The sequence below is a fragment of the Rhizobium sp. P28RR-XV genome (assembly GCF_012641385.1).
In the GTDB taxonomy this organism is placed as follows: Bacteria; Pseudomonadota; Alphaproteobacteria; order Rhizobiales; family Rhizobiaceae; genus Rhizobium.
The window spans coordinates 114,481-170,539 of record NZ_JABAIG010000012.1 but is presented as its reverse complement, the minus strand read 5'-3'; the positions used below and the strand labels follow the sequence as shown (position 1 = coordinate 170,539).

Here is a 56,059-nt window from a genome sequence, read left to right as displayed (position 1 = left end):
TGTCACGGCTGGCATCGATGCCGACGGCGCGACGATAGTGGCCTGCCAGGAGCTGAAGCATCCGGCCCGTACCCGTGCCGAGATCGAGAAAGGAATCGATCGGCTGCGGGCCGATCAGCTCGATCAGCGCCTTGTCGACATCCTCGTCCGCGACATGCAGGCGACGCAGTTCGTCCCACTCGGCGGCATTCCGGCTGAAATAAGCCTGCGCCCGTTCGGAGCGGATACGCTTCACCGAAGCAAGGCGTTCGCCGTCGCGCAGCAGGACGGTATCCTTCTCGGCGGTGTGACGCAGCAGTGCTCGCGCCAGCGTCACCGCCTTGCCTTCCTGCTTCAAACGAAAATACGCCCAGGCACCTTCCTGATAACGATCGATCAGGCCGGCTTCGCCAAGCAGCTTCAAATGCCGGGAAATACGCGGCTGCGACTGGCCCAGAATTTCGGTAAGATCGGTGACGGTCAAATCGCTTGCTGCGAGCAGAGCCATGAGACGCAGCCGCGTCGGTTCGCCGACCGCCTTCAGCACGTCAACAACTTCATCCAAGCCGAGCTTCACCAGATCCGTCATTCGACACCCAATCAAGATATAAAGATATCTTTATGTGATTTGAGTGGGCTCTGCAAGAGCCAATTGGCCATTAAGGCCGCCGGACGTCGGAAATCTGTTCATTTCTGCCGAGAATGGAATATTGAATGCCATCGCCGGACAAACAAAAACCCCGGTCAAGCCGGGGTTTTCGAAGAGCGAAAACAGGCACTTATCGCGTCAGTCGCTTGTAGGTGACACGGCTCGGGTTGATGCTGTCAACACCAAGACGGCGCATCTTGTCCTGCTCGTAATCCTCGAAGTTGCCTTCGAACCATTCGACATGGCTGTCGCCTTCGAAAGCGAGGATATGCGTGGCGAGGCGATCGAGGAACATGCGATCGTGGCTGATGATAACGGCGCAGCCCGCGAAGTTTTCCAGAGCGATCTCGAGGGCGCCGAGCGTTTCGGTATCGAGGTCGTTGGTCGGTTCGTCGAGGAGCAGCACGTTGCCGCCAGCCTTCAGCATCTTGGCGAGATGCACGCGGTTGCGCTGGCCGCCGGAGAGGTTGCCGACCTTCTGTTGCTGATCGCCGCCCTTGAAATTGAAGGTCGAGCAATAGGCTCTCGAATTCATTTCATACTTGCCGAGCTTGATGACTTCGGCACCGCCGGAGATTTCTTCCCATACGGTCTTGTTGCCATCGAGCGCATCGCGGCTCTGGTCGACATAACCGAGGTGAACCGTCTCACCGATACGGATGGAGCCGCTATCCGGCGTTTCCTGACCGGTGATCATGCGGAACAGCGTCGTCTTACCCGCGCCGTTCGGGCCGATGACGCCGACGATACCGCCCGGCGGCAGCTTCAGCGACAGGCCTTCGATCAGCATCCGGTCGCCATACCCTTTGTTGATGCCTTCCATTTCGATGACAACCTGACCGAGGCGCTCGCCGACCGGAATGATGATCTGCGCGTCGCCGGGACGCTGGTTTTCCGCCGCATCGACCAGCTCGTCATAGGCGCGGATACGGGCCTTGGACTTGGCTTGGCGTGCCTTCGGGCTGGAAGCAATCCACTCCTGCTCGCGCGCAAGCGCCTTCTGGCGGCTCGCTTCTTCGCGATTTTCCTGCTGCATGCGCTTTGCCTTGGCCTGCAGGTAAGCGGAATAGTTGCCTTCGTAGGGGATGCCGCGACCGCGATCGAGTTCGAGAATCCAACCCGTGACGTTGTCGAGGAAGTAGCGGTCGTGGGTAATCATCAGCACGGCGCCCGGATAGGCGCGCAGGTGCTTTTCAAGCCAGGCGATGGTTTCGGCGTCGAGATGGTTGGTCGGCTCGTCGAGCAGCAGCACGTCCGGCTGGGACAGCAGCAGCTTGCACAAGGCCAGACGGCGGCGTTCGCCGCCGGAAAGGTTGGTGACGTCGGCGTCACCGGGAGGGCAGCGCAGCGCGTCCATCGCCATTTCGACCTGGCTTTCCAGGTCCCAAAGGTTCTGGCTGTCGATGATGTCCTGGAGCTTGGCGCCCTCGTCCGCCGTCTCGTCGGAGTAATTCATCATCAATTCGTTGTAGCGATTGAGGATGTCCGTCTTGGCGGCAACGCCTTCCATGACGTTTTCAAGCGCCGTCTTTGCCGGATCGAGCTGCGGCTCCTGCGGCAGATAGCCGATGGTCGCGCCTTCGGCCAGCCATGCCTCGCCGGTATATTCCTTGTCGAGGCCGGCCATGATGCGCAGCACCGTCGACTTACCCGCACCGTTCGGGCCGAGAATACCGATCTTGGCGTCGGGGTAGAAGGAGAGATGAATGTTCTCGAGAATCTTCTTGGCGCCATAGGCCTTATTCAGACCCGACATATGATAAATGAACTGACGTGCCATAGCTTGGGTTACTCCACGGGCGGAAACAGTACGAATTGTGCCGCTATGTAGGCGAAACCCCGCCCTCGGGCAACGGCGAAACCTTGTCCGAGGGCATTATCCGCGTCAGAAAAGCCGTATTTCTTCAGAAACCGGCGGCATCCACCACGCCACGGTCGCAGCCGAAAGCGGTGCTGCCCGCGCTTTGGATCAGTTTGGCGAGCCGCGGCTCGTTACCCTGCTGGGGCTCGATCGCATCCTCCGAGAGGCCGATGGTCAACTCCGAAATCATTCTGACATCGCCGACGCGGCGGCAGCTCATCTTGATGCGTGCATTGGCGCCCTCGCCGAAGCTCTGGTCGAAGGCCGCCTTGATGCTTTCAGCATCCAGCTCCTTGCCGATATTCTCAGCAAAGAGATCGCGCACTGACGACGCATTGAGCTCGGCGACCAGGCCGGCGGCGATGGAAAAATACTCGTCGGCACTGAGCTTGGTACAGGTGCCGTGCTTGACCCATTCATGCCGATCGAGGCCCGATTGCGTGCCCGGCATTGCCTTGTCCAGCTTCGCCTTGACATCCTGCGACAGCTGCACCGCCGGCAGGTCCTTCCAATCACGGCCGCGATCCGCCTGCTTCAAATCCTCCGAAACATCGCAATATTCCTGCCGCATGGGCCAGAGGCCGTGCAGCGAGAAGTTCTTGGCATCGTAATCGTTCGACGACTGGTTCCGGCATTCGGCCTTCTTCTGGTTCGTCGCGCAAAATGCCGGCTCCCAGCTCGCCGCCAGGATAAAGCGCGTCCGCCCGCGGCTATGCTCCTGCGCCATAGCGCTCGCGGCCGTCCCAACCGAAAGAAATACAACTGCAAATACCCGAAGCAACTGCTTCATTCCTGCCTCCAATAAGAACATTATAAGAACAAATAAGCAGTTTGATCGAGCGGACGCAATCCTGAATCGTAACGCTCGGAAAGATTTATTTCTGTGAGCTCCGGCACCTATCCATTGCAATCCGGCGAATGATAACCTTTCGTCCGAATAGGGAGGATCGAATGCATGTTCGCGGATACTGAGCGCCTGAATAGCCCGACGGGCGCGAAGATTGCCTATCATTACGTGCCGGCAACGGGAGAAGCACGTGGCATCCTGCTGATATCACATGGCCTTGCCGAACATTCCCGCCGCTACGAAACCTTTGCGGATGCGATGGCCGCCCAGGGCTTCCACGTCTACGCACATGATCATCGCGGCCACGGCGAGACCGTTGCCCATGATGCGCCCATCGGCCGATTTGCTCGAAAAGATGGGGTGGCTCGCGTCATTGCCGATGTGCTCGCCATGCGCGAGCTTGCCGCAGGGGCTCATCCCGGCCTGCCCATCATCCTCTTCGGCCACTCCATGGGCGGATTGATCAGCCTCAACACGATCGTCACGCATCCGGACAAGTTCGATGCCGTCACCGTGTGGAATTCCAATTTCAATGCGGGCCTTGGGGGCCGCGCCGCCCAGCTCATCCTCAAGACAGAGCGCATGTTCAAGGGATCGGATGTTCCAAGCGGCCCCTTGCCGAAGCTGACCTTCGGCACCTGGGGCCGGTCGATCACCAATCGCCGTACCGACTTCGACTGGCTTTCGCGCATCCCCGAGCACGTGGACAAATATATCGCCGATCCGCTTTGCGGCTTCGATGCCTCCGTCTCGCTCTGGCTCGACATTTTCGAGCTTACTTTCCGGGCACCGCAAAAAGCCTATCTCGACCGGCTCCGGCGCGATATGCCCATCCATCTCGTCGGGGGGGCCAAGGATCCGGCAACGGACAATGCGAAAGCGATCTCCTGGCTGGCAAACCATTTGAAAAGTGCCGGTTTCTCTCATATCACAACCGAGATCTATCCCGACATGCGGCACGAGACGCTGAACGAAATCGGTGCCGATGAAGCCATTTCCCGCTTTGCCGACTGGTGCAAAGAGGTGACGGCAAACACCTGATTCTCATGGGAATTCTATAATGAACACCTCCAGCGGCTCCTCGATCCGATTGCCGCAATCGGAGCTGACCTTCGGCTTGTTGATGATGTTTCTCTCCGTCGTCCTTTCGCCGATCATCGATATCTTCTCCAAGCTCGCCGCAACCACGATCCCGCCGGCCGAAGTCACCGCGGCCCGCTTCATCCTTCAATCGCTGTTTGCGCTGCCGATGATGGCGATGCGCGGGCAATGGGGCGTATGGACATGGCGGCGCAGCGGCGTGCATGCCATTCGTGCCGCGGTGCTGACGTTGTCCATGGTGTCGTTCGTGACCACGCTGCAGGTGATGGAAGTGGCTGATGCCATCGCCATCTTCTTCGTCGAGCCGATGATGTTGACCATCTTGAGCAGCATCTTCCTCAAGGAAACCATCGGCTGGCGGCGCTACACCGCCTGCGCCGTCGGCTTTTTCGGCGCGATGCTGATCATCCAGCCGAGCTTTCAGGAAGTCGGCTTCGTCGCCCTGCTGCCCGTCGTCACCGCGCTTTGCATCGCCATCTACGTGATGATTACGCGCGTCGTCTCCCATAGCGAGGATGCCTGGTCGATGCAGTTCCAGACCGGCCTATGGGGCTCCGCCTTCAGCCTGATCCTGCTTGCCATAGGCCGGGCGACGGGGTCTGCGATCCTCGATCCGGTCATGCCTGATCTGACGGCCATGCTCTACCTGCTCGGCGTCGGGGCTACCGCGGCGGTTTCCGGCATCTTCACGGTGCACGCCTATCGCGCCGTGCCAGCCTCGACGCTCGCGCCGCTGCAATATTTCGAGATCGTTTCCGCCACGGTCTTCGGCTGGCTCGTCTTCGGCAATTTCCCGGATGCGATCAAATGGCTCGGTATCCTCATCATCATCGGCTCCGGCCTGTACATTCTCTGGCGCGAGCGGCGCTTTGCTTCCAAGCCCGTATCCGATACATCTGAAACGGCATTCACGCCCTAAGCGGGAGAGCGGATCGACATGACAGACAAGAAAACCAAGAAACCCCCGCTTTCCGGTATTCGCGTCATCGAACTTGCCCGCGTGCTCGCAGGCCCCTGGGCCGGGCAGATGCTGGCCGATCTCGGCGCCGATGTCATCAAGGTGGAAAACCCCGACGGCGGCGACGACACGCGTCAATGGGGGCCGCCCTTCGTCGAAGGCAAGGATGGCGAAAACCTCTCCGCCGCCTATTACCATTCCGCCAACCGCGGCAAGCGTTCCATCACCGCCGATCTCAGGACCGAGGAAGGACAGGAGCTGGTGCGCCGGCTGGTGAAGACGGCCGATGTGGTGATCGAGAATTTCAAGCTCGGCGGCCTGGTCAAATACGGGCTGGATTATGAAAGCCTGAGAAAGATCAATCCCGGCATCGTCTATTGCTCGATCACCGGTTTCGGCCAGAGCGGCCCCTATGCCAGCCTGGCAGGCTATGACTATATCGTTCAGGGCATGTCCGGCTTCATGTCAATAACAGGCGAGCCGGATGGCCAGCCAATGAAGGCGGGCGTCGCGATCGCCGATATTTTCACCGGCGTATATGCGGTTTCGGCGATCGAGGCCGCCCTGATCCACGCTTTGAAGACCGGCGAAGGGCAGCTCATCGACATGGCGCTGCTCGATGTGCAATCGGCCGTACTTGCCAATCAGAACATGAACTATCTGATCTCGGGCAAACCGCCGGTGCGCCTCGGCAATGCCCATCCGAATATCTCGCCCTATGAGGTCGTGCCCACCGCCGACGGCTATCTCATCCTTGCGGTCGGCAATGACGGGCAGTTCCGGCGCCTCTGCGCCATTCTTGGCATGGAGACCAATGCCGACGACGAGCGCTATGCGACCAACAAGGCCCGCGTTGCCAACCGAAATGAAGTACGGGCCTTCGTCTCGGCTGAAACGCTCAAGTGGAGCAAGGCGGAGCTGCTCCGAGCCTGCGAGGCCAATGCCGTTCCGGCCGGCGCCATCAACACGATCGAAGACATGTTTGCCGACCCGCAGATCGTGGCGCGTGGCTTGAGGATCGATCTCGAGGACAGCGCCGGCACCGTCATTCCAAGCGTGCGCACACCGATCGTGCTGTCGGAAACGCCATTGGCCTATACGCGGCCGAGCCCGCGTCTCGGCGAACATCAGGAGGAAGTTCTGGCCGAATTGGCCGAACTGGAGGGAAAGGCGAGGACATGAAGCGAACGGGCGGGCAACTCATCGTCGAGGCTCTGAAGGCAAATGGCGTGCGGCGCATGTCCTGCGTGCCGGGCGAGAGCTTTCTCGCCGTGCTCGATGCGTTACATGACGGCGATATCGAGGTGCTCGTCTGCCGCCAGGAGGGTGGTGCAGCGATGATGGCGGATGCTTGGGGCCGATTGACCGGCGAGCCGGGCATCTGCATGGTCACCCGCGGCCCCGGCGCCACCAATGCATCCGCCGGCCTTCACATCGCGCGGCAGGATTCAGTCCCGATGATCCTGTTCATCGGCCAGGTCCAGCGCGATGCCCGCGAACGCGAAGCCTTTCAGGAAGTGGAATTCCGCCGGGCCTTTACCGAATTCGCCAAGTGGGTCGGCGAGATCGACGATGCCGCCCGCATTCCGGAGTTCGTCACCCGCGCTTTCGCCGTGGCGACATCAGGGCGTCCCGGTCCCGTCGTGCTAACCTTGCCCGAAGACATGCTGCGTGAGGAGGTCGAGGCGCCGGAAGCGCTGCCCTATGTCCCAGTTGCCGCCCATCCTGGCCCCGACCAGCTTGCCGATCTCCGCCAGTGCCTCGCGGCTGCCGAACGGCCGATGGTCATCCTTGGCGGTACGCGCTGGAACGAGGAAGCCGTTGCCGGCTTCAGGCAGTTCGCGGAGCGTTTCAAGTTGCCGGTCGGCTGCTCCTTTCGACGGCAGATGCTATTCGACCATTTGCATCCAAACTATGCCGGCGACGTCGGCATCGGCATCAACCCAGCTTTGGCCAACGAAATCAAGGAAGCGGACCTGCTGATCCTTCTCGGCGGCCGCCTCTCCGAGATGCCGTCGTCCGGCTATACGCTGGTCGATGTCCCCTACCCGCGCCAGCAACTTGTCCACGTCCATCCCGATCCCTCGGAACTCGGCCGCGTCTATCGCCCGGACCTGGCAATCTGCGCCAGCCCGGCGGATTTCGTTGCGGCGCTGGCGGACCTCGACGCGCCGACCGAGACGCGCTGGGCCGAACGGACGGAACGTATGCACGCCGCCTACCTTGCCTGGTCGACGACACCGGAAAAGAGCCCCGGCGCGGTTCACATGGGCCGCATCATGGATTGGATCGAAGCCAATACGGCTGATGATGCGATCTTCACCAACGGCGCCGGCAATTATGCCACATGGCTGCACCGCTTCCATCGCTTCCGCCGTTTCAACACGCAAGCCGCCCCGACTTCGGGCTCGATGGGCTATGGCCTGCCGGCGGCGGTGGCGGCAAAGCAGCTCTTTCCGGAGCGCGAAGTCATCTGCTTTGCCGGTGATGGCTGTTTCATGATGCATGGGCAGGAATTCGCAACCGCCGTCCAATATGGCCTGCCGCTGATCGCTTTGGTCATCAATAACGGCATGTTCGGCACCATCCGCATGCACCAGGAGCGGGAATACCCCGGCCGCGTCAGCGCCACGGCGCTCGACAATCCTGATTTTGCGGCCTTGGCACGCGCCTATGGCGGCCACGGCGAAACAGTGATGGCGACAGAAGAATTCGGCCCGGCCTTCGAGCGGGCGCGGGAGAGCGGCAAGCCGGCCATCATCGAGATCGCGCTTGACCCGGAAGCGATCACGCCCTCCCGCACCCTCTCGGAAATCGCCCAGACAAAAGGCCGGTGAGCACGAGCCCACCGGCCTTTCCAAAAACACTGATGGAGCGACTTAGAGCGCTGCCGTCACGATGAATTCGACCTTGTACTTCGGCGCTGCGAGCTTGGCTTCGCTGGTCGCCCGGGCCGGCGTGTTCGCCGGATCGACCCAGGCTTCCCAGGCGGCGTTCATTTCGGCGAAGTAGGAGATGTCCGAGAGGTAGATCAGCGTCTGCAGGATCTTCGACTTGTTGGTGCCGGCAGCACCCAGCAGGCGATCGACTTCAGCCAGTGCCGACTTGCACTGATCCGTGACGCTGTCGCCTTCGCCAACCTGGCCGGCGAGGTAGACGGTGTCGCCGTGGATGACAGCGCCGCTCATGCGGGCGCCAACGTCGATACGCTTGATGCTCATGGTCTTCTCCTGATGTTGTTCTTCGACAGGTAAACAGGGCAAGGCCTGCGGCCTGCCCTCAATCAAAAGGCCGGGTAAAAACCCGTTCAGCCGCGAATGTGATGCGTCTTCTGATAGATCGCCGTCGAGCGTGCGCCCGAGCGGCAATAGCCGAGCATCGGGCGCGGAAACTCGTCCAGCGCATCGACCATGCCCTGCACGGCTTCTTCCGTCACGCCCATGGGGCCGACGGGCACCTGGGTGATCTCCAGGCCGAGTTCCTTGGCGCGGGCTTCGATGATGCCAAACGACGTCTGATCCGGGCTCTCACCATCGGGGCGATGGCAGACGATGGACTTGAACCCCAGAGCCTTGATCTGGTCGAGATCCTCTACGGTGATCTGGCCGGACACCGAGTATTCATCGTCGATCGGGCGGATATCCATGGTTCATGTCCTCTTTAAAACCGTGGCTTTGATCTACGCCGCGACAGGGCGAGCGTCAACTGCGGGGCACTCTCAAACGAAGGCAAAGTTGAGCATGAAATTGCGGGCTTCGCCGGGCTCGAGAATATTGAATTCACCCGCCTCCTCAAGCTCGGCGCGCGAGACCCAGCGATGCGAAACCGGCTCGATGCCAAGCACATGCGCAGGCGCGCGCTGATTGCGCCAGACCTGCAGGAACGGCAGGGTATCGGTACCGAAGCGCACCCTTAAAGACTTGCCGCCGATGGCCGCGATGGGGCCGAGACTGATTTCGGCCCAGTCCTCCCCCTTGTCTTGTGCCGGTACGCAGAAGATATCGCCACCCTCTTCGCCGAACGTCCAGGGAAAGCCGCCATTCTCCAGCATCTGCCCGGTAAGGCGCGTACCGCTGTCGAACCACTTTCCGCCGATATTCATGTGGTACATCAGGAAGACCGGCATCGCCTCCGTACTCGTGTTGACGATGCGGTCGGCAAGCGAGACCTCGCCGGTCGCGCCATCGATCCGCCAAAGACGTTCCAGCCTCGCGGTGCGGCGTTCGGCGGTGATAACATCGATATCGGCACGGCATTCCGCATTGCCATTCTCGAATTTGGTCCAGAGAATTTTGGCCGGATGAGAGGAAAAGGATCCGTGCAGCGGATAGCGCTTACCCTCATATGCGCCCGTCATCGGCTCTGGATGGCGGATGTGATCTGGCCCGCAAGTGAAGAGAAAGCCTTCCACGGAATGACTGATACGCGGATCGCCATCATCGGGAACGGCGCGTCCAGGCGCAAGATTGTTGCCATCGACGATGCACGCGCCGATATCCAGGACGGAGCCCTCGTCCAGCGTCAGTTTCGGCCCCATGGCCGCCGAAAAATCCATCATCCCTGGCATCCTCCCTGATTGGCGCAGCCGGCGGACATTGTCCCGCAATGGAGCGCGGCTGAAATAAACGGTGATTTGGCTTACCGAATGTTAACTTGAAGCCTTGATCAGATAAATTTTTATATTTTATTCAGCATGATAATTTAAATTTCCATACTGGCGTCAAAATTGCCATGTGTGTGTCAGCCGAACGGCCATCCGAGGATTCGACAGACGTGAACCGGTTTGTAAAATTGAGTTTTGTCCTGGCAATGACTGCCACCGTGTCCGTGCTCGCGCTCACCGACGCGCAGGCACAATATTATCGCAGCGGAAACGGCAACACGGTTCTCGTCACTCCCGATGGCCGGATCCTCGATCAATACCCTTACGGCGGTGGATATTCCATGGCACGTGACGGACGCGGCCGACGGGTTCTGATCGATGCCTACGGCAATGTCGTTGCCACGGAGATGAAGGCAAGTACCTATTATCCTCGCGCGCCGGCTCGCGGCGCTTATAGCGATAATGGGGACGACAACGGCGGCCGCTATGGCGACACGCAGCTTTCCAACAACGGCGGGTACCAGGATTATCGCCGCTATCGCACCGACAGCTACGGCAATTACGACGGCGACGATCAGCAGGATCGTGGCGTCGTGACCGGCGGTATTCCGCGCGACAGCGATATTCAGCGCCAGCCGCTCGACAGTCAGCCCCTGCCGGGCAGGAACCAGGGCCAGACGAACCAGAACGGCAGCGATTATGCCTCGATAGATCCGCAGCAGGGTGCACCGGATATCGTCGACAAGCCGCCGGCCGAGCCCGTCATCACGCTCAAGGGCAAGTCGAAGATGGAGATTACCGCGCTTGAGGTCTTCCTCTCGCGGCAAGGCATTTCGCCCGGCGCTATCGACGGCCGCATGGGCGCCAACGTTACCAAGGCGATCTATGCCTATCAGCAGATGACCGGCCAGACCCTCGATCCGAACAATACCGACGCAATCCTCGAGCAGCTGCGCATGTCCGGTGGCATGCCAATCATCAACTACACGATTACGGCCGCCGACGCCGCCGGCCCTTATGTTGCATCGATCCCGGAAGATTATGCGGCAAAATCACAGATGCCCTCCCTCGGCTATACGTCGACGACCGAAATGCTGGCGGAGCGCTTTCATATGGATGAAGGCTACCTGAAGGCGCTCAATCCCGGTGTCGATTTCACCGTGCCGGGCAGCACCATCAAGGTCGTCAATACCGGTCCCAGCAAGACCGGTGCCGTCGCCAAGATCCTGGCGGACAAGGGCCGCAAGCAGGTTTTCGCCTATGACGCCAACGGCACCCTGATCGCGGCCTATCCGGCCAGCATCGGCTCCGCCGACACGCCCTCACCGTCCGGCACGGTCACGGTCGAGCGCGTCGCCTTCAATCCGGGCTATACCTACAATCCGAAGATCAACTTCCAGCAGGCCGGAAACGACAAGATCCTAAACATTCCTCCTGGCCCGAACGGCCCGGTCGGTACGGTGTGGATGGCCCTGTCGAAGCCAACTTACGGCATCCACGGCACGCCCGATCCCTCACGGATCGGCAAGACGCAGAGCCATGGTTGCGTGCGCCTCACCAACTGGGATGCCACGGAGCTCGCCAAGATGGTCAAGCCGGGCGTCGTCGTCGAATTCGTCGATTGACTACCAGACATAGCTTCAATGAAAAAAGCCGCCGAAACACTCGGCGGCTTTTTTGTTTGTCTTACGCACTGCTAGATGCATCCACCGCATAGAGAAGGCGGGGACAGCTTATCAGAAGCAATCCCTGAATAGCGCCCTGGTATTTTCCAAGGTCATCGGTACCGGATTGCCGCCGGCGCTTGGGTCTTCGATCGCCATCGCGGAGAGTTCGTCGATCCGGTCTGGTGCGATGCCCATGGCAGAGAGGCTTTCCGGCACGCCGAGTTCCGAACGCAGCTGCAGCACATATTCATAGAAGCCGTCAAAGCCACCGGCGATGCCGAGATAAGCTGCGGCACGCGCGATCTTGTCTTCGATGGCCTTGCGGTTGAAGCGCAGGACGGCCGGCATGACGACGGCATTGGTCATGCCGTGATGGGTGTTGTAGACGGCGCCGATCGGATGCGACAGCGCGTGAATGGCGCCAAGACCCTTTTGGAAGGCAACGGCGCCCATGGCGGCTGCACTCATCATGTTGGCGCGCGCTTCGAGATCCGTCCCCTCGCGATAGGCGCGCGGCAGGAATTCCTTGACGAGCCGCATGCCTTCCAGCGCGATACCGGCCGACATCGGATGATAGAACGGCGAGGAATAAGCTTCCAGGCAATGAGCGAAAGCGTCCATGCCGGTGCCGGCAGTGATAACCTTCGGCATGCCGACGGTCAGCTCCGCATCGGCGATGACGACGCCCGGCAGGAACTTCGGATGGAAGATGATCTTCTTCACATGTGTCGCGGAATTGGTGATGACGCTGGCGCGGCCGACTTCCGAACCGGTGCCGGCGGTCGTCGGCACCGCGACGATCGGCGCAATGCCTTCGACGCTGGCGCGGGTCCACCAGTCGCCGATATCTTCGAAATCCCAGACAGGGCGCGTCTGGCCGGCCATGAAGGCGACGCACTTGCCGAGATCGAGGCCGGAGCCACCGCCGAAGGCAACGACGCCATCATGCCCGCCGTCCTTGAAGGCCTTCACGCCGGCTTCGAGGTTCTTTTCATTCGGGTTCGGATCGACATCGGCAAATAGAGCCCGTCCAAGACCTGCATCCTCCAGAATGTCCAGGGCCGTCTTGGTGATCGCCATCGAGGCAAGTCCCCGATCGGTGATCAGAAGCGGCTTCTTCATGCCCAGGCTCTTGCAGGCGTCCGCGAGCTCCTTGATACGGCCACGGCCGAGCTTGAAGGCGTTCGGATAGCTCCAATTGGCTGAGATAGTGCTCATGCTGTTACTTTCTTCAGGTGATAGGATTTCGGACGCGTCAGGTTATGGAAGCCGATGATCGACAGCGAGCCACCACGACCGGTTTCCTTGACGCCGGTCCAGCAAAGCGCCGGATCGAGATAATCGGCGCGGTTCATGAAGACGGTGCCGGTTTCGATGTCGCGGCCGAGGCGCGAGGCGCGCTCGACATCTTTGGTCCAGAGCGATGCCGTCAGGCCGTAGGGGCTGTCATTCATCAGTTCCAGCGCTTGCACATCGCTCTTCACCTTCATGATGCCGACGGCCGGGCCGAAGGTCTCTTCCCGCATGAAGGCCATGGAATGATCGACATTGACGAGGATCTGCGGCGCGAGATAGGCGCCGCCGTCATCGGCCGGAAACAGCTTGGGATCGACCAGCGCCTTGGCGCCCTTGGCGACGGCATCGGCGATCTGTTCGCGCACCACCTTGGCAAAGCGCTTGTGCGCCATCGGTCCGAGCGACGTCTCGGGATCGAGCGGATTGCCGAGCTTGTAGTTCGAAACCCATGCGACCGACTTTTCCACGAAGCTGTCGTAGAGCGATTCATGCACATAGATGCGCTCGATACCGCAGCAGCACTGGCCGGAATTGTATGTCGCCCCATCCATCAGCGTATCGACGGCGGCGTCGAGATCGGCATCCTCCATCACATAGCCCGGATCCTTGCCGCCAAGCTCCAGTCCGAGACTGGTGAAGGTGCCGGCAGCGGCGCGCTCGATCGATCGCCCGCCTTCGACCGAGCCCGTGAAGTTGACGAAGTTAAAGCTTCCGGTTGCGATCAGCGCCGAAGTCGTTTCGTGATCGAGGAAGACATTCTGGAAGACATCGGCGGGAACGCCCACCTCGACGAAAGCCTGAACAAGCCGCTCGCCAACCAGCAGCGTCTGGCTCGCGTGCTTGAGAATGACAGTATTGCCGGCCATCAGTGCCGGGGCGACCGTGTTGATCGCCGTCATATAAGGATAGTTCCAGGGTGCGATGACGAAGACAACGCCGTGCGGCTCGCGCTCGATACGGCGGGCAAAATTCGCGCTGTCCTCGACAACCAAGGGCGCCAGTGCGTCTGCAGCGATGGAAGCCACATAGTTGGAGCGCTCGTTGAAGCCGCGATACTCACCGCCATACTTGATCGGGCGGCCCATCTGCCAGGCAAGTTCGGGTACGACCACATCGGCCATCTCATTGAGCCGGGCGACACCCTTCAGCACGAGCTGGACGCGATCTTCCAGCGGGCGACGCGCCCAATCCTTCTGTGCCTTGCGTGCACGGGCCACCACTTCCTTGGCTGCATCCAGCGACAAGGCCGGACGTTCGGCATAAACCTCTCCATTTACCGGGGAGACGCATGTGATCATGGTCATGATCGAATTCCTGTTTTCTTCGTCATCAATTGATTTGCCGGATGTCCCGCAACCGCAAAAAACATCCTGGCGCCCCGCCCGATCATAGAATGAAAATCGGGCATGAGGCAGATCGCAAAAGCCTTACGCTCTTTCGAATCCGCGCGCCACTTCCCAATCGGTGACGCGACGATCGTACTCCTCCTGCTCCCATTCGGCGGCGCGAGTATAGTGATCAATGACGTCGTCGCCGAAGGCGGTGCGCAGCATCTTCGAAGTCGTCAGGGCCGTGGCGGCATCCCGCAAGGTGCGCGGTATCTCGCGAACTTCGCGCGCGCCGTAAGCATCGCCGACGAAGGGCGCTTCGAGTTCGAGCTTGTTTTCAATACCGGCAATGCCGGCGGCGATCAGAGCCGCAAAAGCCAGGTAAGGATTAAGGTCCGAGCCGCCAACGCGGCACTCGATGCGGATCGACTTGGTATCCTCGCCGCAGAGGCGATAGCCGGCCGTGCGATTGTCCTTGCTCCAGATCGCCTTGGTCGGCGCAAAGGTGCCGGCCATGAAGCGCTTGTAGGAATTGATATAGGGCGCCAGGAAGTAGGTGATTTCGCTGGCATGGGTCAAAAGCCCGGCGACATAGTGCGTCATCATCGGCGACATGCCGTATTTGCCGCCCTCCTCGAAGAACATCGGGCTCTTGCCGTCGACGCTCCACAGCGACTGGTGGATATGCGAGGAACTGCCGGCAGCGCTATAGTTCCACTTCGCCAGGAAGGTGATGGCCTTGCCCTTAGACCAGGCGATCTCCTTGCAGCCATTCTTGATGATGGCATGGCGGTCGGCCATATCAAGCGCATCAGCGTAGCGGACGTTGATTTCCTCCTGCCCCGCCGAGGCCTCGCCCTTCGAATTTTCCACCGGTATGCCCGCGCCCTGGAGGCCGGTGCGGATCGCCCGCATCACCTCTTCTTCCTTGGTGGTCTGGAAGATGTGGTAGTCCTCGTTATAGCCGCTGGCGAGCTTCATGTTGCGATAGCCGGCTTCGCGCGCGCTGTCATAGCTCTGGTCGAACAGGAAGAATTCGAGCTCCGAGGCCATGTAGGCCTTGAGACCCATAGCTTCCAACCGCTTCACCTGCTTCTTCAGGATGGCGCGCGGGGAGTGCGGCACTTCTTCGTGGGTATGGTGGTCGAGCACATCGCAAAGGACGAGCGCCGTGCCATCGAGCCAGGGTATGCGACGGAGTGTGGCGAGATCGGGCTTCATCGTATAGTCGCCATAGCCCTTCTCCCAGCTCGTCGACTTGTAGCCGGAGACCGTTTCCATCTCGATATCGGTCGCCTGCAGATAGTTGCAGCTATGCGTTTCCTTCCAGGCGCTTTCGATGAAAAATTCCGCCTGGAAGCGTTTGCCCATCAACCGGCCCTGCATGTCAACCTGACATGCCAGGACCGTGTCGATGCGCCCTTCGGCCACATCTCGTCTGAGGTCGTCGAACGTATAGCTGCTCATAATTTGGTCCGCCTGAACAATGAATTGAAACATCGGCCTGTCGAACAATGCTGCCGCTCGGAAATTAATCCGCGCTCCGCAGCCTTGTCGTTACCGGAGAGAGGGGCCGCAGGTCTGCGACCCCATTGCTTGGAAGAATTTGCCGCGCTCAGTTCTCGCCGACGGCGGCTTCCGCTGCCGCGATCTCGGCCTTGCGCTTGGCAATCGCGTCGCCGATCGGCGGGCCTTTGAAGCGGCGGCGCTCGAAACCGAACCAGACGACGGCAGTCAGCGCGAGGAAGCCAACGGTGATGATACCGGCCCAGTCGTTCGGCGGCTGGATGCCGAGCACGAAGATGATGATCATCGCGATGATCGACAGCACGGCAAACAGCTTGAACAGCCCTTCCCCGAGGTTCCACGGACCCATCTTGTCCCACTTCGCTGTACCCCACGCGAAGAGACCAAGCGTGATCGGGATCGCGAAGGAGAAGAACAGGAAGATGACGGTGCACGAGACGACGATGGTGTAAACTGGCGTATCGCCGATCGACGCCAGTGACGACCCCCAGACGAACAGGACGGAAAGAACGGATCCGGTCCAGATCGCAGCGACGGGCGTGCGGTATTTCGGGCTCACGCGTGAGAGAGCCTTGGAGGCCGGAAGGCCACCATCACGCGAGAAGGCGAAGATCATGCGCGAAACCGAGGTCACGGTTGCAAGACCGCATAGCCACTGGCTGATGAAGATCAGCAGGTACAGGATGTCCTTGACGATGGGATTGACCCGGGCATCCATCGCCCAGAAGAACACGTTCCAACCCTGCTTGGCGGCATCGTCCATGTTCGGCAGCATCAGCACGAACGAGCAAAGCATGATGTAGCCGAACAATGCCGACCAGAGAACGGACGCCACCATGCCGCGCGGAACGGAATGAGCGGCCTTCACGGTTTCTTCCGAGGTGTGAGCCGAGGCGTCATACCCGGTGATCGTATAGATCGGCAGCAGGAGGCCCAGCGCGAAGACCCAGAAGGTCGAGACCTGCGGCCAGACCGGCGCACCCGTTGCCGAACCGTCGGCGGCGACCGTCGCCAGGCCGGAATAGTTGGTAAACGTGAAAAGCCGGGCGAATTCATAGGAAGGTGCGGCAACCAGGCACACGACCGCAAGGGCGACGGAAGTCGCAAAGATGAGGTAGCCGGAAAAGTCCGTGAGCTTCGCTGTCAGACCGATACCCATATGGTTGACGAGTGCCTGAAGGCCGGTGATGACCACCAGGAACAGGATGCGCACCGGCGTGGTGTCGGTCATGTTGAAATAGCCGCCGAAAGCACCCACGAAGAAATAATAGGTGCCGACATTGATGGCGCCGAGCACGGTGACGAGGCCGAGCAGGTTGAACCAGGCGGTCAGCCAGCCGGTGAAGCGATTGCCGAGGATCGAGCCCCAGTGATAAAGGCCGCCCGCCGTCGGATAGGCCGAGCTGATCTGTGCCATTGCTATGGCGAAAACGAGCGATATGAAGCAGCCGACCGGCCAGCCGATGCCGATCGCGGCGCCGCCGGCGCCTGATGTCGCCTGGGCGAGCGAATTGATACCACCCGAAAGAATGCAGATGATCGAGAAGGACACGGCGAAATTCGAGAATGAACTCATGCGCCGTTCCAGCTCCTGGGCGTAGCCCATGGAGTGCAGGATCTGGACATCCTGCTTCTTGTCTAACTCTGAATAATCAGACATGCCATTCCCCCTAAAGCCCGGTTGTCCGCGGGATTGCGGAGAACCATGTGTCACATGAGCCGCTGGCTCTTGCCATGCGGCCCGATCGCAGTTGAACTGCTCCCCGGGGTCTTTTTCTTTATGCTCAGGCTTCCAGACTGCTCTGGAGAAGCCCCGTCAGATAATCGGCCACGACCCCTTGGCCGACGTCATCGTGAATGAGGTCGTTGCGGACCTCGATCATTACATTATGCAGGCTATTGGCGATCCCATGCAGCTTCAGCGTATGGGTAACGCCGTCTTCAGGCCCGTAAGGCTGGTTGCGTTCGGTGCGGTAGAGCGGCGCTTCAGCTGCCGCATCCAGCATGCGATCGGCCAGCCAACGGTCCTCGTCATGCAGAATGCCAAGCTCCACCGCGCGCGGATTGCCATTATAGATCGGCGTGAAGCTGTGAATTGTCACGATCACGGTTTTTTGTCCGCGTTCGGCCCTTTCTTTCAACAGGGTCCTGATCCCGTCGTGGAACGGTATGTAAAGGCCTTGCGTGCGTGCGTGCCGGTCTGCCTCGTCCAGATGCTGATTGCCTGGGATCGTATAGATTTCGCTCGTCTCCGGCATGGCGCCTGCACTTTCCGGCGGCCGGTTGCAATCATAGATCAGACGCGAGAAACGCTGAGAGACCAGCGTCGCATTCAAGCTGGCGGACATTCTTCTTGCAACCGCCAGTGCGCCCGGATCCCAGGCAATATGACTGGAAAGCGCCTCGGCGGAAAGCCCGAGATCCCCGAAGCGCTCGGGGAGAGCGCGGGAAGCGTGCTCGCAGACAAGCAAAATCGCACTGCTTCCATCCGGCCTTTCGACCGAGACACAATCGCCATCCGCCTTCGTCAAAATGCCTTGCTGCGCAAGCATCGGAGACGCCCCATTGCCGATTAATAAAATCTTATAAGAAAAGAATTCTTCAGGTTTTTGCCGCTGTCAATCGAAAACTGAAATTATTTCTTCATTTGTGACATTGACTCGAAATATGACAGCGTTGTTATATCGTTGCAGGAAAGCGGCATAAGACCGTTCCGGGGAGCAAAAATCGAGTGAACACTGCGTCGAAGACAGTTTCTGACGTGATCAACGCGCGCTTCGAGACGCTGACGCGCGCCGAAAAGCAGCTCGCCAAGAGCCTGCTCGACAATTATCCGGTTTCAGGGCTCGGCAGCATCACGACGGTTGCCGAAAATGCGCGCGTTTCGACGCCGACGGTCGCGCGCATGGTGCAGAAACTCGGATACAAGGGGTATCCGGACTTCCAGGCCCATCTTCATCAAGAGGTGGAAGCGACGATCTCCAACCCGCTGACGAAGCATGATCGCTGGGCATCGAACGCGCCAGGCACGCATATTCTCAATCGCTTCGCCGACGCCATCATGAATAATCTTCGCCAGACGCTTTCGGATATCGATGCCGCGACATTCGACGGCGTCGCTGCCCTGCTATCCGAAAGAAAGCGTGGGCTCTATTTCGTCGGCGGACGCATCACGGGCGCGCTTGCCGAATATTTCTTCACCCATATGCAGGTCATCCGCCCGAACACGACGCTGCTCTCCTCCAATTCCAGCACCTGGCCGCAATATGTTCTGAATATGAATCCAGGCGACCTGCTCGTGATCTTCGACATCAGGCGCTACGAGCAGGAAATGGTCAATCTGGCAGCCGCCGCCCGCCGGCGCGGCGCCGAAATCATCGTCTTCACCGACCAGTGGGCCACACCGGCGGCCAAACATGCAAGACACACGTTCCGCGTGCAGATCGAGGCCCCCTCTGCCTGGGATTCGTCGGTCGTTACTCTCTTCATCGTCGAGGCCCTGATCGAGGCTGTTCAAAGCTCGACATGGGATGAGACGAGCAAGCGCATGAAAACGCTCGAGGGCCTTTTTGAACAAACAAAATTGTTTCGCAAGCTGAGTTAAGAAGGAAGCGAAAGCATAAAATAACGTCTCGCGAAGCGATGTGAAATGCAGCGACTGTCATACTTGTTGATTAGAAGCAAAATCATCTTCGTTGTTAGCAAACGCAACGCTTTGAAACCGTCACACAACCTTCATGTTACGTCATTAACAGCAACGCCAGACACTGAAAACCCAGAAGGAGGAAATGCAGTGACCTCGAAAATTCATCGTCTTCTGACCATCTCTACCGCAATGCTCGTCGCTTCGACGGCTATTGCGGCCGCAGAGCCGAGCGCCGATCTCATCGCCGCTGCCAAGAAGGAAGGCACGCTGACCACGATCGCCCTGCCCCACAACTGGTGCGGTTACGGCGATCTCATCGCTGCGTTCAAGGCAAAGTACGGCATCGACGTCAACGAGCTGAACCCGGATGCCGGTTCGGGCGATGAAGTCGAAGCAATCCGCGCCAACAAGGGCAACACCGGCCCACAGGCTCCGGACGTGATCGACGTCGGCCTCTCCTTCGGCCCGACCGCCAAGAAGGAAGGCCTGCTGCAGCCTTACAAGGTCTCCACATGGGACTCCATTCCGGACAGCGCCAAGGATTCCGAAGGCTACTGGTATGGCGACTATTACGGCGTTCTCTCGTTCGTCGTGAACAAGGACGTCGTAAAGAATCCGCCGAAGGACTGGGCCGACCTGCAGAAGCCGGAATATGCCAACACCGTTTCGCTCGCCGGCGACCCGCGCACCTCGAACCAGGCCGTCCAGGCCGTTTACTCAGCCGGCCTGGCTGCTGGTGAAAAGGATGCCGCCAAGGCAGGCGCTGCCGGTCTCGACTATTTCGCCAAGCTCAACAAAGCAGGTAACTTCGTTCCGGTCATCGGCAAGTCCGCTTCGCTCGCCCAGGGCGCAACCCCGATCGTCATCGCATGGGACTACAATGGTCTCTCCTGGCGCGACAGCCTGAACGGCAACCCGCCGGTTGACGTCACCGTTCCGGCTTCGGGCGTTATCGCTGGTGTCTACGTCCAGGCGATCTCGGCTTTCGCTCCGCACCCGAACGCCGCCAAGCTCTGGATGGAGTTCCTCTATTCCGACGAAGGCCAGATCGGCTGGCTGAAGGGCTATTGCCACCCGATCCGCTTTAACGATCTGGCAAAGAACAAGAAGGTCCCGCAGGAACTTCTCGACAAGCTGCCGCCGGCTGCCGCCTATGAAAAGGCCGTCTTCCCGACGCTCGACGAGCAGGCTGCCGGCAAGACCGCCATCACCACGAAGTGGGACTCTGTCGTCGGTTCGAACGTACAGTAATCACAGCTGACTTGACCTCCCCGCTTCGGCGGGGAGGTTTTTCCTTTTTGACGCCGCGGATTGGGCCAATCATGAGCACCGTCACAACATCAACGGCCAGTTCCACCCCCATGATCAACAGACGCGTGGTTGTCGACTGGCTGGGCATCGCGCCCTTCCTGATTTTCGCGCTGCTGTTTCTGATTCTGCCGACGATCTACCTCGTCGCCGGCGCTTTTCTGACGCCGGATGGGAGCTTTACGCTCAAGAATATCGCCGACCTGTTCGCGCCGACGATCATGAGCGCTTATTGGATCAGTATCAAAATCTCGGCCGCTTCGGCGCTTGGCGGTGCGATCATAGGTTTTTACCTTGCCTGGGCACTCGTGCTTGGCGGTCTTCCTCCCTGGATCCGCCACGCCTTCCTGACCTTCTCGGGCGTGGCATCCAATTTCGCCGGCGTGCCGCTGGCCTTCTCGTTCATCGCGACGCTAGGCCGTCAGGGCCTGGTCACCATATTGCTCGCTCATTTCGGTTTGAACCTTTATTCGACCGGCTTCAATCTTTTGAGCTTCCTCGGCCTTACCATCACTTACATGTACTTTCAGATTCCCTTGATGGTATTGATCATCACGCCGGCACTCGATGGCATGAAGAAGGAATGGCGCGAAGCTGCCTCCATTCTTGGCGCAACCAACAGGCAATATTGGCTGATGGTCGCCCTGCCGATCCTGTGGCCCAGCCTGCTGGGCACGACGCTACTGCTCTTCGCCAATTCTTTCGGCGCCATCGCGACCGCAATTGCCCTCACCGGCAGCTCGCTGAATATCGTTCCGATCGTGCTCTATGCGCAGATCCGCGGCGACGTGCTGCACAACGCCAATCTCGGCTATGCGCTGGCACTCGGCATGATCGTCATCACCGGCATATCGAACGTCATCTATATCTTGATGCGCATGCGCGCTGAACGGTGGCAGAAATGAAGCTGCAAAAACTCTTTGCCTGGATCGCGGTTGCCATCGGCCTCATCTATTTCCTGGTGCCGCTCATCGGTACGTTGGAATTCTCGTTGCGCATGCGGCGCGGCGCCTACAGCTTCGATGCCTATGCTTCGGTCTTTTCGGACTTCACCTTCCTGACCGCCTTCGGCTTCTCGATGTTGATGGCACTTCTGACCATCATCTTCGGCATGCTTCTCGTCGTGCCAACCGCATATTGGGTGCGACTGCGGCTGCCGCAGCTTCGCCCCTTGGTTGAATTCATCACGCTGATGCCGCTGGTCATTCCCGCCATCGTCATCGTTTTTGGTTATCTCCGCCTCTATAATTCGTCGTCGATCCTGCCGCTGACGGGCTATAATTCCACGACGAACATTCTGCTTGTCTGTTCCTACATTGTTTTATCCCTGCCCTATATGTATCGTTCGGTCGATACGGCGATGCGTACCATCGATATCGGCACGCTGACGGAAGCAGCCGAAAGCCTTGGTGCAAAATGGACAACCATCATGTTCAAATGCATCTTTCCGAATGTCATGAGCGGTGTGCTTTCCGGAGCGTTCATCACACTCGCGATCGTCATGGGTGAATTCACCATGGCGTCGCTGCTCAACCGTCCGGCGTTTGGGCCCTATATGCAGCTTGTCGGAGCTAACAAAGCCTATGAGCCGTCTGCGTTGGCGATCATCGCGCTCGCTGTGACTTGGCTCAGCATGGCTCTTCTCCAGCTGGTCTCCCGTTTCTCAAAATCCGCTCCGATTAAGGCGTAAGGTCCCCGCTATGGCTTTTCTCGAACTCACCCACATCAAGAAGTCTTTCGGCGACGTTCACGTCGTTCACGATTTCAATATGCAAATCGAGAAGGGAGAATTCATCTCCTTCCTCGGACCGTCGGGCTGCGGCAAGACGACCGTGCTGCGCATGATTGCCGGCTTCGAGGCCCCGACCGCCGGCACGCTGACGATCAACGGCAAGGATCAGCGCCACTTGAAGCCAAACCAGCGCAACATCGGCATGGTGTTCCAGGCCTATGCGTTGTTTCCGAACATGACGGTCCATGACAACGTCGCCTTCGGCCTCAAGGTCGCCGGCATGGCGAAGCCCGACATCGACAAACGCGTCAAGGAGATGCTTGCTCTCATCAAGCTCGATCATCTCGCCAGCCGCTACCCCTATCAGATGTCCGGCGGCCAGCAGCAGCGCGTGGCGCTGGCCCGCGCCATCGCCGTCAAGCCTCAGGTTCTCCTGCTCGATGAGCCGCTGTCGGCACTGGATGCGAAGATCCGCGTGTCGCTGCGCGAGGAAATCCGCGCTATTCAACAGCAGCTCGGTATCACTACTGTCTTCGTAACGCACGACCAGGAAGAGGCCCTGTCGATCTCTGATCGCATCGTCGTCATGAATGCCGGCCGCGCCGACCAGATCGGTTCGCCTTTCGAAATCTACAACACCCCGGCCACCCGCTTTGTCGCTTCCTTCGTCGGCACGCTGAACCTCATCGAAGGCAAGGTCGTGGATCCCAACAACAACCGCATCACGATCGGCGATCAGGATGTCACGCTCAAGCAATCGGTCACCGCCTACAAACCTGGTGATACGGTATCGCTGGCTCTGCGCCCGGAAGCAGGCTCATTGGCCGAATCGGCCAAGGGCGATACGGCCCTGACCGGTGAAGTCTCCTCGGCTCACTTCCTTGGGTCGGTCATCCGCACCCGCATGAATGTCGCCGGCAACACCATTTCCTTCGATATGTTCAACAGCCCCGGCATGATGCCTCCGAGCGTCGGCGAAAAGGTGACGCTGCGCTTCGCATCGTCCGACCTGCTCGTCATTCAGGATTGAGCACGCCTCTGCGTCGCAGGGAAACTTTGAAAAATTATTCGCAAGCGCCGGGTCAAAAGCCCGGCGTTTTTCTTTGATTTCCATGAGGGAAAGCATCTATAGTCCACGCGTTCTCAGGGCGGGGTGCAATTCCCCACCGGCGGTATGGGGAGTTTCCTCGAGCCCGCGAGCGCCTTCCGGGCTTCGGAAGGGTCAGCAGATCCGGTGAAATGCCGGAGCCGACGGTATAGTCCGGATGGAAGAGAGCAAGCCGGGTTGCACCCTCCCTCGCGCGGAGAGTGCTGCAATTCTGCGTGTTCGCCCAAGGGATATTTGACAACAACCCTTGAAAGGCAAATTCATGACCATTTCGATTTCTACCCAGCCGAGCCGCGTTGCGATCATTCGGGCTCGCTGGCATGCCGACATCGTCGATCGTTCGGTCGACTCCTTCATTGCCGAATGGCAGACGACGGAAGGCGCGTCGCCGATCGACATCTTCGACGTCCCCGGCGCGCTTGAAATTCCGCTGCATGCGCAGACGCTGGCCCGCAATGGCCGCTATTCCGCAATCGTTGCCACCGCTTTCGTTGTCGACGGCGGCATCTATCGCCATGAATTCGTCGCCAACACGGTTCTTGATGCCATGATGCGCGTCCAGCTCGATACCGGCGTGCCGATCCTCTCGGCAGTCCTGACACCGCATCACTTCCAGGAGTCGGAAGCGCATATCCAGTTCTTCAAGGAACATTTCATCATCAAGGGCCGTGAAGTAGCAAGCGCCTGCCGCCATATTCTCGCGGAACGGGCCAAGCTGCTGCCTGCAGTCACGGTCTGAGCCAGCATAGTGGAGGCGCGGTGAAGGCCCGCCTCCATGTCCACAAGGAAGAAACGTCAGTGACCGTCCTACGCATCGTCCCAAACCTGCCCGCCGCCGATCCCGACACCGCTCGCCTTTTCTATCAAGACCTACTCGGCCTCGATATCGTCATGGATCACGGCTGGATCCTCACTTTCGCCTCTGAGGCGGCAACGGTTCCGCAGATCAGCATCGCCAGCGAAGGCGGCTCCGGCACGATCGTCCCCGATCTCTCAATTGAAGTCGACGACGTCGATGCGCTTTATCAGCGAGCCACATCCCTGGGCTTCGGCATATTGTATGACCTGACGGACGAGCCTTGGGGCGTTCGCCGCTTCTATGTCCGCGACCCCTTCGGCAAGGTGATCAATATCCTTTCGCACCGCTGAGGCTGACATAGGCGGGCGCTTTTGCCTCAGCTATCGGCAAGATCGTCCCAAACTGCTATCGCAGATCCACGTTGAAGGTGATCCGCTCCGCTGACCACATCGACTCCGAATAGGTGATCGGCACCCCGTCCGCATCCGCGTCCAGCTTGCGCGTGATAAGGAGCGGTGTGGATTTCGGCTGCCGCAGAAGCCGCGCCTCTTCCGCCGTCGGCATGCGCGCCTCGATCTCCGTCGACAGTCGCTCGTAGTCGGTAACGCCGTAGCTGGCGAGCGCTGCCGAAATCGTTGGATGTTGCAAGCGCGCCTTGTCGAAATCAGGGAAGCGCACGGCCGGATAATAGGAATCCCCCAATTCTATGGGCACACCATCAGCCGTCATCACGCCACGTCGATGAATGACCGGCGCACCCGCCACAAGCTTCAAATAGGCAGCGACTCGTTCCGTCGCCGCCACGATCTCGTGAACGAGCAATTCGCCGCCCGGCTCGAAGCCCTGCTCGATCAGGTTCTTGGAAAAGCGCGTGCGCTTCGACAGCGTATAGTCGAGCACGCCCTTATGAACGAAGGTTCCCCGCCCCTGCTCGGCGCGGACCAACCCACGCTGCTCCAGGCGGCCCAGTGCCTGACGCACCGTGAAGCGGCTGACGCCGAAACGCCGCATCAGCTCGGGTTCGGTCGGTAATTTCTCTCCGGGCACGAAAGTCCCGGCGGCGATATCGGCCGCCAGGATTTCGCCGATCTGATGCCAGAGCGCACTGCCGCCCTTTCGATCGATCGTCTCCATGTCAGACGCGCTTTTCGAGCCGGAACAAAAGCTTGTATTCGGCCGGGTAGCTCAAGGCATCGAGAATGCTCGGATAATATTTGCGGTCCTTCGTTGCACGCACGAAGCCGTCATAGCCGAAACGTTTGACGGAGACATCGAAGCCGGCTGCCGTGAAGGCTTCGATATAGTCCTGCGGGGACCGATCCTGCATCGGTGCATTGCTGTTGTCGCCGATGAGCTCGAGCCATTTCGGCCAGAGCGGCATCTCGTTGTGGCATCCGGTCACAGCGTAATAGACGCCGCCATTGCGCATGACCTGGAACATCTGTTCGGCGTGCTGTTTCAGCTCCGGCAGCAGATAGATCACCTCATAGCTGAAAGCGACATCGAAACTATCGGCGAAGGGCGACAGGTCGGTCGTCACATGAAACTGCAGCGGCATATTGCCAACAGCCTCGACCGCAGCAGCCACCGACTCCGAAGCGATATCGATGCCGACGCCGTGCCGGAACGGCCGGATGCCATAGAGCAAGCGCAGGAAACCGCCGCGATTGCAGCCGAAATCCAGGATCGTCTTTGAGGAGAAATCACGCTCCGGCACCGTTTCGATGAAGTGCCGCCAATAGGGGCTATGCGATTCCGCCATTGCGGTATCACCCTGCGGGTCCTTGTGCCAGGTGGCGTAGATAGATGCTGCGTTTGCCATGATGTGCTCGCTGTTGGAGTGGACTGAGTTTGAGATAGCGCAGCTTCACGACAATAGCATGAATTCGTCCGGACGACTGGAGTATTTATTTGGCGCGCCACGCCCGTCGAGATCCGCTGCTATGCGCAATCCACCATCCATTGCACGCCGAACTGATCCGTCAACTTGCCGTAATAGCTGCCCCATGGCTGGAGAGCGAGCGGCGTCGTCACTTTGCCGCCCTCAGCCAATCGGGCAAAAATACTGTCGGTGCTGTCGCGATCATCCATGACAAGGATATGAGCAGACCCCCGCATCGGCTCCGCGTCGTGATTGTCGGATGCGAAGAACAGCACGCCCGGCCCCTCGAACCGCGCATGCATCACCCTTCCCCGCATTGAATCGTCAGACAATGGCGTTCCATACGCACCATGCCGGACCAATAGCGTCACCTGGCCGAGCCCGCAGGCGGCATAGAACGCAAGAGCTTCCTCGCAATGCGTCGTGAAAAACAGATAATTGGCGAGTTGCATGTCCTGCCTCCTTTTCGTTGTCGGACGAGCGGCCCACGCGGCCGCCCGGTATTAAAGCCAGTTACATCACCTCAGACGTGATTTGCTGCGGTCTCATGCGCTGCGGCATTCGCAATGGCGCCGACCAGATCGGCATTGCTGTAGCTTTGTCCTGCGATGCCCCAGGCGCCCTCGGGCGCATAGACTATATTCGACCAGATATGCTCACGCTTGATCCGCCCCTCGGCCGCCTGCTCGACGACATCGGTTACTCTTGCGATGAAATCGCGCTTGGCTTCGGCGGTCGCGAGTGCGATTTCGGGCAGCTTAAGTTCGATGAAGGCAGCGACAACGGGCTTTCCGGCCGCCAGTACGTGCCCGGCTGGAAGCACATTGATCGTGCCGATGACATTTGCCGTCATGAAAGCATTTCCGGTCAAGCCGGCAACATCGAGGACTGCATCCGTCAATCCGGCAAAAGCTTGCGCCTGCGCTTCGGACGAAAGCAGCCCCTCGGGTATGGTGAGCGTAATAGGCATGGGACATCTCCTTGTTGGACCTGCGACGGTAATTGATATATACCGATCACTCTTTAACGATACACACCGATCACTCTCTATACAAGCAATAAAGAGAGATCACTCTCAATGGAGATAGCAATGCGCTACAGCGCCGAACATAAGGAAGAGACCCGGACGCGGGTCGTCGCGGCTGCAGGACAAGTCTTTCGAAAGGAAGGCTATGGCGGCGCGGGCATCGACGCGCTGACGAAAGCAGCCGGCGTTACCAACGGCGCCTTCTACGGACACTTCAAGTCCAAGAGCGAAGCGTTTCGTACAGCTGTCGTGGAAGGATTGGAAGAGTTGCGCCAAGGGATCCTGGCACTCAGGGAAAACCAGCCGAAAGACTGGCTGAAGGCGCTTGCCAGCTTTTATCTCGGCTACAAGCGGACTTGCGATCTCGGCGACAGCTGCACGCTGCCAAGCCTTTCCCCCGATGTGATGCGCGCCGACGAGGAAACCCGCCGCATCTATACGGTGGAGTTGAGAAAACTTATCGCGGATGTCACAGCTGGCCTGCCTGAAAGCACAAGTTCCGCCGAAACACCGGCAGAGGATCGTGCCATCCTTCTCCTGGCAACGCTGAGCGGCGGTCTAACGCTTGCCCGCGCCGTCTCCGATCCCGCGCTTTCCGTCCAGATTGCCAAAGTCATTGAGCGAGCCGCTTTGGCGGCGGACAATCCTTTGCACCCGCAAGCGAAATGATGATGCATCCAAGCCGTGGCAGACAGCTGAGACGAAGCTAGCCGTGTCGTCTCAGCGAAACCAACTTACGCCCGGATCGCCTTGTCGTTCGCATCGAAGCGATGCATTTGGTTCGTGTCCGGCGTCGCATAAACAATCTCATCCGGCTCGTATTTGTGTTCGCCGAAGAGACGCGCGGTGAGAAGGCCGGTAGCCTCGGATTCGAGATAGATGATCGTATCGGCACCGAGATGTTCGACATGGATGACCTTGGCGGCCCATGAGCCCTGATCACGCGACAGCGTGATATGCTCGGGACGGATGCCGACAGTCTTGGCACCGCTTTCTCCCAGCTTCTCCGCCGGAACGAAATTCATCTGCGGCGAGCCGATGAAACCGGCGACGAAGACATTGGCCGGACGGTTATAGAGCTCCATCGGCGAGCCGATCTGCTCGATCGCGCCGGCGTTGAGCACGACGATCTTGTCGGCAAGGGTCATCGCCTCGACCTGATCGTGGGTGACATAGATCATCGTTGCCTTCAGGCTGCGGTGCAGACGAGCGATTTCCAGGCGCGTCTGCACGCGCAAGGCGGCATCGAGGTTCGACAGCGGCTCGTCGAACAGAAAGAGCTCCGGCTCGCGCACGATGGCGCGGCCAATGGCGACGCGCTGGCGCTGGCCGCCGGAAAGCTCGGCCGGCCGACGCGCCAAGTAGGGCTCGAGCGACAGCATACCGGACGCTTTGCCGACACGGCTCTCGATCTCGTCTTTCGGAGTGCCGGCCTGCTTCAGGCCCAACCCCATATTGTCCTTCACTGTCAGGTGCGGATAGAGCGCATAGGATTGAAAGACCATCGAGATACCGCGCTTTGCGGGCGGCGTTACCGTCACATCCTCACCGTTGATCAGCACCGCTCCAGAGGTCACATCTTCGAGACCGGCGATGCTGCGCAAAAGGGTCGACTTGCCGCAGCCCGAAGGGCCGACGAAGATGACGAATTCGCCATCCTTCACCTCGAGATCGATGCCCTTCAGCACATCATGCGTACCGTAGGCCTTGCGAATGGATTTCAGTTGAAGCGATCCCACAGTCTCTTATCCTTACAAATAAACGGGCTTGCCGGTGCGCACGCTCTCATCGGCGGCGAGGCAGATGCGCAATGATTGAACGGCGTCTGCCATATGACGATTGAGGTCGATATTCTCGCGAATGGCCTTCAGCATGAAGGCCTGCTCGAAGTCGCAAAGCTCCTGATGGCCCGGCTCGCCATCCATATGCAGGTCGCGATCCGGCTGGATGAATTGGCCGCTCGGCCCTGTCTCGGCATTGTGCAGCCGAATGACCGATGTTTTGGTATGCATGTCGATATCATCGGACTTTGCGTTCTGATCCATGACGATCGAGACCGAGCCGTTCGGCGACATCACATCCTTCACGAAGAAGGCCGTCTCCGAAATCATCGGTCCCCAGCCTGCCTCGTACCAACCAACTGAACCATCCTCGAAAATCACCTGCAGGTGGCCGTAATTATACATGTCTGGCTTCACCTCGTTCGACAGGCGAAGGCCCATGCCGCGCACCTCGACCGGCTTGGCATCGGTGATCTGGCACATGACGTCGACATAATGCACGCCACAATCGACGATCGGCGAGGTCGTTCGCATCAGCGCCTTGTGCGTCTCCCAGGTAGGGCCGCTCGACTGCTGATTGAGGTTCATGCGGAACACATAGGGGCCGCCGAGCTTGCGGGCCTCGGCGATCAGCCGCATCCACGAGGGATGGTGACGCAGAATATAGCCGACCGCCAGTTTCTTGCCGGCTTTTGTCGCAGCAGCGACGACGCGCTCGGCATCCTCGACCGTCGTTGCCAGCGGCTTCTCGACGAAGACATGGCAACCCGCCTCGAAGGCCGCGACGGCATAATCGGCATGGCTGTCGGAATAGGTATTGATGGAACAAAGATCAGGCTTCAGTTCCTTCAAGGCAGTTTCGAAATCCGGGTGGATCGTGTAACCCCGCAATTCCTCCGCCAACTCGGGCTTCGAGCGATTGACGAGGCCGACGATCTCGAAACCGGGATTGTTATGATAGGCGAGCGCATGGCTGCGGCCCATATTACCGAGGCCGGCAACAAGAACGCGGATCGGTTTTTCGGATACGCTCACTTGACTGCTCCGGAGGTAATGCCACGAATGAGTTGGCGCGAAAAGATGACGTAGAGGACGAGGATCGGCAGGATGGCGAGCGTCAGTGCCGCCAGCACCGCGTTCCAGTTGGTGACGAACTGGCCGATGAAGATCTGCGATCCAAGCGTCACGGTTTTTGTCGCCTCGCTTGGCGCCAGAATCAGCGGGAACCAGAGGTCGTTCCAGATCGGAATCATGGTGAAGACCGCGACTGTCGCCATGGCAGGACGAACCAGCGGCAGGACGAGCCGGAAGAAGATGGCGTATTCGCTGAGGCCATCGATCCGGCCGGCATTCTTCAGGTCGTCGGACACCGTCCGCATGAACTCGGACAGGATGAAGATCGCCAGCGGCAGGCCTTGGGCGGTATAGACGAGGATCAGAGCCGTCAGCGTGTTGACGAGACCGGCGGCAACCATGCCCTGCAGGATCGCGACCGTGCCGAGCCGGATCGGGATCATGATGCCGATCGCCAGATAGAGCCCCATGACCGTGTTGCCGCGGAAACGATATTCCGACAGCGCAAAGGCAGCCATGGCGCCGAACAGTAGCGTCAGGATGATCGAGACGATCGTCACGATGAAGCTGTTCTGGAAATAGGTCAGGAAATCCCCCTGCTTCAGAACGGTGTCATAGCCGACCATGCTGAAGGAAGATGGCGTCGGGGCGCTCAACGGCGCGCGGAAGATCGATGCGCGATCCTTGAAGGAGTTGATAACGGTCAGGAACACCGGAAAGATGGCAATCAGCGTATAGGCGATGAGCGCCAGATGCACGAGGCCGGTGCGGACAAGCGAAGTGCGTGCCTTGGACATGGGTCGCGCCCTCAGAACTGGTAGCGGCGGATGCGCCGCTGGACGATGAAAAGATAGAAGGAAACCCCGGCCAGGATGATGAGGAACATCACCGTCGCGATCGTGGCGCCCATCGAGCGGTCCCCCAGCTGCAGCTGGAAGCCGAAGAAGACGCGGTAAAGCAGCGTGCCGAGAATGTCGGTGGACCCATCCGGCCCCGCCAATGCGCCTTGCACGGTATAGACAAGGTCGAATGCGTTGAAATTGCCGACAAATGTCAGGATCGAGATAATGCCGATCGCCGGCAGCACCAGTGGCAGCTTGATCTTCCAGAACTGGCTCCAGCCGGTGATGCCATCGCATTCGGCGGCTTCGATTACCTCTTCCGGAATGTTGAGCAGGGCAGCATAGATCAGCATCATCGGAATGCCGACATATTGCCAGACCGAGATCAGCGCGACGGCGATCAGCGCCGTGCTGGGCTTACCGAGCCAAGGCGCGAAAAGCGATTTCAGGCCGATCACGTTCAAAAGCTCGGGCGCAACACCCCATAGCGGCGAAAGGATCAGCTTCCAGATGAAGCCGACGACGACGAAGGAGAGCAGTGTCGGCAGGAAGATCGCGGTACGATAAAAGGCGACGAAGCGCAATTTCGGCAATGACAAAAGCGCGGCCAGCGCGACGCCGATGGGATTCTGCACGCACATATGGATGGCGAAGAAGAGCAGGTTATTGCGCAGCGCATTCCAGAAATCATGCGACCAGCGTTCGTCGCCGAACAGGACCTTGAAATTGTTCAGGCCGACGAAGACGGATTGATTGTCAACGACGTTGTAAAGCGACAGCCGCAAGGTCTCGATCAGCGGCAGGATCATGACCGCCGAATAGACGACAAAGGCGGGGAAAAGGAAAACGAGGATGTGCCAGCGCTTGGAGCGCCTGATCGGCATGATCTCAAGGGCATCTGATGTCGCAGCGTCGCTCATGGCTTTCTGCCTGTTTTTCTTGGCTGCATGCCGACGCAGCAGCTCTAAGGTTCAAATCCACCCGCAGTTACGGCTTATGGCCGAAGTGAAGCGGTATCGGGTGTGTCGAATGCAAAGGCGAGGCGATCGCCGGTTCGATTATCGAAACAATGAAAAGGGCGAGGAGCCCGTAAGGTCCCTCGCCCGCGTGATGCCGCTATTTACTTGCCGGGCTTATACCAGCTGTCGAGGCCCTTCTGGAGCTTCTCGGCAGCCTTTTCCGGCGTATCCGTGCCGTTGATCACGTTTGCGGATTCGGTCCAGGTTTCATTTTCCAGATTCGGTGTACCACGCGACAGGATCTGATAAGTGGAGCGAACGGTCGACTTGTGATTGTCGCGCCAGGAGACGAATTCCTGCGCAAGGGCATCGCTCATCTTTACCGGATGCGAGTTCAGGCTGAAGAAGCCAGGCAGCGAGTTAGCATAGATGTTGGCAAACTCGTCGGAAGCAACCCAGCTCAGGAACTTCTTGGCTTCTTCCTGATGCTTGCTCTTGGCGTTCAGACCGACGCCGATATCCGGATGGTCGGAGATGTAAGCCGTATCGCCAGCTTTTGCGACCGGCGGCGGGAATGCGCCCATCTTGAACTGCGCCTGGGTGTTGAAGAGAGAAATTTCCCAGGAGCCGGCCGGATAGATCGCAGCCTTGCCAAGCGTGAAGAGGTTTTGGCTGTCGGAATAGCTTTGTGCTTCGAAACCATCGCCGAGATAGGGCTTCCACTTGGCCAGCTCCTTGTAGGGATCGACCCACGCGGCGTCCGTCAGCTTTTCCTTACCTGATATCAGCGCCTTACGGCCGTCTTCGCCCTTCCAGTAGTTCGGACCGATGTTCTGGTAGCCCATGGTTGCGGCTTCCCAAAGATCCTTCGTGCCCATGGCCATTGGAATGTAGGTGCCGTCAGCCTTGATCTTGTCAAGAGCGGCAAAGAACTCGTCGCGTGTCGCCGGCACCTTCAGGCCGAGCTTGTCGAAGGCATCCTTGTTGTAGATGAAGCCATGGATGACGGACGCCATCGGCACGCAGAAGGTCGACTTTCCATTGTCGGTGGACCAGGCGGCCTTGGCGACAGCAGAAAAGTTCTCCATGCCCTTCAGGCTCGTCAGATCGACAAGGTGCTTCTTGTTGAAAAGGTCGAGCGAGGCATCGAACGGACGGCAGGTGATGATGTCGCCTGCGGAGCCTGCGTCAAGCTTGGCGTTCAGCGATGCATTATATTCGGTCGGAGCCGTCGGCGAGAAAACGATCTTGATGCCCGGGTTCTTCGCTTCGAAAGCCGGGATGATCTTTTCCTGCCAGATCTGCAGATCGTCGTTACGCCAGCTTTCAACCGTCAGCGTCACGTCGGCCGCATGCGCCACGCCGACCGAGGTCAGCAGGCTCGATGCAAGAAGCAAGCCTTTCAGAACATTGGTTTTCATTTCCCTCTCCTGTTTTCCGCGCCATAGCAAGGCGCTGTTTTCGATCTGAAATCCGCTGGCCTGTCCGAGGAAACGGTCAGCGCTCAACTGGAATCGCCAAAAATTGCCGATCCCCATGCAAGAGACGTCACAGGCATTGCGCCCGATCGGCCCGATCAATTGCCGCCCACCGCCAAAGGCAGCGATGCTGCAAGAACCACCCGGGAATTTCATGACGAACGCCGAAGCGAGATCCTCCTGATCCGAACGGCTTGGGACAACGACGAGATGCGCGCCTTTCCGCTTCACCTACCGGCTGTTGTTATTTTGCCGGTCTTGCCGATGTCCGTTCGTATTGTTCCCTTGCTACGAATTAAGGCCAAAAAAATACCAATTGTCCAGCCGATTTTAACTTTCGCATATAAAAATATCGGAGAGCATAAATTACTTCATATATTTCAAATAGATAACAGAAAACAAAAATGAACGTGTCGCCTATTGGTAAATGGTATTTTTTTGGTATTGTATGGAAAAGCGGGGAATGGACGGCATCCGGAGGCATGATGGGGCAGTTTGCAATTGGTATCGATGGCGGCGGAACAAGTTGCCGGGCAGCGGTTATAGACAGTACCGGGCAAGTGCTCGGCACCGGCAAGGCCGGCGCGGCAAACATCCTCTCCGACCTGGAAAACTCGTTGATCCACATTGTCGCCTCGGCAAAACAGGCGCTGATCGACGCGAAACTGGATCCGGAACTGCTGCAGAAGCTGCCTGCGGTTATCGGAACCGCCGGAGCCAACGTAGGCAATTATGGCAAGCGGGTTGAAGGCGCCCTGCCCTTTGCGAGCGCGCACGTGGTCACCGATGCGACGATTGCGCTTCAGGGGGCGCTCGGCGACGCTGATGGAATCATCGGCGCATTTGGCACCGGCTCTGTCTACAACGCCCGCCGCGATGGCAAGAGCTGGGGGATCGGCGGCTGGGGCTTTGTCATCGGCGATCAGGCCAGCGGCGCACGCCTCGGCCGCGACCTGCTCGAGCGAGCCCTTCTCGCGCGTGATGGCGTGATGACGGGCTCGGCACTGACCGCATCGATCATGGCCGAATACGGCAACGATCCGGAACGGGTCGTCGAATTTGCGCACGTATCGAAGCCCAAGGATTTCGCCCGCTACGCTCCGATCGTGTTCGAATATGCCGGACTGGAGGATGTCGTCGCCATCGATATCGTCAGGATGGCGGCGAAATCCATAACCGACAGCCTCGACGCATTGCTTTGGCCGGGATGCCCTTCGATCTGCCTTCTCGGCGGCCTCGCCCTGGCCTATCGTCCCTGGCTTGATGAACGGCACAAGGCGATTCTCGCCGAGCCCAAGGGCGATGTCTTGCGCGGCGCCGTGGAGCTGGCAGCAAAATTGCTGCTGGGTGGAGAGGGAAACAGGGCATGACCGAAGATTTGAGCGCGATCTTCTCGCCGAAGCGCCTTTCTGGAGGCGGCACGGGGCCGCTATATGTCAAGCTGCGGCGCACGCTCGAAGAGGCCGTGAAGGTCGGAACGCTGAAACATGGCGACGCGCTTCCGCCGGAGCGTGACATCGCCGAATTCGCGGCGGTCAGCCGCGTCACCGTGCGTAAGGCGATCGACGATCTCGTCGCCGAAGGCATTCTGGTGCGCCGCCACGGTTCCGGCACCTTTGTCGCAAAGCCGGTATCCAAGGTGGAGCAACGCCTGTCGCAGCTCACGTCCTTTACCGAGGACATGGCGAGACGCGGGATGACCGCTCGTTCGGAATGGCTGCACAAGGGCGTGCACACGCCCTCCCCGGACGAAATGATGATTCTCGGCCTTGCAGCCGACACCAAGGTATCGCGGCTGAGCCGCCTGCGCATTGCCGACGACCAGCCGCTCGCGATCGAGCACGCCAGCGTTTCCGGTGAGTTCCTGCCGGATCCGTCGGTGGTGACGACATCGCTCTATGCGGAACTGGAGAAGCGGCAGGTGCGTCCCGTCCGCGCCGTTCAGCGCATCTCCGCGACCAACATGAAAGAGACCGATGCGGGGCTGCTTGGCGTCCCGGTGGGAGCGGCCGGCCTCTCGATCGAACGTATCTCCTATCTCGGCTCCGGCCGAGCAGTCGAATTCACGCGATCGCTCTATCGCGGTGATGCCTATGATTTCGTCGCGGAGCTGACGATAGGGGCTGCCTAGAGCAATTCCAGGAAAAGTGCGCAGCGGTTTTCCGTCCGGATTTGCGAGAAAACAATGAGCTAGAGCAGTCCTGCGATTCCGTGAAAAGCTGAACCGCTCTAGCGTAAAGCTGAACCGCTCTAGCGTAAAGCTGCGAAGCAGAAAGGAGTCCCGGAATCAAAAAAACGCCGCCCCAGCTTGAATAGCTGGGGCGGCGTTTTCATGAAGAATCAAATTCCAAGCAAAACAGTTTAAGCCATTGAAACAGTTGACAATCAGGCCGCTGCGTCACGCTTCTCAGGTACATAGTTGAGAACCGGACCCAGCCAGCGCTCCACCTCGGCAACCGGCATGCCCTTACGGGCAGCATAGTCTTCGACCTGATCGCGCTCCACCTTGGCGACACCGAAATAGTAGGAGGACGGATGGCCGATATAGAGGCCCGAAACGGACGAGCCCGGCCACATGGCGTAGCTTTCCGTGAGCGTTACACCAGTCGTCGCTTCGGCATCCAATAGACGGAAAAGCGTACCTTTCTCGGTATGGTCGGGCTGCGCGGGATAGCCAGGCGCCGGCCGAATACCGGCATAAGCTTCGAGAACCAGTTCTTCGCTCGAGAAGTTTTCGTCCGCGGCATAACCCCAGAACTCCCGCCGCACCCGCTCGTGCATCCGCTCTGCGAAGGCCTCGGCAAAGCGGTCGGCCAGCGCCTTGACAAGGATCGACGAATAATCGTCATTCGCCCGTTCGAAACGCTCGGCGATGGCGACTTCCTCGATGCCGGCCGTGACGACGAAGCCACCGACATAATCGCCCATACCGCTTGAAACCGGTGCCACAAAATCCGACAGAGCTACGTTCGGTCGGCCGTCGCGCTTCGACAACTGCTGACGCAGCGTATAGAAAGTCGCAAGCTCCTCGCTGCGGCTTTCATCCGTAAACAGCCTGATATCGTCGCCGACCGCACCCGCCGGCCAGAAGCCGATGACCGCGCGTGGGCGGAACCAGTTTTCCGCGATGATCTTCTCCAGCATCGCTTGCGCGTCGCTATAGAGCTGCCGAGCCGCCTCGCCCTGCTTCTCGTCCTCCAGAATGGCGGGGAAACGACCCTTCAGCTCCCAGGTCTGGAAGAATGGCGTCCAATCGATATATTTCGCCAGCTCGGCAAGATCATAGCTCTCGAACACCTTGGTCCCGAAGAACTGCGGCTTAACAGGCTTGTAGCTCGACCAATCCACCTTCTCGGCATTCTCGCGTGCCCTTGCGATCGGCAGGCGCACCTTTTCCGCTTCGCTGCGGGCATGGGCTGCAGCAACCTTGGAATATTCGGCCCGGACGGTATCGATATAGCCTTGGCGCGCTTCCGGCGACAGCAAGGCGGATACGACGCCGACAGCGCGGCTCGCATCCGTGACATAGACCGTCTGGCCGCGATGATAGCTCGGATGGATCTTCACCGCCGTATGGACGCGACTGGTGGTAGCACCGCCGATAAGCAGCGGAATATCGAATCCCTGCCGTTCCATCTCGGAGGCAACATGCACCATCTCGTCGAGGGACGGCGTGATCAGCCCCGACAAGCCGATGATATCGACCTTCGCGGCGACAGCCGTTTCCAGGATCTTCGTGGCCGGCACCATGACGCCAAGATCGATGATTTCGTAATTGTTGCAGGCAAGCACGACGCCGACGATATTCTTGCCGATATCGTGCACATCACCCTTGACGGTCGCCATCAGTATCTTGCCAGCGGCTTGACGTTCGCCGCTGCCGCCATTGGCGAGCTTCTCGGCTTCCATATAAGGCAATAGCACGGCAACAGCTTGCTTCATGACGCGGGCAGACTTCACCACTTGCGGCAGGAACATCTTGCCCGAACCGAAGAGATCGCCGACGACGTTCATACCGGCCATCAGAGGCCCTTCGATGACGTGCAATGGCCGCTCGGCAGACTGACGCGCCTGTTCCGTATCGGCTTCGATATATTCGGTAATGCCATTGACCAGCGCGTGTTCGAGCCGCTTCTCCACCGACCACTCGCGCCAGGAAAGATCCTGGGCCTTGGCCTCCTTGCCGCCAGCACCACGGAAACGCTCGGCAATTCCAAGCAGGCGCTCAGTGCTGTCTGGCCGGCGGTTGAGCACGACGTCTTCGCAGGCGTCTCGCAATTCCGGGTCGATATTGTCGTAAACCGCAAGCTGACCGGCATTGACGATGCCCATGTCCATGCCGGCCTGGATGGCGTGGTAGAGGAACACGGCGTGCATAGCCTCGCGGACAAGTTCATTGCCGCGAAACGAGAAGGACAGGTTCGACACGCCGCCGGAAATATGGACCAGCGGCATCGTCTTACGGATCGTCCGCGTCGCCTCGATGAAATCGACTCCGTAATTATTGTGCTCTTCGATACCCGTTGCGACGGCGAAGATGTTCGGATCGAAGATGATATCTTCCGGCGATAGGCCCGCCACTTCCGTCAGCAGCTTGTAGGCACGCGAGCATATCTCGACCTTGCGCTCATAGCTATCTGCCTGCCCCTGTTCATCAAAGGCCATGACAACAACGGCCGCACCGTACATGCGCATCAAGCGAGCCTGCTTGAGGAAGTTCTCCTCGCCTTCCTTCAGGGAGATCGAATTGACGATCGGTTTGCCCTGCACGCATTTCAGGCCGGCCTCGATGATCGAAAACTTGGAACTGTCGATCATCACGGGAACACGGGCGATATCCGGCTCGGCGGCAATGAGATTGAGGAATTCCACCATAGCCTTCTCGGAATCGATCAGGCCCTCGTCCATGTTGATGTCGATGATCTGTGCACCGTTCTCGACCTGATCCCGGGCGACGGCAAGTGCTGCCGTATAGTCGGCATTGGTGATCAGTTTGCGGAATTTTGCCGAGCCGGTGACGTTCGTGCGCTCGCCAACGTTGACGAAGGGAATGTCCTTGGTGAGCTCGAAAGGCTCCAGGCCGGAAAGCGCCATGAAGGGGCGATGCTCTGTGAGCTTGCGCGGCGGATACTTGGAGACCGCCTGAGCGATAGCGGCGATATGCTCAGGCGTGGAACCACAGCAGCCGCCAACGATATTGACGAGTCCTTCGCGCGCAAATTCTTCGACCTGCGCCGCCATCATCTGGGGCGTTTCATCGTACTGACCGAATTCGTTCGGCAGACCGGCATTGGGGTAAGCGCAGATGAAAGTATCCGCAGCAGCCGAAAGCTCCTGCAGATGCGGCCGCATGGCATTGGCGCCGAGCGCACAATTAAGCCCGACAGTAAAGGGGCTGGCATGGCGCACAGAATTCCAGAACGCCGAAGGTGTCTGACCTGACAGCGTGCGGCCGGAAAGATCGGTGATCGTGCCTGAAATCATCACAGGCAAATGGATGCCTTTGGCCTCGAAGCGCTCCTCGCAGGCGAAGATCGCCGCCTTGGCGTTCAGCGTGTCGAAAATCGTCTCGATCAGAATGATATCGGCGCCGCCGTCGATAAGGCCATCGATCTGCTCGCCATAGGCCAGGCGCAGATCATCGAAGCTGACAGCACGATAGCCGGGATTATTGACGTCGGGAGAGATCGAAGCCGTACGATTGGTCGGGCCGATGGCACCGGCGACGAAACGGCGCTTGCCATCCTCACGCTCGGCGCGGATCGCCGCGCGGCGGACGATCTCGGCGCCCTCCTTGTTGAGGTCGTAGACCGCACCTTCCATCTGGTAATCCGCCTGCGCAATGCTGGTGGAGGAGAAGGTATTGGTCTCGAGGATATCCGCACCGGCTTTGGCATAGCGATAATGAATATCTTCAATCGCATCGGGCTGGGTCAGGATGAGGAGGTCGTTATTGCCCTTCTGGTGGCACGCGCAGCCGATGAACCGATGGCCGCGAAACTGATCCTCGTCGAAGCCGAGGCCCTGGATCTGCGTGCCCATGGCGCCATCAAGCACGAGGATTCGTTCGCTCGCCGCCTTTCGCAAAGCTTCGAAAATCGCGCCGCCATCGCGCTTCGTCGTCTCGGAACCAAAAAGAGTGTCAAACATAAGCGAATTCCTCTGGCCTGATTGCGACTCCACAATCAGATCACATAAAGATATCTTTATGTCAACATATCTACGCTCATGTTTGGCATAGCGCAAGCACGAGTTCCTTCAGGAAAAGACGGACCGGACGAATTGCCGCCCGACCATGGACAACGCGGGGGGAGCGACACAGTTTCATCCCATAACGCCATGACAGCGCTTTCGGGCGGCGCTATACGGTTCTGGAAAAGAATCCAAGGAGGACGGCATGAACATACAGGTTGAACCCGCAGCGCTCGGAAACTGGAGCACCCGCGCCTACCACAGGCGCTGGCTGCTCGATCAGGCCGATGCGCTCTTTAATTTCTTCCAGTATCGCGCCGTCAATCCTAAGGGCGGCTTCTATGAAATGGACGATACCGGCAAACCGCTGGATAAGGCCAATCCCGTGCGCGGTATCCACTCGACGGCCCGCATGGTGCACTGCTTCTCGATCGGATCGCTGCTCGGCCGCCCCGGTGCGAACGAGATCGTCGACCATGGGATGAATTATCTATGGAACCATCATCGTGACACGAAGCATGGTGGCTATGTCTGGTCGCTGAACAATTATGGCCCTGTCGATTCCAGCAAGCAGGGCTATGGTCACGCTTTCGTGCTGCTTGCGGCGTCTTCCGCCAAGACGATCGGACACCCGCTGGCCGACGGCATGCTCGCGGATGTCACGGAAATTCTGAATACGAAGTTCTGGGAAGCAAAGCACGGCGCAATTGCCGAGGAATTCAACCAGGATTGGTCGTTGATCGACGGCGGCAGCTATCGCGGCCAGAATTCCAACATGCACCTAACGGAAGCGTTGATGGCTGCCTTCGAGGTCACGGGGGAAAAGTCGTATCTCGATAAGGCCGAAAGCATCGCGGATCTCGTCATCCGGCGCTCGGCTGGATCCGTTGGCTGGCGTGTTGCCGAGCACTTCAACGCCGATTGGGTGCTCGACAAGAATTATCGCGGCAATGAGATGTTCCGCCCGTCAGGCACGACGCCGGGGCATTGGCTGGAATGGGCGCGTCTCATCCTGCAGCTTTGGTCGCTGGGAGAAAAGCGGCACGACTGGATGCCGGACGCCGCCAAGGGCCTCTTCTCGCAATCCATGTCCCTGGGTTGGGACAATGACAAAGGTGGCTTCTTCTACACACTCGACTGGGAAGATACGCCGGCCAAACGCAACAAGCTTTGGTGGCCTGCCTGCGAAGGAGCAGGCGCCGCTCACTATCTGAATGAATACGTACCGAGCGACTTCCACGAAGAAAGCTATCGCAAGATTTGGAGCGTGATCGGCCGAGCTTTCATAGACCACACCAATGGCGGCTGGCATGAAGAGCTGACAGAAGGTCTCGTTCCGGCTCACACGCTGTTCCCGGGCAAGGGAGATATTTACCACGCCTTGCAGGCGTGCCTGATCCCTCTCTTCCCGGCAACAGGCAGCCTCACCAAGGTCATAGCCGAGGCTGGCGGCAAAATCTGAGATTGGCGGCGGCGTCCGGTCCAAACCCGCGCCGCCTTAGCTTTCTATGCGAGATTGAGATTGTGAAGCTCGTGACCAAGCGTCAGAGCCAGCGCCTCGACAACCAGATTATGGTCTTCACGCTGTGGAAGGCCTGAAACGGTGACTGCGCCGATGCAGCCGGTGCCATTGACGAAAATGGGGAAGCTGCCGCCGGATGCGGCATATTCGACGCTCGAAAGGCCATTGTCCTCGATTGTTTTCCCCTGCTGCTGTAGTCGCAAGGCACTGGCGTAGCTGCTGCGAAAATACCGCAAGACCATGTTGCGCTTCCGGCGAATCCAGTTGGAATTGTCGGGGGTGGAGCCGGGTAACGCAACATAGAAAACCGGCATCGAATGCAGCGTGATATCGATTGCGACGCCCAAATTACGCTCGCTGGCCAGGTCGCGCAGCAGCTTGCCGAGTACCCAGGCGGTCGAAAGATCGAAAGCGTCGAAACGCAGCGTTTCCTCTTGAAGCTCGATACGAGCAAGGTCCTGATCGATCGTCATGGAAAGCCTTTCCTAAAAATGGATCGGCCTATCAAACGCGGAGAAAGGGATTTGTCCACCTATCTCTTTGGGACTTCGAAACCAAGCCGCCATTTCTGACCGATGAAGAGATCATATTCCTCCGGCTCAAATGCCTCGAAGCCTCCGCCGGGATAGAAGGTCAATTCGCCGACACGGACCCACTCCGCCGACGCATAGAGATCGACACGAACGAAATCGATATCATGCGCCACGGTTTCAGCGACATGGATCATTTCATCCAGCCGCGGCGGGCGCGCAACATCGCCCGGATAAAGGCCAAGATAATCCGGATCGTAAAACGGCAGCTTCCGCCAATCGGGCGTATAGTTGCAGGAGTAGCCTCGACCACCCTCACGTATGTCGATCTCGATATGAGAAACCTTGCCGTTGAAGGTGAAGAGCCGATAATCCCAAGGAACTCGGCCATCGACGAGCAACATGCTTTCTATGAGAATGCGGCGCTCCAATTGGCTGTAAGCCCACTCCCTGTTGTAGGAAGCATGATCGATCGATAGCCACTCGGCCGAAGGATCACTCTTGAGAAGCCGATCCACATCCGCCTCTCCATAAAGAAATCGCCCCACACCGCTCGCATGGGTCGGCTTGACCACGGCAGGCAAGGAAATTTCCGACCAATCCACGGAAGCCAGATCGGTCCCGACCCAAATCGTGGGAATGACATATTGGCTGCCAACCCGTTCCGCAATCAGCAGCTTGGCCTCGGCCTTGTCCACGAAGCGTGAAAAGAGAGGATTGCGATCGTAGAGTTTCCGCGCCTGCACCTTATCGGTAAAGGTTTGAGGTGATGTCAAATTGGGAAATTTGCCGCGGATGGTACGATATTTCAGAGCACAATAAGCCCTATCCGGCAAAGGCGACATAAGCCGCCACAGGAGATTGTGCATCCGCTCGCGCAACCCCTTCTGCAGATATCCGGGAATAAGAAATCCATCCCGCTCAGCAGCTCGATCTGTCATAGCAGCCATCTTGAATTTCAACTAGAACGCAAGTGAAAACTACCAGCCCGCCTTTAACACAAGGTTATGCGTCGGCCTTCAAGATAGATGACCATGAGCACGTCTGCATCCAATCTTCTTAGAAGCTCACTGATCAGCCTAGCAGCAACGTCCATTTCGCTGGCAGCGGGCTTCGCGAGCAGCATCATCGCCGCCCGCCTGCTCGGCCCCGCCGGGTCAGGCAAGGTCGCCTATGCATTGTGGGTTGCGACGGCGGCCGCAGCGCTGGCAGACATGGGCCTGCCCCAAACCTTGCTGCGCAATGCGGGGAACCTTTCGGGCAATGGCGACGCATGGAAAACATTGGTCCGTACGGCGCTGCGCAGCTTTCTCATATCCGTCGGCATGATCACCGCGGCCATTCTTCTCTATGCCGCAATTACCTACGTTCACCACGATGCACGCCATGCCTGGTTCTGGCTGGTTACCGGGCTCCTGTCCCTGAGTTATGCGTTCCATGTATTCTCGACCGCCGTCGCACGTGGAAGGAACCGCTTCGGTCAAACGGCCCGCACGACTTTACTGGGCGGAATTATGCAAGTTCCGCTCGTCTTTGCCGGAGCCTGGTTACTAGGCCCCACCGGCGCCTTGATCGGCTATGTCGCCCGCTACCTGCCACAAGCATTGAAATTGCGGGGCTACATCGATCCCGCCTCAAAATATTCGCGAAACGCGCTGACACCGGAAATGTTGCGCTATGGCCGGTATATGTGGCTCAGCGATCTCATCGAGATCCTCGTCCTCTCGCGCATAGAGTTCCTTTTTCTCGGTGTCTTTCTCTCTCCGACCAGTATTGGCTACTTCGCTGCAGGCCTCGGCCTAGCCGGCCTCATTGAACAGGTCATGCTCCAGATATCGCCAGCATTGATCGTCAGCTTCGCCGAGGCACACGCGCGAAATGACCAGCAAGCGCTTGATGAGGCATATCAACGTGTTATCCGCGTCGTCGCCCTGGTCATGCTGCCGATCAGCCTCGGCGGCGCAACCATCATGCCCGAGCTTTTGCCGCTGATGTTCGGCGATGCCTTTGAGCCTGCCATTCCGGCGGCAGCCACCCTGCTGGCCCTTGTCTGGCTCGCCGGCATGTCCGTCATCCCCTGGGGGATGATCGGCGCTTCCGGGCGCAGCGCTATTTTGCTGCGCATACAGATTGTAAGCGGCATATCGACGATATTGTTGTTGACGGCTCTCGTGCCGCTGTTCGGGCTCGAGGGTGCCGCTCTTGCTCGGGCAATGATCGTTACATTGACGTTCACCTTGCTCGGCTGGATGGCTTGGAAATATGCCCGCGTTGCTGTGCCTATGGCAGCCTTGGCAAAAACGATGCTCGCAGCTCTTCTATGCGCGAGCGCCGCAGGCTTCTGTGTTTACGGTCTCGACGGGCTAGCGGCGCTTATGACCGCCATCCCCGCCGGGGCAATTACCTATATGCTGGCAATCCGCTTTTTGCGCTTGGTTACACCCGAAGACGTACAGATTGTGATGGACACAGCGGCGACGAGGTTACCGAGAGCGTCACGTCCATTCGCCGGAAAACTGCTCGATTTCCTGGCGCAAGGCTAAAGAGATCACTGCGCTTCGAAGGCGGCGGCAAAAGTCTGCCGTGCAACCTCATCCCAGGTCATTATTCTATCGCGGAAAGCAGTCGAACGTCGCATCGCCAATGCCGCGTCGATCTTCTCTCGCCAGGCAACCTCTCCGTCAAGGCGATATGCAATCCCGTTGGCACGGGTAAAGGGAACAAGATCAGGCAGCAGGATCGGCAAGCCGCAATAGCTGTACTGCGCGAGCTTCAAACTTGATTCGGCGAGATAAACCTCAGTTGTTGTGAGCCGATAGGGAGCAATGCCAAAATCCGCATGCTGCAGATAAGGAACGATACTTTCGAAGTCCCGCTCGCCGTAGATCGTGACATTTGGCTGAACCCAGCCGCTCCATGCTGCGCCAAAAACGTGGAAATTCACATCCGGTGCAGCCGCTGCCATGGCAGCGACGGACGCCTGATCAAAGAGCATATTACCGATGGAAATTGCATTTCGACTGCCAGATTGATACGGCGACGGCTGTTCGCGATCAAAAAGGGTGGCGTCAACGCCCTGAGGAATGACACACACACGTCCCCCCGGTGGCAACATCGCACCCAGCCTTTCCGAAGGAACGCAAACCGTGTCGAAGCATCCAATCCGAGCGGCCTGAATCTCTTGCAGCAATGGTGCTGCACCTATGCTGCTCAATAGATCGCGGCAAAAATACAAGGTGCGTGCTCTCGAATTCAGCCTTTTGACCTTGTTAAAGAATGCAAGTGCCGAGCCGCTTTCGATCACTACCAAATCTGCATCGGCGATTGCGCGCCGTGCAAAAGTCGGAAGATAGCGGCCATAGAGCCGAAAGAAACCAGCATTTGCTACATTCAGAAAACGGTTGCTGGAGCTGAAGGCATGGAACGGAGGAAGATAAGCGCCTGCTCTCAAGTTAGCGGCGATAACCTGAAATCGGTTCGCCTGGTTTTGGGACAGTGCGCGAAAACGTGGACGATCCTTCAACAGGGTCAGCCAGCTATGTCCTATAGTAACAAAATCGACCTTATCTCCCTGCTCAGCCCAGCAGGACGCGATGAAGTGGATCGACGCCTTGCGGTAGCCGCGCAGAAACGCGTGTGACGTTAGAATCACGATCTTTCGTTGTTGCTTGGCCTCGCTTATGGCCAGCTCCGCATCCCCATTTGCCAAAGGCGATCCCCAACAGCGACCTTTCGCCGGTTTGTCTCATGACCGACATCAAAACGTCGTTGAGGTTGCGGCGGCGAACGATCATGTCCGGGGCGCTGATAGCCGCAACCAAGCCCAATCCGTAGGGATATGAACCGCAAAGCGTCTAACAGGCGGTTAAAGTAGCACCATCAATCATCACATTAATAGGTTGTGGTACTCGTTCTCGTGGATTTGATTGGAAGTGACTTGGCGAACCATCAATTGGGCTTGAAGCCGCGCAAGCTCTCGCTTGCCTGCAAGAAGCGAACAGGTCATTGATAAAGCTCTACGAATGTCCCGCCAGAGGAATACGCCTGCATGAATGCAAAATACGCACTGCCCGCCATCCTGGCCTGCACCTGCGCCGCAACGCCAACTCTGGCTGACAGCCCAGCGCAGATGGTTCTGCGTGATGGCTTCGACGGTACGGATTTCGCACCGTCCGGCCATCTCTATTATCGCGATAACTTCGAGCAAAAAGCGGGGGCGATTGAATTTCAATCGGAAGTCAAGCGGACTGGCCCCGGCGCATTGAAGCTGAGTGTCAAACCATTCTGCCCGCCCGGCAAAGCGAATTGCAGCGAAAGAGCGGAGATCTGGGAGCGCACCAAATATCGCGTACCTTACGATCAGGGAGTTTGGTACGGCTTTGCCGTGAAGTTCGCCGATCCCATCCCGTCTGGCGATCATCGTTATCTCATTGCGCAATGGAAACGCGAAATCGGGCCGAAGGCAGAGGGGGATTTCAGTCCCTTCCTTGCCCTGCGCCTAAACAACGGCAAGCTTTTCGCTACGGTGGAAACCAACTACGTCGCGCCGACCAAGAAGCGCAAGCCCAAGAGCGATGGGGAAATTTGTGGTGACGGCGAAACGCCAGTTTGGTTCCGGCCAGACACCAATCAGATGCGTGCATTGGTGGCGACGGATAATAATTGGAATGACGTTGATGGTGCGGAGTTCACCAGCTGCACGAGCGCAATCAAGGTAATAAATCGCGGCAACAAGCTACCAACGCCTGCTTCGGGATGGATTGATTTTGCCATCTACAGTAAACCTGGCCCGGACGGCTCAGGTCATATCGAAATATTCGCCAATAACAAATGGATCGTCTCTGTTACCGGCCATATTGGACACGCAGACCACGGACTGGGAAAGAACCAATACTTTAAATTTGGTCCATATCGTGCCGCCGATACTACTGTATGGACCCTCTACTATGACGATTTTCGTCGTTCGCCGCATTGCGCCGATGTATTGCCGGACCCCAGTCTGTGTCCCATGAAGTGAGATGGTAGACGGAGTCGCGCCGGTCATTGATAAACATCGCTAGGGAACGCTACAAAAATTGCTTTTTTTAGCAATTCGGCCGAACTTTTTCTCCTTTCGTTAGTTATCTTCTTTCGTGAAGGAGGTGACCGGAATGCTTACTACTCATCGCGATTGCAAACAGCACGTGAAGAGGAATGCAATACCATCCCTCGGTGAAATCGAAGGGAGGGTAGCGGTTCTCGAAATCGTTGCTCAATCTGCATTGACGCACGTCTTCGACGAAGGAGAAGTCGATATTGACGCTGCATTGCTCGCACAAATTCGCAGAGCCATGCATCACAAGTGCAAGGAACTGAAACTCGACGGAGAAGACACGGCATCGGCACTTTCATATGCCGAAGAGTTGATCGAGGCCGCAGTCAGGGCGTCCTATCCAATTCACCAATGATGCCTTCCAGACCGAAGCTCGTATTATCCCTTCTAGTGGCGCTGGCGATTACGCTCGGCGTCCTTTTGTTTGTTGCGCCACATGACACAAAGGACAGGCTTGCACATCCAACAGCCAAGCCTGGCGAGCATCAAACTCTGCAATGATGTGCTCGAAAAGAACCCTTGTTACATTAGGAGACAAGCTACCTGTTCCATATCAGTCTGACGTTAACGTCGAGCAATGAACGCGGTTGCAAATTTCCAAAACCAAAGCAGTGTTCGCTTTACCCCGCCCGGTATAGCTCCAACAATGAATGGTGTAGCGAATGTCTATGATGGTCAACGCGCCGCTTTATCCTGACGACATTGATGTCCTCGCAGGCGCACTCTTCGCCTGGTGCGCAGAGCGGAGCATAAGACTGCAAAGTCAGGACGGCCTGTCCGCGGCCAACGTGGCTATCGATCTCTACAATGCCGGCTATCAAACCCAGGACCAGCTTCTGGGCGCGCTGTATGACTACGAATTTCATTGATGATCGGCCGCCCATTCGCCCTCAAATTCGTAATATCACGGCATTCTGACGAACCGAGGCAGCGGTTCCGTTTCAGTTATAGGAAGCCTTAATCGATAGCCCCTCTCTCAAAACATCGGCGATACAGTCCCGCTCTTCAAGAATGCCGGCCCATTCGTCGCGATGGTATGTCGAATCATAGATTAGCGTAAAAGGACCCTGATAACTGGCCGCGGTGGAAAGCTTGACGCAACGAATATAATCCTCGGCATCAAGGCCAGCCGCTGAATAGCGCCCCTTTGCATGGCAAAGTTCGGCGCGGCCCATGATTCTCGCGAGATCATCATATTTGCCGACACGCTCCCAATTGCCAAAATCCCCGTTGAGGCCAACTTTGCCGCCCAATGCATCGAGAAGTCGGTTGACCTCCGCCGGACCTGGTAAGAGATCGAACCAATTTTCGGCGTGATTGGCGACACCCTCGAAGAGCGATCGCCGTGCAAGGAATGCGAGCCTTGACAAGGGATTCAAATAACAATTTGAAATCACTGGTAAATATTGCGTTCTACAGTCCGACGATTTGAACGCTACAACCCCAATCCATACCTGGCAGCTTCGAAAAATATCAGAGATGCACGATCGAATTCAGCCGAAGAGAAACCTCAAGCAGATCCGCCCTACACTCCTGCCGCAACACGAACACGGTGCGGGTGATGTCACGAGCCAGGATTGGATTCGGCGATTCATCATCGCCAATCTCCCTGTCCAGCCTGTTCCCGGCATTCCGGACATTCGTTTGCATAAAGCAGGCCCGCAAAGCGGGTTGCGACGCCTCGCGGAGCGGGATTCGCAGTTCGGTTCCCCCTATTGGGCACATTATTGGGGAGGAGGCCTGGTCTTGGCGCATCATCTTCTCGACAAGCCCGCAAGTGTGGCCGGTTGTCGTGTGCTTGATCTGGGCGCCGGTTCGGGAGTTGTTGGGATTGCGGCCGCAAAGGCGGGTGCGGCGGAAGTCCATGCCGCCGACATTGATCCCTGTGCAATCTCAGCCATCGAGCTCAATACGACATTGAATGGAGTAACGGTCAATGCGATGCTCTGCGATTTGACGAAAGGAGAATCGCCTGACGTCGACGTGATATGCGTCGGAGATCTTTTCTATGAAGCAGCACTTGCTGAGAAAATCACAGCATTTCTGGATCGCTGTCTGGCGCAGGGAATTATGATCTTGATTGGTGACCCATGGCGCGCGCATTTGCCGACATCGCGACTTCGGCTTCTGGCGGAATATGCAGTCGCGGATTTCGGCGAGGATACCACAAGGACGCACCCAGCCGGCGTCTTTACATTTGAATGAGGCAAGTCACCAGGAGGAGATATTCAGCAGTTTGCAGCGACAACCCGGGTTCGGACCGCAATCGTCGCTACGATTCATGCGTTCATCTTGGCACGCCTGCGATTTCCGCGCTCCAATCGCTTGGCCAGTTCGGCAAGTTCCGGGCTTGCCGGATCGAAGACGGGCCGCGCATCATCCGGCAGCCAATGGTTTTCATGCTTGGGCGCTTGCGGTTTTACCCGATCGAACCGACCAGACGCATTCGGCATTATCGGCGCTATGCGCGACCAATCCGGTTCCTGCAATATCGGTAAGCCGGCGAGAAGCACGCTGGCAAGATTCTGGAATTCGCTCTGAATGCGCCGCTCAGCCGTACGGCGCACGCGTCCCGTCCGCGCACAGAAATCCCGGAAGGAGCCGGCAACGTAAGGCGCGGCAAGGCAAACGGACCATCGCGAGAGCAGGATGCGCCGTTCTCCCTCCTTGACGTGAACCCGCAACCATTCCTGCAAAACCTCCTCCGCCCGGCTGATCGCCGCCGCACTTGGCCGATAATGAGTGCGCATATCCCCATGCACCATTGCCTCGGGTAAAACCTCCGGCCAAAGCGTCCGCATTCTGTCCGGCCGGACGCCGCGCACATCGAGATGGACCATCGTGTCGGCAGCCTCGACGAAGCGGGCACGGACAATCAGGCTCAAATCGGCGATCTCTGCCGCGCGAAGAGATAGGGTATCAAACCGCAAGGCGGACTGGTGCATCAAGTCGTTTCTCCAATTCCTGATAGATCAGCGTGCGCAACGTCGCGCGAACGGGCCAAGGCCGCCGCGCCACCGCGTCTGTGCGTAATGTAGCGAGCGCGATATCATCGAAGGCGCCTAATAAAGCGCCTGGACGTTGCAGCGCCCAATCCTGGCGCTGCGCGAGAACATCGGATACCGCACCGATCGTGTCCGACCAGAGTTCGTCCCGATTGCCTCCGGTCTGCCGGATGCACCGCAAAACGAAGACCAGATGGCCATCGCCGTAGCGGCCCCGGATTTCCTGCATCGTCCCACGCGCATGGCTTTCTGCCGGGGCGCGTCGCCGATGGACCGGAACCAGCTTGATGCCGAGCCCATCGAGAATAAAATCCAGCCTGCCTTTGGTCATGACAGCTCAACTCTTTTCGTCAGTGAATTTGATGCTTTGCCATTCCAACAAAAGGATCAGGCAACGCCTTCGGCGGTTCCTGTGGCGGTGGCATGCTTCGGTTTGAAGAAGGCTTCCGCCTTGGAAATTGCCTCGACCCTCGCCCCATCACGCAGCATCGGCGTATTGAGATAGGCAACCATCGCCTCGCCAGCGGCGGCCTTCGCTGCATCCTGCGTCGCAAAGACGATGGGTTCGCCGCGACTATCCCGGACTATCTCATTTGTCGCCCGGTGCACCTTCCGGATCCAGCCGTGATGACCGCCGGCAACGGCTTCGGTTCCGATTTGAAATTGGTTCATAGCAACCTCCTCCAGCCGACGGGCCGGATCTGTCTGTTGAGTGTTCTGTTGGGTTTTGATGGGGAGCGTCAGCCCATTTCGGCGAGACGTGCCGGTTTCTCGGCGCGAGTATTTTCCTCTTTAGCGACCCGAAAGTGGATCTGATCCCCTTCCGGCGCGCCACAATCTTCATCCTCGCCATATGAGCATGGTGATCTGCAAACGATCGATTTTACCGCGATCAGCATGGTGCCGAAGAAGAGTGCTGCGCCCACGCAAGCCAGAAAGCCCTGCAGCAACTCGCTCATGACAATCTCTCCAGATCGGGCGTTTCATCGGCTGGCTCGCCAACGGTTATTTCCACTGGCTCGATGGCAAGATCGCGGTCCTCACAATGCAGTTCGATAATTTCCGCAATCAACAAGATGCGCCGACAGCCGGGGCAGCCCCAGAAGCGGTCGAAATATCCCGAGCGAGACGATGCCCTTCTGCCCCTTCTGCCCCTTCTGCCCCTTCTGCCTTTGGTCATACCCGTCACCTTTCAATACATCCGACCTAAAATCCGCACATCAGTCCGCGCGTACGGGCTTGCAGCAGTTTACGCCGCAGCCCCCTTGATAAACACCAATTATGTTGATAATAAAGGTTATGTCAACATGATTTATGTTGTAAATTTTGCAAGGGTCGAAAAATGCAAAAATCCATGGGCGAACGACTGAAGGCGGCCCGCGAAGCCGCAAACTATCCATCAGCCACGAAGGCAGCGGAAGCGCTCGGCGTGAGCCTGTCCACCTATCGCGCGCACGAGAACGGACAGAACGATTTCAGCGCCGAAATCGCCAATCGCTACGCCAAGAAATTTGGCACCTCGGCCGGCTACCTCCTGACAGGAGAAGGACCGCGGACGGTTGCGCGCGCGCTGCCGACCATCGTCACCTCCTTCGATCCCGACGTGCAGGATCAAGACGGATTTGCCGAAGATGGCGAAGAGCACAGCTATAGCCGCGAGCATTGGACGCCGCAGATCGCGGGCGCGATGCCCGAGGTCGATGTCAAATTGGGAGCCGGAAGCGGCATTATCGGCGAAGTCATCAACCTTCCCGTCGGCTCCGGTAACGTCGCCGGGCATAAAATCGTCGCGGAATGGCTTATTCCCACAGGCTATTTGCGGAATGAGGCAAAGGCTTCGCCGAATCATACCATCATCATGGAAGTCGTCGGCGATTCCATGCAGCCGACCTACATGCCGGGCGATCGCGTGATCGTCGACCTCTCCCAGAACCAAATGACGACGGACACCGTCTATGCTATCAGCGATGGCTATTCCGAACCGCAGATCAAGCGCCTTCAGCGCGTGCCCTTCACGCAGCCCGGCCAAGTGAAGATCATTTCGGACAATCCCGCGCTGGAAACGTTCACCGTCGAACTCGAGCGACTGACAGTCATCGGCCGTATTTGCGGACACATTGCCCGCAAGTAGAGAATCCATATGGGCAAAAAACATCTTTGGTGTCGACCTCAGCCTGAACAACATAAATAATGTTGACACGCATTATGTTTGCGAGCAATATCCCCTTCAGGAGCCGTTGGCCCTGAAAGGAATAAGCGACCATGAAAGACAAAAAGTTTGCGCGAAGTCAGCGAAGCCGGACAGTCCACGGCATCAATGTTCGATCCGAAGAGATGTCGGAAGGAGATTATCGCAATGCTTAGAGCACCGATTAATATCTCGTGGGGATCAGCCGAGACTTCGAAAGCCGCTGGCCTTCAAGGGGCAAACCTCTTCTCTGCATCGATCGCACGGATGGAGGCATGATCATGCAGGCCAGCCCCGCCTTCTCCTGCGAATACTCATTCGACGAACTCAACATTCGCCTCTGCGATCGCTGGGAAACCGGGCTGTTGCTCTACGGGCGCGCTGAATTGACGTCAGCCGGAGATGATTACGAAGACGAATTTTACGTCTCGGCTATCCGCCTCGATGGTGGCGCGAGATTGGCGAGGCCGAGCCTTTCGAACGCTGCCAGCAGCTTCGAAACGGAGCTATTTCGACGGATAGCCACGGTCATTGAAGATGACAAGACATATGTCGGCCGTCACGCAGCAGAGCTTTTTGCCAATGAACTGGAGCAATGCCGGCAAATCGATCATGATGAGCCCCGCAAGATTGAGCGAGAGCGAACTCTCGAGCCGTTGATGATCGGAAGCGTGCGACGGTCACAATCAGACCGTTCTGGGGTGGTAAATGGAAGTTTCACAAAGCGAGTTCGAAGAGATCCGTCGGCTTGAGGAAGAATTGCATCGTCCCGAAATTCGGAAATCAGCGGATACGGTGGCAAACCTTCTCGCGAAAGGCTTCGTCGAATTCGGCAGTTCCGGGACGATCTACGATGACAGAGACGAACTCATTATGAGCCTGGCGGCGGAAAAGGCGGAACCGCCCTCGCCGCCGGTCACGGCACGCGATTATACCTTTCGGTCAATTTCCCCTGACGCCGTCCTCGTTACATATCGAAGCGTTCGATCTGCGGAAGGAGACAGGCCGGTACGGCATGTCCTGCGAAGTTCGATTTGGCGGCGCATCGATGGTCGATGGCAGATGATATTTCATCAAGGCACGCCGACAATGCCTGATTGCTAAAGCCCCCTCTTCGGAGCTCCGCTCAAGAGCTGACTAAAGCCCGCGCTAACGTAGCCGTGGCGCGGCGCTATGCGTCTTGCCATCGTCTGCGGCTTTGTCGATCTCAAGCCCGTCAGCCATCCGAATGAGATCGGCAACCGAGTCCGCCCGGATGCGGCCCGCAAACCGGTACCGGTGTGACGTACGCTGACAGTAGTTTTCCGTTCGTCGGATGCTACGCTGACAGGCAGTTCACGCATGTCCGCCTGCCCCGCAGCCATGAAAATGAAACTCATATCAGAGCGGAAATTTTCACCATCCAGCGGTCTGTCATCAAAACCGAGCTTTCCTGCAACAACAGCTTTCAAAACAGAGAACAGAAAATAGTTTAGTTGCAAATATTCATGCCTTGCAGCAGGAATACCCAATCGATTCCACTATCATTTCGGCGTTTATCTGGCCCTTAGCCCCCGGAAATTCCGAAAGATGCCCGTACTTACATTTTCAAGGCAGAGTAGAAGGTGCGATGGGATTTTCACTCAGAACATTTGGAGAAGTCACTCTTCTGGATGGGCAGGAACGCCAAATAGCATTCCCGAAGAAAGCACTGCTGATACTTGCCTATCTGCTTGCAATGAATAGCAGATCCGTAAGCAGGACGAGCATGGCACGATTTCTTTGGGGTGAAGGCGACCAGGCAAACTCATTGACGAACCTGCGCAAACTCGTTTCCCGCGTCAGGAGCCGGCAGTCGGACCTCAATGCCGAATTTCTAACCTTTGACGATACGGATATTTGCCTTGTCCAAGGCGCGTTAGCCAGCGACATTGTCCCCGCGCACGCGGACGCACCAAGGAGCCCGCTGGACAGCCTTGCCCTCCTGGCCAAGGGGCTGCAATCCAAATTTCTCGAGAGGGCGAATTGTCAAAGCAGGGTCTTCATCGACTGGCGGGAGAGTGAAAGGAAACGCCATCGCGCGATGTTGAAAGAAGCACTTGAGACCGCCGTAAAGCTTCCGGCGGCGACCACCGATGTTGCTCTCGTCAAGGAGGTGGCCCTCCTTCTCTTCGAAGCCGAACCTCAGGACGAAAATACCCATCGCATATTATTGAAGGCGTTTGACGTCGAAGGCGGCCTGGAACAGCTCAGGCGCATATTCGCACGCCGCACGGATCTCATCTCATCATGGCCTGCAACGTCTCCGGCATCGCCACGTTCGCCGACGTCTGACATCGCTTCACATTCCGCAATCAGTAGCGCGCCGGAACAGGATGCCGCAACACGGCCCATCCTGCGCATACCGCGTCTTGCCTTGCTGCCGCCCGGCAACGACGGTCCCGATATAGCCGCAACCATGGTCGCCTCCTCGCTGATCGAGGATATCACGCTCGGCTTTTGCGCCTTGCACAGCCTGCGCGTGATCGCACCCTATTCCGCCGTCCAGATTAGCCGCCAAAGCGACAATCAACTTGCGCTTTTCGAGCGCTACGACATCAATTACGTCCTGGAAACCCGATTGAGCGGACCGAATGGCGATCTCTCACTATTCGCACAGCTCATCTCTTTGCCGAACAATGAGGTCATCTGGGCGGAGCGTTTCAACTTCGGCAAACTGGATCTGGTTCGCAATAAGGGCACGATCTCCCGGCAGATCGTTCTCGCCGCCGCCGCGGAAGTAGAGCGCCATGAAATGACCCGTGCCTATTTCGAGCAGGATCCGGCGGCCTACCACCAATATCTTGTCGGGCAGCAATATCTCCATCGCCTGACCCTGCCGGATATGCGTCGCGCCCGTAGGGAGCTGAAGGCCGCCCTTCATCAGAGCGCCGATTTTGTGCCAGCGCTCAGCGCCATCGCCCGCACCTATACCAACGAATGGCTGCTGACCGCCCGCGGCGATAATGAACTGTTGAAATCGGCGGAGGACTTCGCGACGCGCGCCATCTCAATTCGCAATGACCTGTCCGATGGCTATCGCGAGCTTGGTGTGGCCAAGCTCTTCCAGGGCTCCATCGACGAGAGCGTGGAAGCGCTGGAAACGGCGGAAACGCTGAGCCCGCATCACGCTGATGTCATTGCCGATCATGCCGACACGCTGGTCCATTTTTCCCAGCCCGGCCCGGCACTTGAAAAAATCCATCATGCGATGGAGCTCAATCCCATCAACCCGGACCTCTATCTTTGGACTGCCGCCGGCGCGAGCTATACTCTCAGCCGGTTCCAGACTGCTCTCGATTACATCAACCAGATGGCCGACCCCAGCCTCGCAGACCGGCTTGCGGCAGCAAGCTGGGCAATGCTGGGCCATCAGGACGAAGCGCGCATGCTGGTACGCCGCGTCCGCGAAACCAATCCCGACTTCGATGTCGACAGATGGCTGTCATTTGTCCCAACCAAGGAGCAATGGCACAAGGATCTCTATTGCGAGGGTCTAAAAAAAGCGGGTTTCTGATTATCGCCGTCGCCTGCCGGTGATCTGCGCCAAAGGTGATCAGCCAGGGCAATAATGCTTCTGCGTTGGCTGGCAATTGCCGTTCGGCGCCGTGATGCGCATGGCATGCCCTTCGTACTCCATTCGAAACGCCCACTGTGTTAGAGAATACGCAATCCAAATCCATCAACATGGAAGACCCTATCGTTGACCACATTACGCGCAGAAAAACCGGAGGATATCGACACCATCCGCAAAGTCACCATCGCCGCCTTCGAGAACGCGGAGCATAGTTCCGGCACGGAGGCCGCAATCGTGGATGCATTGCGAAACGCGGGAGCGCTGACCGTTTCACTTGTCGCCGTGGAGAATGACCAGATCGTCGGCCATGTCGCCTTCTCGCCCGTCGCCGTCGAATCCGGAGCCGAGAAATGGTACGGCCTCGGCCCGATTTCAGTCCGGCCCGATCAGCAAGGCCACGGCATTGGAAAAGCGCTGATAGAGGCAGGACTGGCCCGCCTGAGAGAATACGGCGCCAACGGCTGTGTTGTTCTCGGCGATCCC

At 58.3% G+C, this 56,059-nt stretch carries 57 protein-coding genes and 1 riboswitch (2 of these 58 running past the window's edge); of the genes, 27 read left to right on the top strand and 30 right to left on the bottom strand.

Features of this window, described 5'->3' with window-relative positions:
- The 3 genes from HGP12_RS25540 to HGP12_RS25530 all read right to left on the bottom strand — a co-directional run.
- Window positions 1-568: the 5' portion of a metalloregulator ArsR/SmtB family transcription factor gene (locus HGP12_RS25540; protein WP_168842373.1), read on the bottom strand. Its footprint begins 458 nt before the window's first position; only the first 568 of its 1,026 coding nucleotides appear in the window; its start codon is at window positions 566-568; its stop codon lies beyond the left edge, outside the window.
- 190 nt (window positions 569-758) lie between these two features.
- Window positions 759-2,408 (bottom strand): energy-dependent translational throttle protein EttA, encoded by a 1,650-nt coding sequence (ettA, locus tag HGP12_RS25535; protein WP_168842374.1) that lies wholly within the window; start codon window positions 2,406-2,408, stop codon window positions 759-761.
- A gap of 124 nt (window positions 2,409-2,532) precedes the next feature.
- The gene (locus HGP12_RS25530) at window positions 2,533-3,279 is read right to left on the bottom strand and encodes a ribonuclease T2 family protein (RefSeq protein WP_168842375.1); all 747 of its coding nucleotides are present in this window, start codon (window positions 3,277-3,279) and stop codon (window positions 2,533-2,535) included.
- A 165-nt stretch (window positions 3,280-3,444) separates the two neighbouring features.
- On the opposite strand from HGP12_RS25530, the gene HGP12_RS25525 reads away from it, so the two are divergent.
- Genes HGP12_RS25525 through HGP12_RS25510 form a run of 4 tightly spaced genes read left to right on the top strand, consistent with a single transcriptional unit; the run spans window position 3,445 to window position 8,232 of the window.
- Window positions 3,445-4,377 (top strand): alpha/beta hydrolase, encoded by a 933-nt coding sequence (locus tag HGP12_RS25525; RefSeq protein ID WP_168842376.1) that lies wholly within the window; start codon window positions 3,445-3,447, stop codon window positions 4,375-4,377.
- A 19-nt stretch (window positions 4,378-4,396) separates the two neighbouring features.
- Entirely contained in the window at window positions 4,397-5,356 is a 960-nt protein-coding gene (locus HGP12_RS25520; protein ID WP_168842377.1) for a DMT family transporter, read from the top strand.
- Between the two features lie 18 nt (window positions 5,357-5,374).
- Entirely contained in the window at window positions 5,375-6,577 is a 1,203-nt protein-coding gene (locus tag HGP12_RS25515) for a CaiB/BaiF CoA-transferase family protein (protein WP_168842378.1), read from the top strand.
- Complete coding sequence (locus tag HGP12_RS25510) at window positions 6,574-8,232, top strand: thiamine pyrophosphate-binding protein (RefSeq protein WP_168842379.1); 1,659 nt, start codon at window positions 6,574-6,576, stop codon at window positions 8,230-8,232. Before HGP12_RS25515 ends, HGP12_RS25510 begins: the two co-directional genes overlap by 4 nt.
- Before the next feature lie 42 nt (window positions 8,233-8,274).
- Here the strand turns inward: HGP12_RS25510 and HGP12_RS25505 are convergent, their stop codons facing one another.
- From HGP12_RS25505 to HGP12_RS25495, 3 genes are all read right to left on the bottom strand, one after another.
- Window positions 8,275-8,616 (bottom strand): RidA family protein, encoded by a 342-nt coding sequence (locus tag HGP12_RS25505; protein ID WP_168842380.1) that lies wholly within the window; start codon window positions 8,614-8,616, stop codon window positions 8,275-8,277.
- 86 nt (window positions 8,617-8,702) lie between these two features.
- A complete protein-coding gene (locus HGP12_RS25500) occupies window positions 8,703-9,041 on the bottom strand; it encodes a TIGR01244 family sulfur transferase (protein WP_168842381.1) in 339 nt (112 codons plus the stop codon).
- Between the two features lie 72 nt (window positions 9,042-9,113).
- Entirely contained in the window at window positions 9,114-9,953 is an 840-nt protein-coding gene (locus tag HGP12_RS25495) for a DUF4432 family protein (RefSeq protein WP_168842382.1), read from the bottom strand.
- Window positions 9,954-10,168: 215 nt separating this feature from the next.
- Between HGP12_RS25495 and HGP12_RS25490 the strand changes: the two genes are divergently transcribed.
- Entirely contained in the window at window positions 10,169-11,623 is a 1,455-nt protein-coding gene (locus HGP12_RS25490; RefSeq protein ID WP_168842383.1) for a L,D-transpeptidase, read from the top strand.
- A gap of 111 nt (window positions 11,624-11,734) precedes the next feature.
- Here the strand turns inward: HGP12_RS25490 and HGP12_RS25485 are convergent, their stop codons facing one another.
- From HGP12_RS25485 to HGP12_RS25465, 5 genes are all read right to left on the bottom strand, one after another.
- On the bottom strand, window positions 11,735-12,883 hold the full coding sequence (locus HGP12_RS25485) for an iron-containing alcohol dehydrogenase (protein ID WP_168842384.1): 1,149 nt from the start codon (window positions 12,881-12,883) through the stop codon (window positions 11,735-11,737).
- A complete protein-coding gene (locus HGP12_RS25480; RefSeq protein WP_168842385.1) occupies window positions 12,880-14,265 on the bottom strand; it encodes an aldehyde dehydrogenase family protein in 1,386 nt (461 codons plus the stop codon). Before HGP12_RS25480 ends, HGP12_RS25485 begins: the two co-directional genes overlap by 4 nt.
- 123 nt (window positions 14,266-14,388) lie before the next feature.
- A complete protein-coding gene (locus HGP12_RS25475; RefSeq protein ID WP_168842386.1) occupies window positions 14,389-15,756 on the bottom strand; it encodes a glutamine synthetase family protein in 1,368 nt (455 codons plus the stop codon).
- Between the two features lie 148 nt (window positions 15,757-15,904).
- Complete coding sequence (locus tag HGP12_RS25470; protein ID WP_168842387.1) at window positions 15,905-17,476, bottom strand: amino acid permease; 1,572 nt, start codon at window positions 17,474-17,476, stop codon at window positions 15,905-15,907.
- 124 nt (window positions 17,477-17,600) lie between these two features.
- Entirely contained in the window at window positions 17,601-18,368 is a 768-nt protein-coding gene (locus HGP12_RS25465; protein WP_168842388.1) for an N-formylglutamate amidohydrolase, read from the bottom strand.
- Between the two features lie 179 nt (window positions 18,369-18,547).
- Here HGP12_RS25465 and HGP12_RS25460 point away from each other — a divergent pair, with 179 nt between their 5' ends.
- The 7 genes from HGP12_RS25460 (at window position 18,548) to HGP12_RS25430 (ending at window position 24,759) form a co-directional block, all read left to right on the top strand.
- Window positions 18,548-19,420 carry a MurR/RpiR family transcriptional regulator gene (locus HGP12_RS25460; protein WP_168842389.1) on the top strand — a complete coding sequence of 291 codons (873 nt, stop codon included), beginning with the start codon at window positions 18,548-18,550 and terminating at the stop codon, window positions 19,418-19,420.
- Window positions 19,421-19,609: 189 nt separating this feature from the next.
- A complete protein-coding gene (locus HGP12_RS25455) occupies window positions 19,610-20,713 on the top strand; it encodes an ABC transporter substrate-binding protein (protein ID WP_168879637.1) in 1,104 nt (367 codons plus the stop codon).
- A 71-nt stretch (window positions 20,714-20,784) separates the two neighbouring features.
- Window positions 20,785-21,675, top strand: coding sequence for an ABC transporter permease (locus tag HGP12_RS25450; protein WP_168842391.1), 891 nt, complete (start codon window positions 20,785-20,787; stop codon window positions 21,673-21,675).
- Window positions 21,672-22,460, top strand: a complete 789-nt coding sequence (locus HGP12_RS25445; protein WP_149634870.1) for an ABC transporter permease — start codon at window positions 21,672-21,674, stop codon at window positions 22,458-22,460. The genes HGP12_RS25450 and HGP12_RS25445 overlap by 4 nt, the downstream gene beginning before the upstream one ends.
- A 10-nt stretch (window positions 22,461-22,470) precedes the next feature.
- Window positions 22,471-23,532 (top strand): ABC transporter ATP-binding protein, encoded by a 1,062-nt coding sequence (locus tag HGP12_RS25440; RefSeq protein WP_168842392.1) that lies wholly within the window; start codon window positions 22,471-22,473, stop codon window positions 23,530-23,532.
- Between the two features lie 105 nt (window positions 23,533-23,637).
- A riboswitch (FMN riboswitch) is annotated at window positions 23,638-23,783 on the top strand.
- An 89-nt stretch (window positions 23,784-23,872) separates the two neighbouring features.
- Window positions 23,873-24,349, top strand: a complete 477-nt coding sequence (locus HGP12_RS25435) for a 6,7-dimethyl-8-ribityllumazine synthase (protein ID WP_168842393.1) — start codon at window positions 23,873-23,875, stop codon at window positions 24,347-24,349.
- A 59-nt stretch (window positions 24,350-24,408) separates the two neighbouring features.
- Entirely contained in the window at window positions 24,409-24,759 is a 351-nt protein-coding gene (locus HGP12_RS25430) for a VOC family protein (protein ID WP_168842516.1), read from the top strand.
- 55 nt (window positions 24,760-24,814) lie between these two features.
- On the opposite strand, the gene phnF is transcribed toward HGP12_RS25430, so the two are convergent.
- The 4 genes from phnF to HGP12_RS25410 all read right to left on the bottom strand — a co-directional run bounded on the left by phnF (window position 24,815) and on the right by HGP12_RS25410 (window position 27,261).
- Window positions 24,815-25,543, bottom strand: coding sequence for a phosphonate metabolism transcriptional regulator PhnF (phnF, locus tag HGP12_RS25425; RefSeq protein WP_168842394.1), 729 nt, complete (start codon window positions 25,541-25,543; stop codon window positions 24,815-24,817).
- A 1-nt stretch (window position 25,544) separates the two neighbouring features.
- Window positions 25,545-26,231, bottom strand: a complete 687-nt coding sequence (locus HGP12_RS25420) for a bifunctional 2-polyprenyl-6-hydroxyphenol methylase/3-demethylubiquinol 3-O-methyltransferase UbiG (RefSeq protein WP_168842395.1) — start codon at window positions 26,229-26,231, stop codon at window positions 25,545-25,547.
- 119 nt (window positions 26,232-26,350) lie between these two features.
- A complete protein-coding gene (locus HGP12_RS25415; protein ID WP_168842396.1) occupies window positions 26,351-26,743 on the bottom strand; it encodes a VOC family protein in 393 nt (130 codons plus the stop codon).
- A 71-nt stretch (window positions 26,744-26,814) separates the two neighbouring features.
- The gene (locus HGP12_RS25410; protein ID WP_168842397.1) at window positions 26,815-27,261 is read right to left on the bottom strand and encodes a tautomerase family protein; all 447 of its coding nucleotides are present in this window, start codon (window positions 27,259-27,261) and stop codon (window positions 26,815-26,817) included.
- A gap of 120 nt (window positions 27,262-27,381) precedes the next feature.
- Here HGP12_RS25410 and HGP12_RS25405 point away from each other — a divergent pair, with 120 nt between their 5' ends.
- Entirely contained in the window at window positions 27,382-27,987 is a 606-nt protein-coding gene (locus HGP12_RS25405; protein ID WP_168842398.1) for a TetR/AcrR family transcriptional regulator, read from the top strand.
- Between the two features lie 65 nt (window positions 27,988-28,052).
- Here HGP12_RS25405 and HGP12_RS25400 read toward each other — a convergent pair whose 3' ends face one another.
- From HGP12_RS25400 to HGP12_RS25380, 5 genes are all read right to left on the bottom strand, one after another.
- Window positions 28,053-29,057 (bottom strand): ABC transporter ATP-binding protein, encoded by a 1,005-nt coding sequence (locus HGP12_RS25400; RefSeq protein ID WP_168842399.1) that lies wholly within the window; start codon window positions 29,055-29,057, stop codon window positions 28,053-28,055.
- Window positions 29,058-29,069: 12 nt separating this feature from the next.
- Window positions 29,070-30,134 carry a Gfo/Idh/MocA family protein gene (locus tag HGP12_RS25395; RefSeq protein WP_168842400.1) on the bottom strand — a complete coding sequence of 355 codons (1,065 nt, stop codon included), beginning with the start codon at window positions 30,132-30,134 and terminating at the stop codon, window positions 29,070-29,072.
- The gene (locus HGP12_RS25390; RefSeq protein ID WP_168842401.1) at window positions 30,131-30,970 is read right to left on the bottom strand and encodes a carbohydrate ABC transporter permease; all 840 of its coding nucleotides are present in this window, start codon (window positions 30,968-30,970) and stop codon (window positions 30,131-30,133) included. The genes HGP12_RS25395 and HGP12_RS25390 overlap by 4 nt, the downstream gene beginning before the upstream one ends.
- An 11-nt stretch (window positions 30,971-30,981) precedes the next feature.
- On the bottom strand, window positions 30,982-31,935 hold the full coding sequence (locus HGP12_RS25385) for a carbohydrate ABC transporter permease (RefSeq protein ID WP_168842402.1): 954 nt from the start codon (window positions 31,933-31,935) through the stop codon (window positions 30,982-30,984).
- Between the two features lie 200 nt (window positions 31,936-32,135).
- Window positions 32,136-33,395 (bottom strand): ABC transporter substrate-binding protein, encoded by a 1,260-nt coding sequence (locus tag HGP12_RS25380; protein WP_168842403.1) that lies wholly within the window; start codon window positions 33,393-33,395, stop codon window positions 32,136-32,138.
- Between the two features lie 159 nt (window positions 33,396-33,554).
- On the opposite strand from HGP12_RS25380, the gene HGP12_RS25375 reads away from it, so the two are divergent.
- The 3 genes from HGP12_RS25375 to HGP12_RS25365 all read left to right on the top strand — a co-directional run bounded on the left by HGP12_RS25375 (window position 33,555) and on the right by HGP12_RS25365 (window position 35,583).
- Window positions 33,555-33,860, top strand: a complete 306-nt coding sequence (locus HGP12_RS25375; RefSeq protein ID WP_168842404.1) for a hypothetical protein — start codon at window positions 33,555-33,557, stop codon at window positions 33,858-33,860.
- Between the two features lie 77 nt (window positions 33,861-33,937).
- On the top strand, window positions 33,938-34,822 hold the full coding sequence (locus HGP12_RS25370; protein ID WP_168842405.1) for a BadF/BadG/BcrA/BcrD ATPase family protein: 885 nt from the start codon (window positions 33,938-33,940) through the stop codon (window positions 34,820-34,822).
- Window positions 34,819-35,583, top strand: a complete 765-nt coding sequence (locus HGP12_RS25365) for a GntR family transcriptional regulator (protein ID WP_168842406.1) — start codon at window positions 34,819-34,821, stop codon at window positions 35,581-35,583. Before HGP12_RS25370 ends, HGP12_RS25365 begins: the two co-directional genes overlap by 4 nt.
- Window positions 35,584-35,837: 254 nt before the next feature.
- On the opposite strand, the gene metH is transcribed toward HGP12_RS25365, so the two are convergent.
- A complete protein-coding gene (gene metH / locus HGP12_RS25360; protein ID WP_168842407.1) occupies window positions 35,838-39,602 on the bottom strand; it encodes a methionine synthase in 3,765 nt (1,254 codons plus the stop codon).
- 247 nt (window positions 39,603-39,849) lie between these two features.
- On the opposite strand from metH, the gene HGP12_RS25355 reads away from it, so the two are divergent.
- Entirely contained in the window at window positions 39,850-41,106 is a 1,257-nt protein-coding gene (locus HGP12_RS25355) for an AGE family epimerase/isomerase (RefSeq protein ID WP_168842408.1), read from the top strand.
- Between the two features lie 44 nt (window positions 41,107-41,150).
- Here HGP12_RS25355 and HGP12_RS25350 read toward each other — a convergent pair whose 3' ends face one another.
- Window positions 41,151-41,639: a heme-degrading domain-containing protein gene (locus HGP12_RS25350; protein WP_168842409.1), complete on the bottom strand. Its 489-nt coding sequence runs from the start codon at window positions 41,637-41,639 to the stop codon at window positions 41,151-41,153.
- A gap of 59 nt (window positions 41,640-41,698) precedes the next feature.
- Window positions 41,699-42,637, bottom strand: a complete 939-nt coding sequence (locus HGP12_RS25345; protein ID WP_168842410.1) for an ATP-grasp fold amidoligase family protein — start codon at window positions 42,635-42,637, stop codon at window positions 41,699-41,701.
- A gap of 87 nt (window positions 42,638-42,724) precedes the next feature.
- Here HGP12_RS25345 and HGP12_RS25340 point away from each other — a divergent pair, with 87 nt between their 5' ends.
- Window positions 42,725-44,239, top strand: coding sequence for a lipopolysaccharide biosynthesis protein (locus HGP12_RS25340; protein WP_246703528.1), 1,515 nt, complete (start codon window positions 42,725-42,727; stop codon window positions 44,237-44,239).
- A 5-nt stretch (window positions 44,240-44,244) separates the two neighbouring features.
- Here HGP12_RS25340 and HGP12_RS25335 read toward each other — a convergent pair whose 3' ends face one another.
- Entirely contained in the window at window positions 44,245-45,405 is a 1,161-nt protein-coding gene (locus tag HGP12_RS25335; RefSeq protein WP_205926625.1) for a polysaccharide biosynthesis protein GumK, read from the bottom strand.
- Window positions 45,406-45,744: 339 nt separating this feature from the next.
- On the opposite strand from HGP12_RS25335, the gene HGP12_RS25330 reads away from it, so the two are divergent.
- The 3 genes from HGP12_RS25330 to HGP12_RS25320 all read left to right on the top strand — a co-directional run bounded on the left by HGP12_RS25330 (window position 45,745) and on the right by HGP12_RS25320 (window position 47,657).
- Complete coding sequence (locus HGP12_RS25330) at window positions 45,745-46,713, top strand: polysaccharide lyase (protein ID WP_168842411.1); 969 nt, start codon at window positions 45,745-45,747, stop codon at window positions 46,711-46,713.
- 133 nt (window positions 46,714-46,846) lie between these two features.
- Window positions 46,847-47,143 carry a hypothetical protein gene (locus tag HGP12_RS25325; RefSeq protein ID WP_149634850.1) on the top strand — a complete coding sequence of 99 codons (297 nt, stop codon included), beginning with the start codon at window positions 46,847-46,849 and terminating at the stop codon, window positions 47,141-47,143.
- Window positions 47,144-47,450: 307 nt separating this feature from the next.
- On the top strand, window positions 47,451-47,657 hold the full coding sequence (locus HGP12_RS25320; protein ID WP_168842412.1) for a hypothetical protein: 207 nt from the start codon (window positions 47,451-47,453) through the stop codon (window positions 47,655-47,657).
- A gap of 72 nt (window positions 47,658-47,729) precedes the next feature.
- Here the strand turns inward: HGP12_RS25320 and HGP12_RS34850 are convergent, their stop codons facing one another.
- Window positions 47,730-47,963 carry a hypothetical protein gene (locus HGP12_RS34850; protein ID WP_409526859.1) on the bottom strand — a complete coding sequence of 78 codons (234 nt, stop codon included), beginning with the start codon at window positions 47,961-47,963 and terminating at the stop codon, window positions 47,730-47,732.
- Window positions 47,964-48,267: 304 nt separating this feature from the next.
- On the opposite strand from HGP12_RS34850, the gene HGP12_RS25310 reads away from it, so the two are divergent.
- The gene (locus HGP12_RS25310) at window positions 48,268-48,993 is read left to right on the top strand and encodes a 50S ribosomal protein L11 methyltransferase (RefSeq protein WP_168842413.1); all 726 of its coding nucleotides are present in this window, start codon (window positions 48,268-48,270) and stop codon (window positions 48,991-48,993) included.
- Between the two features lie 74 nt (window positions 48,994-49,067).
- Here HGP12_RS25310 and HGP12_RS25305 read toward each other — a convergent pair whose 3' ends face one another.
- From HGP12_RS25305 to HGP12_RS25290, 4 genes are all read right to left on the bottom strand, one after another.
- Window positions 49,068-49,733 (bottom strand): DUF6362 family protein, encoded by a 666-nt coding sequence (locus HGP12_RS25305; protein WP_168842518.1) that lies wholly within the window; start codon window positions 49,731-49,733, stop codon window positions 49,068-49,070.
- Window positions 49,708-50,124, bottom strand: coding sequence for a hypothetical protein (locus HGP12_RS25300; protein ID WP_168842414.1), 417 nt, complete (start codon window positions 50,122-50,124; stop codon window positions 49,708-49,710). The genes HGP12_RS25305 and HGP12_RS25300 overlap by 26 nt, the downstream gene beginning before the upstream one ends.
- Window positions 50,125-50,180: 56 nt before the next feature.
- Entirely contained in the window at window positions 50,181-50,465 is a 285-nt protein-coding gene (locus tag HGP12_RS25295) for a hypothetical protein (protein ID WP_168842415.1), read from the bottom strand.
- A 68-nt stretch (window positions 50,466-50,533) separates the two neighbouring features.
- The gene (locus HGP12_RS25290; protein ID WP_168842416.1) at window positions 50,534-50,752 is read right to left on the bottom strand and encodes a hypothetical protein; all 219 of its coding nucleotides are present in this window, start codon (window positions 50,750-50,752) and stop codon (window positions 50,534-50,536) included.
- 383 nt (window positions 50,753-51,135) lie between these two features.
- On the opposite strand from HGP12_RS25290, the gene HGP12_RS25285 reads away from it, so the two are divergent.
- The 3 genes from HGP12_RS25285 to HGP12_RS25275 all read left to right on the top strand — a co-directional run bounded on the left by HGP12_RS25285 (window position 51,136) and on the right by HGP12_RS25275 (window position 53,085).
- Window positions 51,136-51,924: an XRE family transcriptional regulator gene (locus HGP12_RS25285; protein WP_168842417.1), complete on the top strand. Its 789-nt coding sequence runs from the start codon at window positions 51,136-51,138 to the stop codon at window positions 51,922-51,924.
- 332 nt (window positions 51,925-52,256) lie between these two features.
- Window positions 52,257-52,733, top strand: a complete 477-nt coding sequence (locus HGP12_RS25280; protein WP_246703527.1) for a hypothetical protein — start codon at window positions 52,257-52,259, stop codon at window positions 52,731-52,733.
- Window positions 52,690-53,085: a DUF4440 domain-containing protein gene (locus HGP12_RS25275; RefSeq protein ID WP_168842418.1), complete on the top strand. Its 396-nt coding sequence runs from the start codon at window positions 52,690-52,692 to the stop codon at window positions 53,083-53,085. The genes HGP12_RS25280 and HGP12_RS25275 overlap by 44 nt, the downstream gene beginning before the upstream one ends.
- On the opposite strand, the gene HGP12_RS25270 is transcribed toward HGP12_RS25275, so the two are convergent.
- Entirely contained in the window at window positions 53,082-53,492 is a 411-nt protein-coding gene (locus tag HGP12_RS25270) for a hypothetical protein (RefSeq protein ID WP_168842419.1), read from the bottom strand. The two genes, HGP12_RS25275 and HGP12_RS25270, sit on opposite strands and share 4 nt — an antisense overlap.
- Window positions 53,493-53,728: 236 nt before the next feature.
- On the opposite strand from HGP12_RS25270, the gene HGP12_RS25265 reads away from it, so the two are divergent.
- On the top strand, window positions 53,729-55,516 hold the full coding sequence (locus HGP12_RS25265) for a hypothetical protein (RefSeq protein ID WP_312862931.1): 1,788 nt from the start codon (window positions 53,729-53,731) through the stop codon (window positions 55,514-55,516).
- 186 nt (window positions 55,517-55,702) lie between these two features.
- Window positions 55,703-56,059, top strand: partial view of a GNAT family N-acetyltransferase gene (locus HGP12_RS25260; RefSeq protein ID WP_168842421.1) — the 5' portion only. It continues 144 nt past the right edge of the window; the window shows 357 of its 501 coding nt (coding positions 1-357); it begins with the start codon at window positions 55,703-55,705; its stop codon lies beyond the right edge, outside the window.

What these genes read in the sequence shown, in the direction of transcription:
- HGP12_RS25310 (WP_168842413.1), top strand. Translation starts at nt 48,268, where the DNA reads ATGCACGATCGAATTCAGCCGAAGAGAAACCTCAAGCAGATCCGCCCT.
- HGP12_RS25285 (WP_168842417.1), top strand. Translation starts at nt 51,136, where the DNA reads ATGCAAAAATCCATGGGCGAACGACTGAAGGCGGCCCGCGAAGCCGCA.
- HGP12_RS25525 (WP_168842376.1), top strand. Translation starts at nt 3,445, where the DNA reads ATGTTCGCGGATACTGAGCGCCTGAATAGCCCGACGGGCGCGAAGATT.
- HGP12_RS25495 (WP_168842382.1), bottom strand. Translation starts at nt 9,953, where the DNA reads ATGATGGATTTTTCGGCGGCCATGGGGCCGAAACTGACGCTGGACGAG.
- HGP12_RS25505 (WP_168842380.1), bottom strand. Translation starts at nt 8,616, where the DNA reads ATGAGCATCAAGCGTATCGACGTTGGCGCCCGCATGAGCGGCGCTGTC.
- HGP12_RS25340 (WP_246703528.1), top strand. Translation starts at nt 42,725, where the DNA reads ATGACCATGAGCACGTCTGCATCCAATCTTCTTAGAAGCTCACTGATC.
- HGP12_RS25350 (WP_168842409.1), bottom strand. Translation starts at nt 41,639, where the DNA reads ATGACGATCGATCAGGACCTTGCTCGTATCGAGCTTCAAGAGGAAACG.
- HGP12_RS25265 (WP_312862931.1), top strand. Translation starts at nt 53,729, where the DNA reads ATGGCACGATTTCTTTGGGGTGAAGGCGACCAGGCAAACTCATTGACG.
- HGP12_RS25405 (WP_168842398.1), top strand. Translation starts at nt 27,382, where the DNA reads ATGCGCTACAGCGCCGAACATAAGGAAGAGACCCGGACGCGGGTCGTC.
- HGP12_RS25470 (WP_168842387.1), bottom strand. Translation starts at nt 17,476, where the DNA reads ATGTCTGATTATTCAGAGTTAGACAAGAAGCAGGATGTCCAGATCCTG.
- HGP12_RS25390 (WP_168842401.1), bottom strand. Translation starts at nt 30,970, where the DNA reads ATGTCCAAGGCACGCACTTCGCTTGTCCGCACCGGCCTCGTGCATCTG.
- HGP12_RS34850 (WP_409526859.1), bottom strand. Translation starts at nt 47,963, where the DNA reads ATGGGCCGCGCCGAACTTTGCCATGCAAAGGGGCGCTATTCAGCGGCT.
- HGP12_RS25275 (WP_168842418.1), top strand. Translation starts at nt 52,690, where the DNA reads ATGGAAGTTTCACAAAGCGAGTTCGAAGAGATCCGTCGGCTTGAGGAA.
- HGP12_RS25485 (WP_168842384.1), bottom strand. Translation starts at nt 12,883, where the DNA reads ATGAGCACTATCTCAGCCAATTGGAGCTATCCGAACGCCTTCAAGCTC.
- HGP12_RS25325 (WP_149634850.1), top strand. Translation starts at nt 46,847, where the DNA reads ATGCTTACTACTCATCGCGATTGCAAACAGCACGTGAAGAGGAATGCA.
- HGP12_RS25415 (WP_168842396.1), bottom strand. Translation starts at nt 26,743, where the DNA reads ATGCAACTCGCCAATTATCTGTTTTTCACGACGCATTGCGAGGAAGCT.
- HGP12_RS25480 (WP_168842385.1), bottom strand. Translation starts at nt 14,265, where the DNA reads ATGACCATGATCACATGCGTCTCCCCGGTAAATGGAGAGGTTTATGCC.
- HGP12_RS25355 (WP_168842408.1), top strand. Translation starts at nt 39,850, where the DNA reads ATGAACATACAGGTTGAACCCGCAGCGCTCGGAAACTGGAGCACCCGC.
- ettA (WP_168842374.1), bottom strand. Translation starts at nt 2,408, where the DNA reads ATGGCACGTCAGTTCATTTATCATATGTCGGGTCTGAATAAGGCCTAT.
- HGP12_RS25345 (WP_168842410.1), bottom strand. Translation starts at nt 42,637, where the DNA reads ATGACAGATCGAGCTGCTGAGCGGGATGGATTTCTTATTCCCGGATAT.
- HGP12_RS25520 (WP_168842377.1), top strand. Translation starts at nt 4,397, where the DNA reads ATGAACACCTCCAGCGGCTCCTCGATCCGATTGCCGCAATCGGAGCTG.
- HGP12_RS25380 (WP_168842403.1), bottom strand. Translation starts at nt 33,395, where the DNA reads ATGAAAACCAATGTTCTGAAAGGCTTGCTTCTTGCATCGAGCCTGCTG.
- HGP12_RS25475 (WP_168842386.1), bottom strand. Translation starts at nt 15,756, where the DNA reads ATGAGCAGCTATACGTTCGACGACCTCAGACGAGATGTGGCCGAAGGG.
- phnF (WP_168842394.1), bottom strand. Translation starts at nt 25,543, where the DNA reads ATGGAGACGATCGATCGAAAGGGCGGCAGTGCGCTCTGGCATCAGATC.
- HGP12_RS25410 (WP_168842397.1), bottom strand. Translation starts at nt 27,261, where the DNA reads ATGCCTATTACGCTCACCATACCCGAGGGGCTGCTTTCGTCCGAAGCG.
- HGP12_RS25330 (WP_168842411.1), top strand. Translation starts at nt 45,745, where the DNA reads ATGAATGCAAAATACGCACTGCCCGCCATCCTGGCCTGCACCTGCGCC.
- HGP12_RS25295 (WP_168842415.1), bottom strand. Translation starts at nt 50,465, where the DNA reads ATGAACCAATTTCAAATCGGAACCGAAGCCGTTGCCGGCGGTCATCAC.
- HGP12_RS25290 (WP_168842416.1), bottom strand. Translation starts at nt 50,752, where the DNA reads ATGAGCGAGTTGCTGCAGGGCTTTCTGGCTTGCGTGGGCGCAGCACTC.
- HGP12_RS25530 (WP_168842375.1), bottom strand. Translation starts at nt 3,279, where the DNA reads ATGAAGCAGTTGCTTCGGGTATTTGCAGTTGTATTTCTTTCGGTTGGG.
- HGP12_RS25500 (WP_168842381.1), bottom strand. Translation starts at nt 9,041, where the DNA reads ATGGATATCCGCCCGATCGACGATGAATACTCGGTGTCCGGCCAGATC.
- HGP12_RS25385 (WP_168842402.1), bottom strand. Translation starts at nt 31,935, where the DNA reads ATGAGCGACGCTGCGACATCAGATGCCCTTGAGATCATGCCGATCAGG.
- HGP12_RS25435 (WP_168842393.1), top strand. Translation starts at nt 23,873, where the DNA reads ATGACCATTTCGATTTCTACCCAGCCGAGCCGCGTTGCGATCATTCGG.
- HGP12_RS25370 (WP_168842405.1), top strand. Translation starts at nt 33,938, where the DNA reads ATGGGGCAGTTTGCAATTGGTATCGATGGCGGCGGAACAAGTTGCCGG.
- HGP12_RS25420 (WP_168842395.1), bottom strand. Translation starts at nt 26,231, where the DNA reads ATGGCAAACGCAGCATCTATCTACGCCACCTGGCACAAGGACCCGCAG.
- HGP12_RS25365 (WP_168842406.1), top strand. Translation starts at nt 34,819, where the DNA reads ATGACCGAAGATTTGAGCGCGATCTTCTCGCCGAAGCGCCTTTCTGGA.
- HGP12_RS25445 (WP_149634870.1), top strand. Translation starts at nt 21,672, where the DNA reads ATGAAGCTGCAAAAACTCTTTGCCTGGATCGCGGTTGCCATCGGCCTC.
- HGP12_RS25280 (WP_246703527.1), top strand. Translation starts at nt 52,257, where the DNA reads ATGATCATGCAGGCCAGCCCCGCCTTCTCCTGCGAATACTCATTCGAC.
- HGP12_RS25450 (WP_168842391.1), top strand. Translation starts at nt 20,785, where the DNA reads ATGAGCACCGTCACAACATCAACGGCCAGTTCCACCCCCATGATCAAC.
- HGP12_RS25510 (WP_168842379.1), top strand. Translation starts at nt 6,574, where the DNA reads ATGAAGCGAACGGGCGGGCAACTCATCGTCGAGGCTCTGAAGGCAAAT.
- HGP12_RS25300 (WP_168842414.1), bottom strand. Translation starts at nt 50,124, where the DNA reads ATGACCAAAGGCAGGCTGGATTTTATTCTCGATGGGCTCGGCATCAAG.
- HGP12_RS25515 (WP_168842378.1), top strand. Translation starts at nt 5,375, where the DNA reads ATGACAGACAAGAAAACCAAGAAACCCCCGCTTTCCGGTATTCGCGTC.
- HGP12_RS25305 (WP_168842518.1), bottom strand. Translation starts at nt 49,733, where the DNA reads ATGCACCAGTCCGCCTTGCGGTTTGATACCCTATCTCTTCGCGCGGCA.
- HGP12_RS25320 (WP_168842412.1), top strand. Translation starts at nt 47,451, where the DNA reads ATGTCTATGATGGTCAACGCGCCGCTTTATCCTGACGACATTGATGTC.
- HGP12_RS25465 (WP_168842388.1), bottom strand. Translation starts at nt 18,368, where the DNA reads ATGCTTGCGCAGCAAGGCATTTTGACGAAGGCGGATGGCGATTGTGTC.
- metH (WP_168842407.1), bottom strand. Translation starts at nt 39,602, where the DNA reads ATGTTTGACACTCTTTTTGGTTCCGAGACGACGAAGCGCGATGGCGGC.
- HGP12_RS25440 (WP_168842392.1), top strand. Translation starts at nt 22,471, where the DNA reads ATGGCTTTTCTCGAACTCACCCACATCAAGAAGTCTTTCGGCGACGTT.